Genomic DNA, 45024 nt, shown 5'->3' with positions numbered 1-45024 from the left:
CACAGGGTTATCCCATGCCGGGTCAGCCTCCCCAGTTTCCACCGCAGGGTTATCCCATGCCGGGTCAGCCTCCCCAGTTTCCACCGCAGGGTTATCCCATGCCGGGCCAGCCTCCCCGGTTCGCACCACAGGGCCATCCCATGCCGGGCCAGCCTCCCCGATTCAGACCGCAGGACTATCCATTCCCTGGTCAACCATCTCAGGGCACACCCTTTCAGACCGGAGAAGACTCCTGCGGCCAGAATACCAAACAAGCTTCCGAAACCAGTCCTTCGGAAAAAACCGGCCATGCAGGCGGATGCTGCAAAGGTTCCTCTGCCGACCCATCTTACCATGCCATGCCCGGTTATGTGCCACCCTACCGTCAGCAGAGTGCCCCCTTTTACGGACCACCTCCGGGAACAGCCCACGCAGGACCCATACCCAACCCCCAGGATATGGCCATGCACTACGGCCATCTCTATGGCCTGATCCGTGATGCCGCCAACGGTCAACCGGATATATCCGGATTCATGAATTTCTTCCAGACCGTGAGTTCGGATTTCTGGAAGGGTGCTCTGATCGGAACAGGTATCACCCTTCTGTTCACAACAGATGCGCCGAAATCCTTGCTGGCAAAAGGTCTTGCCGGACTCTCCGGTGCTGCTGCCGCAGCCCCCCCTTCACCCGATACCCACACCCAGCCAAAAGAGGAGGCCGACCTATGAGCCGCATGGATATGCAAAACCCGAATCCCACCAGCCTGCACATCGGAATGGCGCCCAGAGCATCGCTGGCCATGGGTGCGGCAGGCGCCCTTGTGGGTGGCAGCATTGCCACAGCAAAAAATATCCGCAAGGTGAAAGAGGAATCCATCACCAAAGACGAAGCCGTAAAAGATATTTTGAAAGAAAGTGCCACCACAGGCATAGCCACTGCCATTGGAACAGCCGCTGTCAGTATGGTGGGACTTCGGGGAACCCTTTCCCTTCTGGGCCTTCTTTCCGTGACCATAGGCGTCAAATACCTTGCGGACAAGACCGTTTCCGACAAAAAGGCCTGATCTGAATTCCCTGCATCAGGCAGAAAAGACCTCTCATTCATGGTGACAAAGAATTTTCTCCATGAAAACCTGCGGCACTGTCCGCTTTCGACCTATCTGTGAACAGGAGAAAAACATGAGCCATACCAATACGCCTTACTACTACTACCCTCAGGCAGGCTACAATTCCGCTCCTCAGGAATACAATACCGCCTATTCCTACGGTTATCAGGCCGTTCCCAACGAATATCTGGTGCACTCCGATGGTCAGACCTATTACTACCCGCCACAGGCTCCGGGTACCTTTGAAAGCTGGGTGGATTTTCGCAATTCCGGCTACATCAAGGGTTTTGTAGTAGGAGCCGCAGCCGCTCTTGTACTGACCAACCCCACCATCCAGAAGGCTCTTGTAGGCGGCGTGGTTAAAATCTGGTCTGCGGTTCAGGGTGGTGTGGAGGAAGTGAAGGAACAAATTCAGGACATACGCGCTGAAATGAGCCAGAAGGAATCATGATTTTTTATTACTCATAGGGAATAAAACAAACAGAGAGACAATCCGTCTCCCTGCGGGTACCCGGATTGTTGGCCAACGGCACCCGCAGGGGACCCCGAACTCTCTTGCCTCTCCCACTGGGAGAGGGACCGGGGCGACGCCCGGCACACAGACTTAGGGCCAGATCCCTGGGAAAACAAGGGTTGTTGGCCGGAATAAGCCCCCGTAACGCCTTAAAATAGCATTACCACGCAAAAACGAAGGCTAAAAAAGGCAACAACTGCTTTCTTCACACAACCCAGGAAAGCGAGCTGGCTTCCGGAACACCCGCCACCAACAGGGTATTTCATCATGAGTACAGAGCTGATTTCACAGAGGAGGCAGCCATGAATCCCATGGAATGTCAGGGAAGAGGCGCAGCAGGCAAAGTATCCCGTGCTGCAGAAATCCGTGCGAAAAGGGATAAGATCAAGCTGGGGCTGGCTCTCTGCCTGGGAGCCACCGTGGTTACCGGTCTGGTGAGCTCTAAAACTTCCCGCCGCCTCCATGTGGCGGCGGGTGCTGCACTGGTGGGATTAAGTGCCTGGCATCACCTTCTGTACACCCCGAAAAAGAAACAATCTCCATGACACGAATCCGATACATGCCAGACAATCCGCCCATTCAGGTGGTACACAGTATTCCTGGACGATTTCGTCTGAAAAGCAGGGCCTTCACCAACCCTGCCCTGGATCCCGACTATGTAACCGCCCTCATCGCCTCCCTGCCCGGTGTGCAGCAGGTCCGCATGAACACAGGCTCCGGCTCCATTGTGGTGGAGCATGATACGGAATCCAGCCTTCGGGAAGAAATACTGCTCCGGCTGAACAATCTTCCCCAGGATGCTTTTCTCCCCGAAATCCGGAGAAGAAGTGGTCCGGATCTCTTTGAAGTGGGTACCCGTACCATGGCTGCCGCCATCACCCCCTTTCTGCCCCGGTCCCTGCAAGGCCCCTTTTCCTGGGTACTGTCTTTGCCTACCCTCGTGAGCGGGGCGGAAACCCTTATCACCGAAGGCCTGAAAGTGGAGGTTCTGGATGCCAGCGTGAGGCTGATGTCCCTTGCACGAAAAAATTATTTTGTGGGTAACGCCGTTGGCGCCATGCTTTCCATGGCCGCATACTTTGAAGAATCCAGCACCCGTCAGGCCAATGATCTTCTGAAGAATCTTCTCCGTCCCCAGGCGGACAGCCTCAGGGTGGAACGGGATGGGGCAGAGGTGATGATTTCATCAGATCAGGCCATGGTAGGAGATATTGTGATCTGCGGTCCAGGCGAAATGATTCCCGTAGACGGGCTTGTCCTGTCCGGCGAGGCTTCTGTGAATGCCTGCTCCATCACAGGAGAATCCGCCCCTGTCCATGCCAGCCCGGGAGATGAGGTGCTTTCCGGCGGTATCATTGAAGAAGGCAAACTGAGGGTGGAAGCCCTGAATGTGGGGAGAGAAACCAGCATGGCCCGCATCGGAAAATTTCTGGAAAAATCCCTCCGTACCCAGTCCGGTCATCAGCGCTGGAGCCATACACTGGCCGACAGGCTGGTGCCCCTTACCTTCGGTGTGGGTCTTGGTGTGTACGCTCTGACCGGCTCTGCAGCCAGAGCCGCATCCGTACTGGCTGTGGATTATTCCTGTGCCATCAAGCTCGCCACACCCGTAGCCGTCCGAACGGCCATGTACCATGCAGGCAGAAAGGGAGTACTGCTGAAGGGAGCCCAGGCACTGGAAGCACTGGGAAGTGTGGATACCCTTATTTTTGATAAAACCGGCACGCTCACCCACGGACTTCTGCAGCTTACGGATATCCTGGCCCTGGAAAATTTCACTGAAGATGAAATCCTGGCCCTTGCCGCCGGAGCGGAGGAACACTACGGCCACCCCGTTGCCAGAGCTGTACTGAAGGCGGCCAGAGAAAGGAATCTCAGCCTGCCGCCCATAAGTCAGGTTGATTTTATTGTAGCCCACGGTGTTTCTGCCTATGTGGATGAAAAACGGGTGCTGGTGGGTAGCCGGCACTTTATTGAAGAAGACGAAGGTATTTCCTGTGCTGACGTGAACGAACAGTCAGAATCCCTGCAGGACCAGGGGAAAACCCTCCTTTATGTGGCGCTGGAAGGAAGGCTTGTGGCACTCATGGCCTTGAGAGATACCCTGCGCAGTGAAGCGGGTGATACCCTGAAAGCTCTGAAGGCCTCCGGTTTTACCCGCCTTGTGATGCTCAGCGGAGATCAGCCGAGGCCGGTCCACGCCGTTGCGGATCAGCTTACGGAGCTGGATGAGGTTCATGCCGGTCTGAAACCCGAAGACAAGGCCCGTATTGTGGACAGACTGAAAAAAGAGGGCAGAAAGGTTGCCTTTGTGGGAGACGGCGTGAATGACTCTCCGGCCCTTCTTTCGGCTGATGTGGGCATCTGCATGTCCGAAGGCGCGGATCTGGCCAGGGATGCGGCTCAGGTTGTACTGATGAAAGATGATCTGGAAGGGCTTGTGATGGCAAGGAATATTGCCAGGGATACGGGCAGGGTACTGCATAACGCCCTCTGGTCTGCGGTGGGTATCAATTCCGGCCTGCTGGTCCTCGCAGGTACCGGCCGCATCAGCACCCTCACGTCCGCTGCCCTGCACAATGCGTCAACCATTGCCATTCTGGCCTATGCGGCCATGAACAAAGGAGAACAGGATGCTCTTCCATCTTGATCAGGCCCCCTGCAACAGGTCTCTGATCCTGTCCGAAATTGACGATGCCATACTCAGTGACCGCCTGGCCCGTATGGGAATCTATGCAGGCGATTCTCTGATGCGCCTTGATGAGGAAGTACACCTCGGACCGGTGCGGGTGCATGGCCCCAGAGGCCATGTCGTACTGGCCGGCGGCATGGCCGCCAAGGTGATTGTACACCACGACGACGGGCATAAAACCCCTGTTTTGGAAATGCTGCCCGGCGAAACGGGCCATGTGGAGGGCCTTGTATGCGGCAGCTCTCTGGCAGAAGGACTTGAAATTCTGGGAATAAGAGAAAACGACAACCTGCGCATGGAGCACAGGGTTCCACCCATGAACTATCTTATCCGCATGGGCAATGACCATTTCAAACTCACCGAAGGCATGGCCACCAAAATCTGGGGTGAAATGGAAGGCCGCGAACTGCAGTTTGCCATGGCAGGAAGGGGCAAGCCCTTTCTGGTAAAGCAGCTCATAGGCGGCAGCAGGGCCTTGTCCATGCTGGACGGTTTTTCCATTGCACCGGGAAAAGTCCTTTTTCTTGAAGCCGTAACTCCGGCACAGCCCGTAGGGCATAGCGGCCGCAATCAGGTTATCGTTGCCATGAAAACGGGACTTCGCCTTTATCTCAGACCGGATCAGGCTCAAAGAATCCGTGTGATTCAGCCCGGCAGGGAATAGCCGCCATCTACCATCACCGCTTCTTCTTCCCCTCATGACTCCGCCACACAGTAAAGCAGGCTGTTTCTGCGGCCTGCTGCTCTCCTATTCCCCGTTTCCCAGACCGGTCAGTACCCACCGTGCCCTCCTTTCCACAGACCATATCCGCCCTGTTACTGTGGTCCTTCAGCCGGAAAGTGAATGGACATACAGCCCGTTCCCCCCCCGGCCTCCCTTTTCTTCCCCTGAGAAACCATGATGTCTGCCCCTTTGGACAGAGAAAAAAATACCCGAACGGATTTTTATTGACATCCCTGCCAGAGAACTATATGGGTTACCGAAAAAAGTTCCCCAGCCAGAAAAAAATAAAAGGCGTAATCATTTTATCAACCAACCGAAACCCAAATGAAAGGCTGTGGAATGGTATTGTTCCAAAGGAAAACACGCAACAAATCAGGCAACACCCCGCCAGAACAAATGCTAAAAACAAGGTTCACAAAGGCGGTGGGCGCAGGCCTTGCTCTCACCTTTTTTGCCTTCGGTGTTTCTGCCGCAGAAAAAGAAAGGGAAGAGCAAGACATCGCCATGACGGAAGTCACCGTAATCGGTACCCGGCTTGCAACAGATGTCCAGAAATATCCCGGTTCTGTAACCATTCTGAGCGAAGAGGATCTTAAAAGCTCCAGCACAGTCATTGAAGCCATGACCTCCATCCCGGGAGTCAGCACCGGTCTGGACTCCGGCAGGGGAATGGGCCAGGGTTATAATATCCGTGGTTTCGGTTACCAGTCCGAAGACAGGGTCATTATTCTTCAGGATGGTGTCCGCCGCTCTCCTTCCCTGTTTTCCAATCAGATATCCACCTTCCGCTCGGATAATGATCTTTTGAAAAGGGTGGAGGTGGTCAAGGGAGCCTCTTCGGTCAGCCACGGGAGCGGTGCCATTGGTGGTGTGGTGGAAATGACCACCAAAGATGCTTTTGATTTTATGGTTCCCGGTCAGAATTATGGCATGGCCACAAAATTCCGTTATGAAGATAACAACTACAGGGAAGGATATGTGGCCTTTGCCACAGCTCCTGAAGATCAGAACTATGAAGTGCTCATATACGGAAAAAAAGGCGTCCATGGAGACAGAACCCTTGCCAAAGCCTACGATGCCGGGAATGGTATCCGCTCCAAAAATGTGGACAACGATGAGGATCTTCGGGTTCTCTTCATCAAGGGGGCCTACAACTTTAGTGATGCCTCCCGCCTGGCCCTTTCCTACTATGACTTTTCGCAGGATTCTGAAGTAACCTGGCAGAGCCTTTTCCACCCTGCCTACAGCACCGTAACAGGGCCTATAATCGGAACCCTCACCCAAAGGGACATGGTGGCCTCCTATACCTATAATCCCAGCAACTCCAACTGGATCAACTTCGGTGCAACAACCTACACTTCCGAAGCCAGCTATGACAGAGGCTACGACTACATCAATGCTGCCGGTAATCCGACCAAGCTGGATTATGAAAACGAAGATTCCCGATGGGGGGTAAGGCTGCGCAACGAGATGACCTTTGCAGCCCTGACAGCCAGCAACCGCCTTCTTTTTGGCATAGACTACGAAAAACGGGAAGAAGACGCCATTTACGTATTAAACGGCCAGGTGACGGATTTCGGCTCCATGCCCAACACCTATGAAGATACAGGATATTTTGCCCATCTGGAATCCGCCTTTTTTGATGAGGTACTTACCATACAGGCCAGTGGCCGCTTTGACAGCTTTGACCGTGACCTCAAAGGAAGAGGCAAGGCCTATTCCGGAGATCACTTTTCTCCCAGGATAGGTTTCAGTGCCCGCGTGTTTGACGGTTTCCACCTGCTGGGCAATTACTCTGAATCCTTCCGCGCGCCCACTCCACACGAGACCTCTTCCGAGGGTCCCCTGAACCGCCATTACTGGTACCTGCCCAATTCCAACCTTACGCCTGAAGTGGCCAAAGAATTTGAGGGCGGATTCTCCTACACCCGCAGGGACGTTTTCACCCCGGATGGCAGAATCCGCATCAAGGCCATGTATTTTGACGGCAAAGTGGAAGATATGATCGTGCTGACTGCCGATCATGCAGGCCCCGTATCCCCTGAAAACACTCCCTATGCAACCTACGAGAATATCAACAGGGTCTCCAGGGATGGCTATGAGATCACAGCGGCCTATGACTCATTCCGGGGCGGCCTGAACCTTGGCTACTCCCACATCAATCAGACCGATGACGCCACGGGTAAAAAGACACCCCAGGCCTTTGCGGATAAAGCCACCCTCACTGCCTATGTCCGGCCCCTGGACAGCCTCCGAATCAGCACCACCATTAACCACTGGCTCAAACCGGACCAGAATCCGGAAACGGTTCTGAGTGGCGGGCAGACCTACTGGTATGTCCGGGACAGCTATACCCAGGCCAATTTCCTTGCCACATGGACTCCGGAAATCCGCTCCTTGAATCTCTTTGCCAAGGATCTGGAAGTGCTTGTGGGCGTGAACAATGCCTTTGATCAGATATATCTCAATGCCAGAGAGGTAGAAACCACATCCCGGGTCGGTAAAGGACGCAATATCTTTTTCAGTGTGGCAGCCAAATTCTGATAACCTTTCCCCGGAGACCGGCACAGGTCTCCGGGGAAACAGACAAAAGGAAACTTCATGATAAAGCACCGTTTATGCAGCTGTATTCTCGGCTTCACCCTCATCTGTCTGGGTGTGGCCACCCCTCTCATGGCTTCTGAGAAAAAAAATTATCCAGAAGCTCTGAAGAAGATTCCACCCCTGATGGCCACGCAGAATGGAGAGGTCCGTATCATCCATCTTACGGATGTACTGGATTTCTACAACAAAACCTGTCCCGGCACGGTGCTGAGTTTCATTGCCATCCGCTATGGCGTGGATACCCTCTTTGGCGAAGACACTCCAGACCTTGATGATCTCGTTGTGATGAGCCGGGTAGGGGGCGGCCCTCTGGATACACTTGATTTCATTTTGAAAGGCGGTAATCCTGCCAACCGTACCTGGCCCCCTGCGGGCATTGACCGCAGCATGGAAAACTATGTGCTGCAGTTTTACCGTAAATCCACCCTGCAAGGCCTGACCGTAAGCCTGAGAAAGGATGTCTGGTCCACGGCAGATTCCTACTGCTCCTCTGCCGCCCCCACAGGTGAAACAGCCCAGCAGAGGCGTACGGATCTCAGACGCTTTATCTTCCAGACCCTGCCCGCAGTGCATCCCTCCGAAGCCTTTGAAGCCAGTGCCGTTTATACCTTCATTCCCTGGGGAAGCATGACAGAGCCGGAGATGAGGCGAAATATCCGCCATCAGAGACGTCAGCACACAGAAACTCAGGAAGGATAATTGTAGTCTGAGCGAACCGGTCAAACCGTTGCCTCCTTCTGAAGTTTTGACTGAAACTCTGCGGCGCAGGCTGTTTCCGGCTCCATAAAGGCTGTGGGGTGCCTGTTTCAAGACAAACAGGCACCCTATTTATATAAAAAAACCGTAAGAATTCAGTCGCATTTTTGCGTGAACAACGAACATGCCTGTCAGGTACGTTGCCAAACGGATCATTGGCTCGTGACGCAGTCCGAAACAATTGCAAGGGTACCCACAACCAGCCTCGCCGTCCTCCACCGGAATCAAATATCTGAAATTACAGTATTGATTTTCCAAATCAAAGCATGCTGAACAACAAGGTTCAGTGGCCTCTTGCCCTGGAACAACTTGTCCTTGCCCAGAAGACGCAGAAGATCCCACAAACAGATACTTTCTGTTCCTTACACAAAACAACCTCGCGAAAAAAAGCAAAATCATTCTTGACATTCTTTTTGGCAAAACGAATAATATTTAAAAATCAAAAAATTTATCACCCTCTTTCGCTCCCCTCGAGGATAGCGGGGGAAGCTTCTTACCCGGAAATACCATGATTGATATCCTTCAACGACTGGTTCTTGCCGCTGCGGTCAGCGGTGCCATTGCCCTGAACATGGATGAAATTCAGGGATTTTACGAAGAAACCATGACGGCATCCCAAAGGGTGACGGCGGCGGGTGACCTGCGCAGTATTTCCATCCTGCTGGATTACGAATTCATGAAAACAGGGCGCTATCCTTCGGAAAGAAACTTTGAACGCTGGCTGCAGCTCCGTTTTCAGGAGAATGATCTGCGGGAGCTGAACAGGGATCAGTGGGGGAACACCTACAGGTACAGTACAGATCCGGATCGCAGAAGCTTTATCCTTACCTGTGCCGGTCCGGACGGCATACTGGATACGAAAGACGACATGATCCGTAAAGGCCCATGACAACTGACTTTCGCGGGGGAAAACAGGCACAGGACAAGAACATCAGATCCATCCGGCCTCCCGGCCACCGCCGGAAAAAGACAGCCTCTTGCGAAAGGCTCCAGAGAACCAACGGTATCACTGCAAAGGAGAAAACGGCATGTTCGTGGAAAAACAGCAGGAAAGTTCTGGAGAAGCAGGATTTTTCTTCCGAAATCTTATGAAAGGGATCTTCCGGCGGCGCAGGTTTTTTCTGTTTCCCGCCTTTCAGCTGAGCCTGACCTGGCGCATTCTTATGCTTATGATGCTGGCCGTGGGCATTACCGCCACCATAGACGCCTGGTTCTATCTGGTATTTCTGGATCAGAAATTGATCATCCATGTGAACATGGCCTACCTGAATACATTCATCGTCATTTTGCTCGCGGTACTCATCGGAGGGGCCATCTGGACTGTGCGTCTCACCCATCAGATTGCAGGGCCGATTCATCAAAGCATAGGGATGCTGGAAAAAGCAGCTGACAACGGAAGACAACGGGTCTGCTTCCGGAAAAATGATCTTCTTCAGGAACTGGCACAACCTGTGAATTCCGCTCTGGCCCTTCTGAATGAACAAAGTCTCCGCATACGCCATACCCGAAAGGATCTGGAAAATCTTCTGGATGAAATGGTACAGGGACAGGCGGCCAGCGAAGATGTGCAGCAGGAAATCCGAAGAGCTATCCGCTCACTGAACGGGGAATAAACGGGGGATCCCTATTCTGCAGGGTACGATGAAACCGCGCAAAAGACTGAGCTCATAATATTTTTAGGCGCGACAAAAAAATACTTGACATAAGAAATAAAAGATTATAGCTTCGGTACCGTTCGGAGAAGGACAATTCAGGCACAGAGGAACACCTTACGGTCTTCGGCATTATCAATGCGCGACAGAAAGTGAAGGCGTAACTGAGAAGAGGCATTTTTTTAGCCTTCGGTTACGCCTTTTTCCTTTTAAAGGGAGCAGACACCATGGAAAACCATCTTTCCACAGAACACAGCCCCATACGGGAAAAAATCATGGAACTGTACACAGATCTTTTTCTGCACGACGGATATGGAAAAATTTCCCTTGAGATGCGTTTTCTCAAGCGAGGACAGAAGGAAATCATCGTCAGCAGCGGAAAGGATTTTCGTTTTGTGGTGGACTGGCCCGAAGTCCGGTCCACGGGGAGCGGATGCCGGTAACGTCCTTCCTGTTTTACCGGGAAGGCTTATGATAAGCGATTTTCAATTCAAGGAGAAAGGAGGTGAAGAAGCGGAGGAGGCCGATTCCCTGATACGGTGCGGCGCCAGAAGCAGGGAAAACCATTCTTTTATCCAAAGAGCTCTGGGGCAGGGCAGGGAAGAAAGAACGTCAGAAAAACGGGAGTATGGGAAAAAATCGTGCACAGGCAGCGGCAGACTCTGGGGCGGAGTTGCTGCTCCATAGGAAAAACAACTTTAATTTTTTATGGAGCAACAAACAATGTTAAAAATATTTAAAAAACGAAATAAACAACTGAACCAGAAGGGTTTTACCCTGCTGGAGATCCTCGTGGTTGTGGCCATCATGGGCTTCCTCGTGGCCATGGTGGCTCCCCGTTTTGCGGGTATTGTGGGTAACACCGAAGATGTGGTCTGCGACACCAACCAGCAACGTATGGTAGCCGCAGTGGCCACCTACTATGAAACCAAGGGTGGCCTTCCTTCGGGTCTGGTTAACCTGGTAGATCAGGACGGAGAGTTAACTCTAACGTCAGCAGGTGCCTATGAAGGCGATTTCAAGGTCCCCTCAAGCACCGGAGATCTTGAATTTTCCGATGAAGGAAAAGCCACCTTTGCAGCAGAGTTCATGGATCGCAGCCAGTTTGCCCTTCATATCCTGAACGATGCAGAAGCTCAGGAAATCCGAAAGCTTGGCATTGGCTCTGTGTACAACCTCAATGCTTATAATTATGAAGGTCTTGTGGACAGCTTTGTTGAAGTTGAAGAAACAAATCAGCAGGATCCCATGAAGCGCGTGGGCATCCGTTCCGGCCTTGGCGTACTTATGGTGGGCCTTGGTGCCGAATCAGATGCTAATGATCCCGCATTTGACGGGTTTGCTGTCCCTTCAGCTGTAAGTGGTATTCTTCAGGTTGACAGCGCTGATTATGAAGGATGGGGAAATCCTGAGTGGATCGGACGCATTTTCTTTGGTGTAGGTACTGATTCTGACCTTGTAAAAGAGGGCATGATTTCCACCGCCGGTCTCTGCCCCACGGGTCTGAACGATGAGCAGATCACCTGGAACCACTACGGCATCCTCCTGCCCCGCCTGGAAGCTACCGTAGAAAGACTTGAAGCATCAGCCACTGCTAATCTTGCTAGCCTTGAAAACATAGTTGCCAAGGCCAATGGCGGTGTTTACCGGGTCTTCAACCTTCTTAAAGAACAAAAGGGCTTTGAGTTTGTCACCCAGTGCCCCGAAGGCCACATGTATCCTGAATCCGAAGACTTTGAAGAGTGGACCATCTACGCTGGTGCTGCCGGTGTTACGGAAGATGAAAAGATCGAAGCCGCTAAAACTGCTGGTCTTTAATATCACACTCTGATCACTTGGCAGAATTCATTGCCTTGTAACCCCCCGCGGGAAGGGCTTTTGCCCTTCCCGCATCCATTGGAGTCGGGCATGGGCGGCAACAGCAGGGGCTTCACCCTGATGGAAGTACTGATTGTGGTGGGAATCATGGGCCTCATGGCAGCCATGGTTCTGCCCTTTGGCGGCATGGCCCGGGAGGCGGAACGGGAAAGGGCCACCCTTGCAGCCATGGATGCCCTGGAAGAAGCCCTTTTGGGCCACAGTCAGCTTGTGGATCCTCTGGACAAGGGGCGCATCATCGGCGGCTATGTGGGAGACATGGGCACATGGCCGGATCTCTTCCAGCCGGGAGCAAAAGATGGCCTGCCCGGAGACACAAGGGGAGAATTTACAAAGAACCGTTTTCAGTGGAAGGATTTTACCAAGGTGACCGATCCAAAGGCTCCGTCTCTGGGACAACCCCGGGGGCTCTGGACCTTTCCACCGGGCAGCGCAGATACCCGGTGGAAAGGTCCCTATCTCAGGGAACCCCGGGGAAAAACCAAATCACTGGCAAGGCACTACGCCAGCAGCCAGAAGGATTATGAGGACATGGATGAACTGGACAGGGAATACTTTCATCTGCTGCAGGCCGGTGAACAGCTGCGGGACGGCTGGGGGCAGGCCTTCCGGTTTTTTATTTCCCCCGGCCCTAAAGAAAGTGACTCCGATGCCAACGCCCTTTTCTGGATAATCTCCATGGGACCGGACGGCATGGCCACCCTGCCCGACAATATAGAAATCTATGATCCGGATGCATCCCACAATCAGGATAATATTGTACGAAAATTTCCAAAACACCAGTGGCAGGACATCATGGAAAAACAAAGCCGCATCAGCACCATTACCCAGCGGCTCATTTTTATTACCGAAGACAGGCTGGACAGCGCTGCCAAAGCCATAGTGGGCGATGCCCCGGCCGGTGCCAACACGGGCTATACGGCCGATCTTCTGGACTGGCCGCAACTCTGGAACCGGGCGTGTAAAAATGATGAGGGCCATACGGTTTCCTGCACGGGCAGTGTTAGTGGAGACTGGCAAAACTTATTCAAGGACGGTTCAGGGGAAAAGGCTTTCACCTACGGCCAGCCCAGAGGTCTCTGGGACCAGACAGCTCTGGAAGGAATCATGCGGGGCAGCCATGGACTCACGGAAAGCTATTTCGGTGTTGGCTGGCGACACGGCTATATTCCAGCACCCCACGGTTCTACTGAAACCCTGCAGGATGCCTGGAACAGGCCCCTTCACTTCTTCAAGATCAAGGAAAACGGAAAGGATCATCTCATGGTTCTCTCCGGCGGTCCTTCGGGTTCCTTCTGCATCACAGACAATGACAATTGCCTCCATATGACGGACCCGGAAAACTGGACAAAATCCTTTTCCCTGAAAAAGAATGGCACCTGTACCGATGACTCCCCCTGCTATGACCCGGAACACGATCTCAACCGCGATAACCGCATCCGCATCCTTCGTATGCAGGACTGGACACCGGGTTTTCTCAAGCTGACAATCCGCTTCCATGCCGAAGAGGGGGCCTGTCCCGGTTCAGGTGATGAAAAAATCCGCTGCCGCATTTATGGCATCAAAGGGAAAAAAGAACGAGACCCATGGGATGAAATAGGAAAATGGACATGGACAGAAGGTGAAAATGGAACCAAAGGCTCCTGTACGTCAGCCTTTTCCTTCAGCGACACGGACGATTCACCCCTTGCCTCAGGGGGAAGGTATCTGGTCTGCTGGAAGGGTAATGATAATCCGCTGGAACCCTGCCCTTCAGAAAACTGCCCTACCCGTATTTTCAGCGTATATGCCAGCCCCGGCCGCATGGTGGACAGGGAGCTTGTCATAAAAGATTTTTAATGGAGCAGGAAGCAGGCTTTTTTTAAATGAGTGAACAGGACCAGACAACAATAATAGAAGGGGATGGGGCAGATCATCCCCAGCCTCCTCCCAAAACTCCGGCCCAGCCCAAAGGGGGCTTTAGGGCAAGGCTTTCTTCTATGGCAGCCGCCCTTTCTCCTGCCCGCCTTGCGGGACTGTTGCAGGCCCTTCCCCTGCCGGAAAAACGCTGCCTCGGCATAGAGTGTTCCGGCGATGAAATAAGGGCCGCTCTGGTCCGCAGCCGTGCCGGAAAAATTGATATTGTGGATTTTATGGCCCTGAAACTCCACGATGCAAGGGAAGAGCTGCCCGGCATTGCCCAGCTTCAGGAAATCCGCAACCGTTTAGGGTGCAGGGCAAAAACCCCCACGGTATTCATCACCCCCAGAGCAAGGGTGGTGGTGTTGCCCATGAACCCGGACAGGGTGAAAAAAATCTCCGCCCATGCACTGGGAGAAGCAGCAAAATGGGAAGCCGAAGCCTATACGGGTATTCCCGGCCACCAGTCCCTTGCCGGTGTGGAGGTGGAAAAAAAAAGGGATGAGCCGGGCCAGATTCAGGAAGAAAGCGATGAGGTGCTGGTTCAGGTTTCCGTACTGGAACAAAATGTTTACAGGGCGGTAAAGGAACGCTTCCGTCTGGCTGGTCTCAGAATGATGCGCATTTATCCACCGGAGGTCTGTTTCCATGTGCCTCTGCTGGACATGCACAGGGATACGGACAGGGCCGTTCTGGAGGTGGGGGATGCCTTTTCCGGCTTTGCCCTGCTCCGGGGCGGAGACACCCTTTCCATCAATGCCATGGATATCAGCACCCCAAGAATACGGGAACACATACTGGGATCCCGCATTCCGGATCTGGAAGACACCCTCTTTTATCATTTCCGTCAGGCTCCGCCCCCCCATTCCGTAATCGTGACCGGCACAGGCGCCATGGATGGCAGGGTGATGGGCTTTCTGAAAGAGTTATCACCTTCCGGAGCCGAACCCCTGCTGATGCGCCGTGCGGGCAGTCTCAGCACCCTTGGTGCCACGGAAAGTCCCATCTTTGCCATGGCCGCAGGCGGGGCCATGCGGGAGCTTGGGAAAAAAACCATGCAGGGCATCGGCATTTCCGATGCCATCCCCCTTGGCATCCGCATACGCCAGAGTATTTATCTCATGCCCCTTGCTGCGGCATCCCTTCTTTTTGTCCTGCTCATGTCCCACTATCTTCTCCTGCGTTATCAGGAAAATCATTTCCGGGAACGGCGGCAGACATTGGAAGAACAGATCAAGGAAAGGCGAGGTGAGCTGAGCACCAGCCGCAGCCTGCAGTCTCAAATTGATGAGCTAAGGAAAAAAGAAGAGGAAATGGAAAAACAGCTCCGGTTCATGGAGGGAGATTCGGGCAGGGAAATCCGTGAGCTTGTGCAGCTCAAGGAAAAAATAATCCATCTTCTTCCGGAAAATCTGGTGTTAACGGAAATCCGCCAGCTTCCCGGCCGGAAAAAGGGCTTTGAAATTCAAGGTTCTGCCGTGAAGGCCTCTTCCGTAATGGAATATGTGCGGCTGCTTCGCAAAGAAAACCTCACCCGTTCCGTTGAGGTCAGGCGCCTTGAGTATCAGGGAAAAGGCAAAAACAGCGGCCTTAGCCACGGCTTCACCATTATGATGGAGATCGGCTGACATGGCCCGAAGATTAACCAAGCTGGAAAAGTTCGGCCTCATTGCCGCCGTGATAACGGGCATGATCTTTTTGTACCTGAACAAGGTCTATGACCCCCAGCAGCTTGCCATGCAACGGGCCAGAGAACAGTTGAACAAAACCATCAGAGACTACAACGATCTTCAGTCTGCCCCGCCTCTGTTCCAACTGCAGCAGAGACTGAAAGCCCACAGGGAAGGGGTGGAAGAGCTGGAAAAAAAACTGGCTGCAAGGAACATGCACGCGGGAAAGGAAGAACGCCGCATGGCTTCCCTGAGCTGGATCTATCAGCAGATGGAGGGCCGGGGAATGCCCGTACTGGAGTCCCGGCCCTCGGGGACAAGACAGGAACTCTTTACCTGGCATGTGTACCGTTTTGGAACGAGGGGGAGTTTTTCAGACTTCACGTATCTGCTGCAACGGCTGGAAAAATCGCCCCTGCCCCTGAAAGTGGAAGCCATCGAAATCAAAAGACCGGACAAGGGCTGGCCCCTTGCCATCTCAATGGATATCTGGATCATGGGCTAAAAAAGCCGGAAATGATAAAGGGGCAAAAAACGTGCCGGATGTAAAAACGTAGCATTGGCTATATTCTTTGTGGGCACACAAAAAATATAGTCCTGATTTTGCCAGCATTCTACAATATTTACCAATCAATCAGTGGACAAAATCCTTTTTCAAGGCTTTCTGCCCTGATCTCTCCCAGGGAGCAGGGAAAAACCGGCTGAGCAGGTATTCTTTTTTAACGGTAAGAAAGGTGTTTCCTATGTTTGCTTTCAAAGGAGAAGCCTTCCGGGTTTTTCTTCTCTTGCTGGCCCTGATGCTTCTTGTGGTCTCCAGTCCCCGATGGGCAGCCGCCAGGGAACCGTTCATGAATCCGCCCCCGCCCATGGACGTGTTCAACTATCCGGCAGCTGCAGCGCAAATGCAGCTCCGGGGACTGGTTCTCACGGAAGACAGCTTCAGGGCCGTGATTTATGTGAAATCCCAGCGCCGCTACCACGTGGTGAGACCGCAGGACAGGCTGGACGTGGAAATGGACGGTCTGCGCCATGAATTCCGGGTACAGGGAAACGGAGGCCAGCGCCGGGTTCTGCTGCAGGGCAGGGACCATCAGTGGTATGAAATCGGGGTACATGAAAGTGAATAAAAATATTTTTGTAATAGTTCTGCACAAATTCAGGTCCCAAACCTCTATGACAGGTGCACAGGCCCCCATGCTATGGGCAAGTGACCTTGCTATGGAGCGGAGCCCATGAAATTAAAACGTTGGAGTTTCGGAATACAATACGCTGAACCGTTCCATATGTGCCTCCTCCTTGTCGCTTTTTGTGTGGCTGCCATCTGCTTCCATGGGTGTACCCATGTGCGTCCGGCTCAAAAGGAGATTCATGCCATGCCATCGCCTTTGTTGCAGCAGGGCTGGGATACGCCGGAAATACGACGGCCTGTTGCCAGAGAGGATGTGCGCATCATCAGCAGACATGAACCGGGAGAGAGGAACCGGACTTTCAGGCCGGGATTCCGCCATCCTGCAGGTCATACCCCCATACGGGAACTTTTTTTTCAGGATCTTCCCCTTTCCATCGCAGCCGAACTTCTCAATGAGCTTTCCGGCATCAACCTCATGCTTCAGGAGGATATCAGCGACAAAAGGGTACGTCTTTATCTGCGGGATGTGGATGTGGCCGGTGCGGTGGATGCCCTTTTACGGAAAAATGAGCTCTGGTTCCGCACAGACGACCTGATAACGGCTGTGATGAGCGAAGAGGCCTTTGCAAAGAACATGGTATTCCAGCAGTCGGAAAAGATACTGGCCTTTTTCATGCGCTACACCAATGCCCAGGACATGGCCGCCCTGCTGGCCACGTTGCTGGAGCCGGATGTGGATTTCAGGGATATGAGCGGCCAGTCTGTATACGGCCATCTGGAAGAGGGAAGCAGCGGTGCTTCCAGTACTTCCGGAAACAACCGGACCGGCCTTACGGAAAACGAACGGAAACAGCTCATCCACAGGGGAGTGCCGGAAGAAGACCTCCGTATGGAAGAGGCCGCAGGTCTTCTCGGCAAACCCATACCTGCCATTGTCACCGTTTTTAAAAAAAATAATGCCATTGTGGTGCGCTCATCGGACACAACCCTTCTCCAGCACATCAGCGGTCTGATCCGGGAACTGGACACACCCATCCGTCAGGTGCTGCTGGAAGTACGCATCCTGCGCCTTCAGCTGGGAGACAGTTTTGAATCCTTTTTTGACCTCAGCTATGGCGAAAACAGAAAGGATTACAGCGTGGGTGCCAGTACACTGAGCAGTCCGGGAGCACTCTCCGCTACCACACTTGCCTCGGTTTTCTCCAATGAGCACATCACCGCCAGATTACAGGTTTTTGCCAGAGAAAATCGCATGAAAACCCTTTCCTCTCCCTTTCTCATGACCGCAGACAATACAGCTGTACGCTTTTTTGTGGGGGAGGAGGTACCCCTGCGCACAGGGGTGAGCAAGGAAACCATCCGGGGCTCAGACGTGCAGGATCTGGTTGTGTTTACTATTGATATAGAGAGGAGGGAACTGGGTACGGAACTGGATATCCGCAGCTTCATCAATGCGGACAGAACCATCACCATGGATATGGCAGTATCCATGGAATCTCCCAATTATGCGGTTTCCGACATCACCCTTATCAATGACAGAACAGGGCAGCCCGTGACCTTTCCTCTGGACGGTGTGGATAAAAATGAATTCCGGTCCATCCTTGCCGTTCCTGCAGGCAATACGGTGGTTCTGGGGGGATTCATCCGTCAGGAGGATCAGGATTATGAACAGAAGGTGCCCTTTCTGGGAGATATTCCCCTTCTGGGCTACCTCTTTAAAAAGGTGGAGCGCAGGGCCATTCGCAATGAAACCCTTATCCTTGTAACCCCCCATATCATGGCACATCCCGATGAGGGAGGAGGGGAGGTGCGGCGTTTCCTTGAAAGAAGCAGCCGCAGTCTGGATACGGAAATACGGGGAGAAACCCCATGAGCCGTTTTACACGGAAGCAGCTGGGCCTTAACAGAGCTCCTGAATATATGGAAGATCTTCTCCGGCTGACGGTGGAAAAGGATGCATCGGACCTTCATCTCACCTATTCCGAGCCGCCGGTTTTCCGCATACGGGGGGACCTCACCCCCATGAACTGTGGACCCTATACCCATGACAAGATCCATGAGCTGCTCATGCAGGTCATGCCCCCCCGCTATGCAAAGGTGCTGGAGGAACGCCGATCCGTGGATTTTGCCGTGAGCAGCCCGGATGTAGGCCGTTTCCGTTTTGCCGCCTATTACCAGAGAGGAGCCCTTTCCCTTGCCATCCGTCTGCTGGCCAAGGGCATTCCGGACTTTGAAAGCCTGGGGCTGCCCCCCAGTGTGGCCAGACTGGCCACCTTCCGGGACGGACTGGTTCTGGTAACCGGCGTGACAGGCTCCGGTAAATCCACCACCCTGGCAGCCATCATAGATGCCATCAACCGCAAGGACAGTAAGAATATCATCACCGTGGAAGACCCCATTGAATATGTGCATCAGAACGGGAAATGCATTGTGAATCAGCGGGAGCTGCACACGGACGTACTGAGCTTTCCCGATGCCCTGAGGGACTCCCTGCGTGCGGACCCGGATGTGATTCTCGTGGGTGAGATCCGGGATCTCGACACCATGCGCACGGCCATCATGGCAGCGGAAACGGGGCATCTGGTCTTTTCCACCCTGCACTCCAAGGATGCCATGTCCAGCGTAAACCGCATGGTGGGTTCCTTCCCCGCCGGAGAACAGGCCCAGATCCGTCAGCAGCTTTCCTCCACCCTCAGGGCCGTCATTTCCCAGAGGTTGCTTCCGAAGACGGATATGACAGGCCGTGCCCCTGCCGTTGAAATCATGTTCACCACAACGGGCATTGCCAACCTGATCCGGCTGGGAAAAGACGACATGATTTACTCCGCCATAGAAACGGGCCAGAGGGAGGGGATGCAGACCATGGAGCAGTCCCTCCTATCCCTTGTGAAGCATAACATCATATCCATGGAAACAGCCCTGCCTGCGGCAAAAAACAAGGCCATCATGGAAAACCGCATGGCACTCTGTGCTGAAATGTCCCGAAGTGAGGAAAAGGAAAAAGAATGCGGCCCTCCGAGATCCTGGTCCTTTTCCACGACCACAGGAAAAGAAGGGGCAAGCAGGAAACCATGATATCCCTGTACAAAGACAGATTCGGGGGCTTTCTTGTCCAGAAGGGCCTGATTTCTCAGGCTAGTCTGGAGCGGGTGCTTTCCATACAGAAGGTGGTTCCGGAAAAGACAGGCCAGCTTCTCGTGCGGGAAGGACTGCTTACGGAAGATATACTCATGCAGGCCCTTTCCGAATTTACCCGCATTCCCCTCTATGACGGCAACGGTGCCTCCACCGTCAGCCCGGAGATACTTCGTCTGGTTCCGGAAAAAATGGCCCGAAGGGCCGGGGTCCTGCCCCTTTTCCGCAACACAAAAAACGAGCTGCTTCTGGCCTGCAACGGCCCCGTTCCCAGGGCCATGTTGCAGAACATCTCCCGCCTTGCCAAAGGGGAAGTCCGGCTGGTGCTGGTTACGGAGCGCCAGCTCAGAAAACTCCAGCAGATGGCCTATGCAAAGGATGTGGATACGCGCATTGATTTCCGCAGCCAGAGCATGGATCTGGACGATCTCAACCTTGTGGTGGAGCTGCTGGAAAAAATACTGGTCCGCGCCGTGAGCCAGAACAATGTATCCGATATTCATTTTGAGCCGGAAATGAACGGATTTGCCATACGGTTCAGGGAAGACGGCATGCTGCGGCGGGTGGAGTCCCTGCCCCTTGCCATGGGCCAGAAGCTCACATCCAGAATCAAGGTGCTGGCCAATATGGACATTGCGGAACGAAGGGCACCCCAGGACGGTTCCTTTGTATTCCGCCCCAGTCTTCTCAAGGTGGAAATGGAGGCCGTAAATCTGCGCGTCTCCGTTCTCCCCGTTCATTACGGAGAAAAGGCTGTTGTCCGTATTCTGCCTCCCCATGATGAAGAAATCCGGCTGAATGCCATGGGCATGGACAGCGAAAGCCTTGAAAAGTTCAGCCGGGTGCTGAAATCACCCCACGGCCTGATTCTGGTAACCGGCCCCACGGGTTCGGGAAAATCCACCACCCTTTACGGCTCCCTCCAGATGCTGCGCTCGGAAAACACCAATATCACCACGCTGGAAGATCCGGTGGAACTCACTCTGAGGGGCATCAACCAGACCCAGGTGGACGGAGGCCAGCGCATGGATTTCGCTTCCGGTCTCCGGGCCATTCTCCGTCAGGATCCCGATATCATCATGGTGGGAGAAATCCGCGACGCAGCAACCCTGCAGGTTTCCCTGCGCGCTGCCATCACAGGCCATCTGGTACTTTCCACCCTGCACACCAATGATGCACCCAGCTCCTTTTCCCGACTCATGGACATGGGGGGGGAATCCTTTCTTGTGGCGGTTTCCGTCAGGGCTATTCTGGCCCAGCGCCTGGTGCGTCTGGTGTGCGCCCACTGCAGGGAGGCCAAACCTGTCACAAGGGCCGAGCTGGACATGCTGGGCCTGCGCCACCTCTCTCCGGGTGTATTTGAAGTACAGCGGTCCGTAAAGCCATGCGATCTCTGCGGAGGTAAAGGATATACCGGCAGGATAGGACTTTATGAGCTTCTTCTTGTGGATGAAGCCCTGAGGGAAAAAATCATGCGCGGTGCCACATCCCATGAAATCGCAACCGTGGCGCGGGCAGGGGGCAACTACCGGAGTCTTCTGGAAGACGGCATAGAAAAAATCAAAATGGGGCTGACCACGCCGGAGGAAATTCTCCGGGTTACCATGGAATAAAGGAAACAAAATGCAGCAGTATGAGTGCAGGGCCATGGATCCGGGTGGCCGCATGATCCGCATGATGATTCAGGCAAGGGATACGGCCGCCGCCGCCGCAGAAATGCGGGCAAGGGGGCTTTCTCCCATATCGGTTCAGGAGAATCAGGGAGGAGCTGCGGGCTTTTCCATCAGTCAGTTCATGCCCGTTGGCACCGGAGACAAGGTGCTTCTCTTCCGCATGCTCAGCACCCTCATTAAGTCGGAGGTAACCATCACCGAAGCCATCCGCATTCTCCATGACCAGACGGACAGAATGAATGTGAAAAAGGTGCTGGGCGATATTCTCATACGCATCGAAGGGGGGGCTCCCCTGAGTGAAGCCCTTTCCCATCATGCAAGGGTTTTCCCTCCCATGATCATGAACCTGATCCGGGCCGGTGAAATGGGGGGTATGCTGGATATCGTTTTTGACCGCATTGCCGACTTTCTGGAAAAAAAGTCGGATCTTAGAAAAAAAATGCTCATGTCCTTTTTCTATCCCGGCATGGTGCTGCTCATGGGCATTGGCGTGGTGCTGTTCATGGTGCTCTTTGTCATTCCCAGATTCATGGGCATGATTCAGGGCAAACTCCCTCCGGTCACCCAATTTCTCATGGATTCCACAGCTTTTCTTCAGAATCACGGGCTGAATATGCTCATGGGTACAGGGGTTTTCATCGCCATGCTCTTTCTTTTCCATGCCCTGCCCCTCACCCGCTACTGGATGGACCGCTATACCATCAAGATTCCCGTGGTGGGACCGGTGATGAAGCTTGGCATTGTGGTGGGCTTTGCACGGACGTTCAGCCTCCTTCTGGAAAGCCGCATTCCCATGGTGGAGGCTCTTAAAGCCACCAGTGCCACCCTGCCCAATACGGCGGTGCACCGCTTTCTGGATCAGGTAATTGAACGGGTCATGGCCGGAGAGCCCCTTTCCTCCACCATGAAAAACAGCTGGTTTTTTACACCCATCACCACATCTCTTGCCAGCATCGGCGAACATTCCGGCCTGATGAGTGAAACCATGGGGACCGTAGCCGAGGTGCACGAAAAACTGCTGGAAAACAAAATCGCCCGCATGAGTGCCATGGTAGAACCCCTTCTCATCATCACCCTTGGGGGTGTGGTGGGCCTTGTGGTGTACGGACTGATCTCAGGGATGCTGGCCATGTACTCCGGTTCCATGTGATGCATAAAAAAGGTGAAAAGTGGCCGGTTTGTCCGGTCCTGCATACAGATTTTAACCAGAAAAAGTGGAGGTTTACCCATGTTTCGTTATCTCATATGCGGTCTGCTGCTCCTCTGCCTGATGGCAGGATGCAACCAGCCTGTCACGGAAAACACAGTTTTGATTCCTCAGGATATGGATCAGGCCTTTCTGGATGCCTATGCCAGACGTATGCAGGAAGGAAGAGACACCGCGCTTTCCGCGGAACAGGTTCTTGAACATGTGCAGAACATGGAGGCCCTGATAGCCGAAGCAAGACTCAGAAAGCTGCACGAAATTCCGGAGTTCCGGCAGGCCCTGCACCAGTTTCAGGCAGAGCTGTTCATGCACACCCTGCAGCCCGAACTTGTCAGGGAAATCCCCAGGGAAAGCATCAGCGATGACCAAGTAAGAGCCTTCTTTGAAGAACACAGGGAACAGCACTACAGCCTTCCGGATCTCTATACCCTGCGCATTGCCCTGGCCGAAGATCAGGAGGAAGTCCTGAAACTGACAAGTCTCATGGATAAAAAAGAGACCGAAGAAACGCCGAAGGGATTGCGATTTCTTTCTCCGAGACCGCTGGAACAGTTTCCCGCACCATGGCAGGAAGCGTTGCAGGAAATGGCGGAGGGAAATACCAGCCCCGTACTGGAACACGGAAGAGGCTTTGCCGTTCTACGGCTGGAATCCCTTGAAAAAAACAGATTTCAGGATTTTGAAGAGCGCATGGAATACATTCGTAACGATGCCCTCTACGCCCGTTACCGGGATGCATGGAAAAAAGCCTATGAGGATCTGAGGGAAATCCACGGTATTCGCATGGACTCCGCTCTTTCTGACGCCTTTGCAGCAGACTTCCGCTCTTCTTTCGGCAAAAACAAAGAACAGCTCTGATTCTGACTTTAATTAAAGAGGTACCATCATGCATGCATATCTGCATTTTCACGGCATAATCCTCCCCCCTCCTGTGGGGGCATCCATGCAGAGAAAAAGGACCCTTCTGGCCCTTTTTCTCTGCTTTCTTGTGGCAGCCCTTCTTCCCTGTACGGCCCACAGCCACAGCACGGAAGGGAGGGTCAGGGTACCTCTGGACACCCCCCGGCCGGACTGTGATGCCTTTGCCTATTTCATTGAACCGTATGTGAATCAGGAAAAATACAAAGGCATTCACCAGCCCCACATGGGCCGGTTTTACGTGATGGATTTTCACGGGGTGGAACGTAAGGGAAAAAGTGCCCGCGTTTCTTTTGAAGTTCTGGATGTGCGGGTAAACCAGCGTTTTAATGATTCCATGGACTTTGTGCGGGGAAAAGACGGTGTCTGGACTTTTATGGATGGAGACGGCAGAGCAAGGCCGGTTTTCACCTACCTGCCCTCATGGCTGCATTTTATTCAGCTTTATGTGCGGCCCGCCGCCATGGTGGGCCTTCCCCTGCTCTGCCTCCTGTTTTTCTTCCTGTACCGCAGAAGAAAACAGAACTCCGGCAAACATAAAAAAAATGATGATACCTCTGCCGAGGAATCTGTTGCAGCCTGATGCCATTCAGCATCGGCATAAGAAGGAGTGAGCCCTCCCATGCAGGTAGACAAAAAGCATCTCATCAACGCCCTGAATGCCAGCGCCAGGGATCTGCAGCAGGATATTACCATGCATTACGGACTCATGGCTTCCATACTGGAAGGAGAGGTGGACGAAAAATACCTTCAGCACTTTCTCAATGTCTGCCCCAGATGCGCGCGGGAAAAACTTCTGGAAAAGGCCATACGGGAAGCCATAGAAGTTCTTGAGGAAAGCAGGAAGTCTTTTAAATCCAAACAGCTGGAGCAGCTTCGCATCCATTTGAACCGGATTCTTATGGAAAATAAATTCTGAGAGTGCTTGCCCTGCATCTTTCGTCTCTGATTGCATTCAAAATCGGACTGATCGCCTGGTCTCTATGGATACGAATTCAGCGGCAGAGAGAAACAAAATCATCAGCAGGCATAGGCCGGTAAAAAAAGAACCCCTGAAAAAGATCGCAGCCCTTACCACGCAGATATTCCAGCTGCTGACGGGTTTCGACTCCTTCGGCAACCACCTCAAAACCCAGTTCCCGTCCCATGGTGAGAATGGTCTGGGTGAGGATGGTCTGCCGTGGGTTATCCGGCAGGCCGGATACAAAACTGCGATCCAGCTTCAGGGTCGTGATGGGAAGTTCCGCCAGTAATTTCAAAGATGAATAACCGACACCGAAATCATCCATGGCAATGCTGTGCCCATTTTTTTTCAGTTTAGCCAATTCAGCAAGGGCTACCTCCCCCGCAGACATGAGGCAGGTCTCGGTCAATTCAATCTGCAACCATTCCGACCGAATACCGTGGCGTTGCACCACGAGGCTGATGTGGTCGGCAATGCCGGGTTTGAGAAAATGCAGGGTAGAAAGGTTCACACTGATGGTCAGGGGCTTTTCCCGGCAGGTATTGATATTTTTAATCAAAATGGCCGTATCTTCCATAACCTGAAGATCGATCTGATAGATGAGGCCGCTGTCTTCTGCAAGGGGGATAAACTGGGCCGGAGAAGCATATGGCCTGTCCGTCAGCCAGCGTACCAGTGCCTCCCCTCCGACAATCTCACCCAAACTGTTCACCTTGGGCTGAATAAAAGTTGTGAGTTCATGGTCACTGATAGCCGCACGCAGATGAATTTCCATATCCCTTCTAAGGATCTGTTTTTCCACCAGGCCCTCATGATACACTGGCAGATCTTCCAGATTCTGCTGCTGGATGACCATCTCAACGCGCTGTATACCTTTCTGGGCATTCTTTCCTCTGGCTACAGCCAGGCCGAAGCAGTATTCCACAAAAATCTTCTTCTCTTTCAGGGTAATGGTCTTCGGCAGTTGCCTGCGAAGAAAATCCACATCCCCATGGCTTTCAGAGGCAATAATAAAAAGACTGCCCCGCAGACGCCCGTACACCATAGATCCCTGTGCGGCGGAGGCTCGCAGAACTGCGGCCACATGGCAGAGCACCCCGTCTCCGAAGGTATTCCCGTATTTATGGTTGATATAGCGAAGGTGGGCAATCCGGATACACAGATAATGAACACGTCTGGCTCCATACTGCTGCATCACCGCCTCACAAAAGCTCTCCTGATTATAAAGCCCGGTAAGATGGTCATGGCCACGCAGGAAAACGGCCTGTTCCTGCACCTCTTGCAGCTGATGCATCATACGCTTCAGTTCCGTCACATCCCGAAGGGCATAGAGCAGATTGTCCTGACGAGCATCCACAACTTCCGCCACCATCTCAATCCAGTCCCCGGCAGAGGGCTTGAAACGGGCCTTGCAGCTATCACCGGGGCACAGGGGGATACGGATGTCTCTCTGAAAGTCCAGAAGACCGTATACGGAGATCCCGCAATATTTCTGTCCGTCAAAAAGAATTTCGGCTTCACGGTTCACCCGCTGAATTCTGCCTTTTCTGTCGCACTGGATAAGAGCGCTGGAATAGTTTTGAAATATATCTTCATACATGATCTTCATCTGACGCATCTTTTCATAGTCCTGCTCACGGCGCAGGGCGTTTTCTTCCAGCGAACGATACACCCGGAAGGCGGAAAGGGGCACACAGAAATTGAAAAAAAGGAAGATGAGAGAGGATATATAAAGATGACTATCCTCCAGAGTCATGTCCACACCAAAGATATTAGGAAATTCATATTTTGTGGCAATAATGAAAAAAGGAATGAAATTGCAGCCCATAGCCCATATAGCAGCGCGCACCCCGAAATAAACCCGTATGGTCAGGGGAGCCATATACAGAAAAACGACACCCATCCTTGCAACTTCCGGAATCCGGATAAAAAGCAGAATGCAGAGAGCTGCCAAATAAATCACAAAAATAAAAAGCCTGGCTCCGGAACGGCTGTTACCGCGAAAACCCAGCAGAATCCAGGCAAGAAGGCTGTAAAAGCAGAAAACAATCACTGGAATATGGTAAAGCCCTTCAGAAAAGGCCTGCCATCCGCTATGGATGCCGACCCAGCCCACAAGACAAAATCCGCTCAGGGTAAGAATCCGCAGTGCGCTTTGACGCCAGATTTCCGGGTCGCTCTGACGATAGTACTCTTCTCCCACCATCAGATAATGACGCAGTCGCTTGAACAAGAAAAAACCCCCGGTTTTTCGTAAATACCTGGTAAGAGAGCCACCTCTCTTTGTCTTCCAGCTGGTATCCCGATCTTCTGGCTTGAAGGGAGATAACGCAATGAATACCATAGGATGCAAAAACAAGCAACGATCACCTTCCCCAGCTATTCAGGCTCTTTTTCGCCGCAGTGATAACAGACCCGTCAGCTCTGCCGGGTATCCGCCACCACCGGTTCCATGGGGTCAACCTAAAAAAACAGAGAAAAAAATATCTTCGGAATCAGACTTACGAAAAGTAAGGGGAACATTATGAGGGTCTGACAACGAATCGGGATGAGCCAACAAGACCCACAGCAGTACCATCATATCGTGTGCCTGCGGAGAAACATTGGACCCTGTGCCAGTCCGTCCATTCTGGAGAACAAAACCATACAACAGCGATGGCCTGCCGCAGGTTTCTGATAAAATCGGAGGCAGGCCAACTTTCATTCCAAGGTACGACAGTCTTCTTGCCGTGTTACCCCCTTACTCTTCCTTTATCACAAGATAGACATCTCTGGCGCTGAGTTCGTTTGCCCTGGCAATGGACGCAAGGGTCTGATCCGGCCTTCGGAACTCCATGCCCTTTGCCCGGATTCTCTCTACGGCCAATGCAAGGGAAAGCCCCTCCATTCGGCAGACATCCTGCAGGCTCATGCTGTCTGCCCTTGGGAAGGGTGGTCTGGTATCTTCCGTCACCCAGGCATCCTTCACATGGTCGACAGCATTCATAAGCCAGGAAACGGGAGGCGTAAAGGTCACGGAAGAGACGAGAAAAACCACCGCAACAAGACTGGCACCGTAAAATTCCCTTGACAGTCCCTTTTTTTTCTCCCTGTTTTTAAAATAAGTGAGAAAAAGTTTCCAGTTATAGGCCAGAAGATGCAGCAGGCCGGCAGCCAGAATAAGCAGGGAAAAAGCCACATGCAACGCCTGCCAGCCCTCCCTTTCCACGCCCATAAGCTGCCAGCCCATCCAGTGAATTTGTCTCCCATGGGGCATGACAGCCAAAATGATACCGCTGAATGCGGCAATGACAAAAGTGAAACAGAGAGTCAGACTGGTCCATTTTTTTATACTGAATTGTTTCATACTTTTTCTCCCCGAAATACGTTCTCCACCCGAATTGGCTGATCCATACCGATTCCCCGTGACCGGCACCTCTGCTTAGGGTTCTCCCTCCGTAATCATAAGGAAAATTTCCCTTGCACTGACCCGGTTATCCCGCGCAATAAACGCAATGGACTGCTCCGGCCTTTTCACTTCCATACCCCCTTCACGAATCTTCTGCATAGCCCTTTCCTCAGGAATACCCGTTCGCAGGCTGATATCCCGGATGCTCAGAATTTCTGCCATGGGAAATGGAGGCCTGGTTTCTTCGGAAAGCCAGGAATCCTTGGCCCTGTCCACACCGGACAGGATCCAAGAAGCCGGGGGAATTTCCGTCACAGCGGAAATAAAAACCAGCCCAAAAAAAAACAGGGCTGCATAGAGTTCCGCCGATATTTTTCTGTTTGTCCTGCTTCTGAAATAGGAAACAAACAGTTTCCAGTTATAAGCAAGCAGATGAAGGGTTCCCAGCACCAAAATGATAATGGCAAAGGGAAGATAGAGACGTTCCCAGCCTTCCTTGCCAAGACCCAGAAGCTTCCAGTTCAGCCAGTAGGCAATCCTGCCCGGTGGCATAATGCAAAGCACAATTCCGCTGAAACTCGCCGTGACAAACGCAAAAAAGAGGGTAAGGCTGGTCCATTTTTTGATGCTGAATGATTTCATTTCTGTCTCCGGTAGCCATAAGGGATAAAAACCTGAAAGCGGAATTCTGTTCACTCCGGCCCTCAGGTTTCATAATGTGTACATTTCTGAGAAATCTGCGCCCTTTCTGCCAGACTGATTTTTCAGAAATAAAACTTCATCCCTGCCATCCATTCGGTGCCGTCCAGCCGCCATTCATCCTCAATGTTTTTCTCATTGGTGAGGTTTTCAATGCGGGTAAAAAGCTCCATCTGAGGTACCGGTTTCCAGGTGACGGCAAGATCAAACGTTTCATAGGAGGAAAGGCTTTTTCTGGTATTGCCGTCCATGGTATCCCGTTCTCCTGTCCATGAGCCCGTAAGACGGAAGCGGATATCCGGATAACGAAAATGGTAGTCCAGATCCAGGCCCGCCCTGTGTTCCGGCCTGTCTGTCAGCTTTTTACCGGTACTCTTGTCTTCCGTATCCGTATAACTGTGGGTGAGAGTAGCCCGGAAGCCTTCAAAAACCCGCCAGGATGCACTCCATTCCACCCCTTGGGTAACGGCCTCACCGATATTGGCATAGGTTTCCAGTCTGGGTGTCTGAGTGTAGTCAACCGGCACCGTGACAATCAGATCATCGATCTCATTTCTGAAAAAAGACGCGCGAATCAGAACGGCCGGGGTGGCTTCCCAGTCAAAACCCGCCTGCCATGAAATGGATTTTTCCGGCTTGAGATCCGCGTTGGGCCGAACTATGAACTGCCTTCTCTGGCGGGGCATTTCCGCATAACGCTTCAAAAGGGAAGGACCGGCAAAGGCTCTGCCCACCGATGCCCGGAGGTGCAGGGTATCCATGGCACGAAACACAAGGCCGGCCTGTGGGTTACATTCCGTATCCCAGTCTTCATGGTAACCGACCTGTCCCCCTATGGTCACAAGGGTGCGGCCAAAATCCATGGCATCCTGCAGATAAAAACTGTGGGTATCCTGATCCGCTGAATCTCCCGGAATGCTGTGAGTTTTCTGGCTGGCCGGAATATGGGTGGCCTTATCCTCAATTTTTTCTCCCAGATAGGCATAGCCTGCACTCAGGGTGTGCCTGCCGAAAATTCTCGAAGCGCCTGTCTCAAACTCCCATGACTGGGCAAGTTGTTCCAGAGAACCGTCTTCCCTGCGGTGATCATGGGCAATGTAGCTGGCGCGGGTATGAAGCTTTGTCAGTGCATCCGGCCTGAAGTCCACAAGGGCATTCATGCCACTGCGTTCCTGAATCCGTTCCTGAATAACGGTCTGCCCCCCCTGTTTCTGGGAGTCATCCGTTGTCACCTGACGGGTAAAGAGGGGTGTAAAGGTAAAGTTCACGGACTCGCTGGCCGCATAGTTGATGGTTGTGGAAAGGGCTTCCCACCGGCTTTTATCCTTGGGCTGTTCAATTCCATCATCCCTGCGATAGGTATAATCCATACGGATACCGTACTTTTCACTGCCATAGTCCGCACCGGCATGGCCCCGGAAACGGTTACGACTGCCTGCGGCCACGCCGCCGCGAAGGGCGGAACCCTCTTTGGCCTTTTTGGTGAAAATCTGAACAACACCGCCCAGGGCATCGCTGCCGTACAGAGCAGACCCCGGCCCCTTGACCACTTCAATGCGCTCAATGGCTTCCACGGGTATGCTGGCAATATCCACCACATCATTGCCACCGATAAAACGCTGACCATCTACCAGCACCAGCGTATGGTGGGCATCCAGCCCCATCAGCCGTACACTCCCGCCACCGCCCCAGGAACCGGTACGTTCCACCACCTGAAGACCGGGAATTTCCCGTAACAATACCTGAATATTCTGGGGCTGGCGTGCTTCAATTTCCTCTGCCGTGATCACATAGGTGGGCCTCGGCGTATCCGCCAGACGCTGTTCCGTACGACTGGCGCTGACCACCACCTGGCTCAGCTCCGTATCTCCGGGAACCTCTTTTGCGTAAACCCAGCCTGCTACCACTATCAACGATAGACACCATAGACCGCCCTTCCAATAATAGCTGTTCATCCCGCCCTTTCTCCTTCTGTTTTCACAAAACAGGAAAACAGAGAAATTATTGTAATGACAATTAAAAAGCAGATACAATCAAGATTATGCCCATAATGGGCAAGGAATAGCCTCATAAATTTTTCATGTCAACAACAATTACGCCGAAACTAAAAAATATTGCATTCCGACTTGATTTAGGGGGGCTTTAGGTGTAGTGGTCTATGAAATTTTTAAGCACCCACAAAAAAAGGATCTGGCTATGCGACAAAATCCAAACCCCTTTCTTCTCACACTCCTGACCTTCTGCCTTCTGCTGCCCATAGGGCTTGGAGCAACAGAGCAGAAACATCCGGAAAACATCAGAAAACTACCCCCCATCACGGCCATGCAGAATGGCGAGATACGCAGCATTCACCTGACAGACATCTATGACCACTACCATACTTCCTGCGCCGGAACACTTATGAGCTTCATCGGTATCCGCTACGGACTGGAAACCCTCTTCGGAGATGAGACTCCGGATCTGGATGATCTTCTTGTCATGACCCTTGCGGGCGGTGGCCCTCTGGACACCCTGGATTATATCCTGAAAGGGGGCAATCCCGCAGACCGCACCTGGCCCCCCCCCGGTATTGCCAGTGAGTTTGACCACTTCATCTTTCAGTTTTTCCGCAAATCCACCCTGGAAGGCACTACCGTCAGCATGAAGCCGGATGCCTGGCCTTCAGACTGGTTTGAACTTCGGGAAAAATTCAAAAATAAAACCATTACGGAAGCGGAAGAGAAAAAAAGAAGAGAAAACCGGCGCAGCGTTGTACAGGCCTTTTCCACAAAAAATCCTGATGAGCTGTATGACAGTACGGGTGTCTATACCTTTATTCCATGGGGGGATATGACAGAAGGGGAAATGACCAGAAACATACGAAATCAACGGCGGCAGAACAGGGCTGCCCTTGGAGACTGACTCCTGATCACAGGCAACAACTCTCACCTCATAGACAGGGCGTAACAGCTTATTTTATATAGCCTTACGTCCTATCTTCATATTTCAGCCGCACCCATTCCTTTTTTATTTCCCACCCAGACAAAAACTGTTAAAATAAATTATATTCAAATTTTTTCCCCTTTCTCCAGCTACAGTGAGTAGCAGGTCTCCTGCCTGCACCAAAGCAACACAAGAAAACCTGAGCAAGGGATACCAGCCAACAACAGAGTCGCCCTGCCAGTGTCAGAACTGGCAAAAAAAGACCTTGCCTCTTTTTCAATCAAATGCTCGCAGGTGGTGTCATGCCACCCATACTCCTGCCTTCCAGCGGGTAAAAATCATCTTTAGATGACTGTCTGAAAAACCCTGTTTTTACAATGACCAACACAAGATATAGCACATTGCGCACCGTTCATATCTGTATATCGTGTGCTGTTGCCTGTGAAAACTGTTTTTCGGACAAGCTCTTTAGTTTTGTTTAACGCTGTTCTCCAAACCGTCCGCCAAGGGGGTAACCATGAAATGGAACATGGGTGTCGGAGCCAAAATCACCGTATTGGTAAATGCTGCCGTAGCGTTAATCCTGACAGGGATTATCTGGTTTCTCAGCTCTCTTTTTGTTACAGCCGTTCAAAAAAGTGTATATGAGGCTGTGGACCTTGAAGCATCACGGCGGGCGGAGGAGATCAGATCCGAACTGCGCAGCATAGCCGACATCGCTTCCACTACAGCCGGCCTCACAGCCGGCCTCCTTGCCAGCGGGCATGAAGCACAGCACTCCCTTGCGCCAGCATTGGCCTCCATTGTAGAACGACACACAGGGCTGCTTGCCGCCTGGATTCTTCTGGACCCCTCTCCTACATCCGGTTCCTTTTCCCTCCGGTTCCACCGGGATACGGGCACTCTCCGGTCCGGCTCCCTCATGGGTATCTCCGCAGAAATGGATACGTACTACAACAACCTGAGAAGAAAAAACCAGAATGATATTGCCGATCCGCTCATACGGACCATAACCGGCAGATCAATCCCGGTTTTGGTTGCCATATCCCCGATTCATCTCAATGGTCAGAAAGTCGGCATGGCCGGTGTGGAAGTTACAGCCCACAGCATTCAGAAGATTGTTTCCTCCATCAAGCCACTGGATAATGGATACGGTTTTCTGTTTTCGAATGATACCAAATACATGTATCACCCAAACGAAAGACAGATCGGCCGTACCATACTGGAAGTCCGGCCGGATGCACGGCAAAGGGACGCAGATGTCCGTGCAGGCCGCCAGCGGCGGGAAGAACAGCAGGCTCTTGCCACCGGGGAAACATCCTATTTCATCTTTGAACCCATACGTATGGAAGGATCGGACGCTCCCTGGAGTCTGGCGGTCACCGTCTCCCTGACAGCCCTGCTGGCTGACGCCAAAAACGCTGTCAGACTTGTGGTTGGCGCTGGGATTCTGGCTGTTTTTCTTATCATCGGAATTGTTTTTGGCATCAGTCGTATCATCACTGGTCCCATTAATTCTATGGTAGCCAATCTTCAGGACATTGCAGAAGGGGAAGGGGATCTTACACGGCGATTAAACGCAAAATCAAAAGATGAACTGGGACAGCTGGCTTACTGGTTCAATGCCTTCATGGACAGGCTGCAAAGCCTGATCAAGGAGACAGCAGAAAATGCCAAATCCCTGGATCAGGCAGCCAACATGCTCACGGAGCTTTCCAGCGACATGTCGTCTTCGGCCCGGGGGATGTCTGGCCAGGCAGATAATCTGGCAAAAGAGACGAATGAAATAAATGGCAGCATGGGCAACGTGGCCGCTGTGATGGACCAATCCAGCAGCAATGCCGGGATGGTGGCATCGGCAACAGAAGAAATGTCTTCAACCGTAGACGAGATCGCCAGAAATATAGAAAAAACCCGAAGTATTTCCAGTCAGGCCGTATCCGGTACCACAAGCTCCATCGCTCAGGTGGAAGCTCTCAGCAAAGCGGCTTTGGATGTAGGGAGAGTGGTGGAGGTGATTACGGAAATATCTGAGCAGGTCAATCTTCTTGCGCTCAATGCAACCATTGAAGCCGCCCGTGCCGGAGAGGCGGGTAAAGGCTTTGCAGTGGTAGCCAATGAAATTAAGGATCTGGCCAGACAGACTGCCAGTGCAACCTTTGAAATCAAAGATAAAATCAGCAACATGCAGAATAACACGGAGGGAGTCGCCGCAGGAATTCAGGATGTTTCCGCCGTTATCACCAGCATGAATGAGATTATTACAACCATTGCTTCCGCCGTGGAGGAACAGTCTTCCGCCACTCGGGAGATTGCCTCTAACATCAGTGATGTCTCCTCCGGGATTCAGAATGTAAACAGACATATCAGTAAAAGTGCCGACGCGATTTCCCGTGTCTCCGGTGATATTCTTCTTGTCAATCAGGCTGCCAGCGAAATGACCGAAAGCAGTGGTAAGGTGAAAGACAGGGCGGAGGCACTGCTCAGCATTTCCGGAAAACTTAACACTGTTGTCAGAACATTCAAGGTATAGGCCAGACAGAGCGGCAGCACCCGGCTCTTTGTATTTCCGCTTGCTTCTTCCCTTCGGATGCTCAGCAGATACCAGACATGGTTTTGCCGTGCGGACTTCCACAAGAAATCCGCACAGGCCTTCCATGGGGAAGGATACCGGCTCCTTTTTCCGGGTCCCTTCAGCACATATCCGCTCCAACAAGCAGGTCCACTTTCTTTTCCCAGTCGCTCTCTAAATCCGGGAGACGGAAACGACCACAACAAAAGAATACAATCCGTACAGAGGTCAGATAGATTGCCTCTCCCACCCTCCACCCAGTACTCTATAAAGATCCAGTGCCGCATCCAGACTTGCCAGCCGGAGCAGCACCATCTGATCCTTAGCCTGAAAAAGACTGCGCTGGGCGTCGAGCAGGGTCAGGAGGTCATCCGCACCTTCCCGGTAACGCAGCTCCACCAGCACGAAGCTCCGGGCCGCCTTCTCCTCTATGGCTTGCTGCAAAGACATCTGACGACCGGAAAAATCCGCCCGATTCAGTCCGTCTTCCACTTCCTTTAAAGCCGTAAGAATACTTTTCCGATAGCTTTCCACCTGCTCCCTGAGCCGGGATTCGGCTGCGGCAACCTGATTTTTACGGCGCCCGGCATCAAAACCCGCTCCACGGCCATGGCCAGATCCGGAGATGCGGAAAGGGCCTCTTCCAGGTGCTCTTCCAATCCCCCTCCCCTGACCGGAAACTGCGCCACCAGTCATTCTCCGGCAGCTCCCCATCCATGGCCATGCCCGCAACCAACTTTCCGGCAGGGCAGAAGATATCCGAAAACAAGACCCGTTGCAAAGGCACAGCTAAAGGCCAGCAGCACCGTAATGGGTGCCCACTGTCCGGGAATATCCCCCATGATTTCTGCGATGGACAAAAAAAATTCTGATTACCACTGTCTTTCAGCCATAGGAACTTTAAGCTATGGAAATTACATGACCAGATTTTACGATTGCTGGCGGGCACCCGTAAAGGGTGCCCCTACAAAACAGGGGTCGTAAAGATTATTCGTAGAGGCAGGCCTTGCGCCTGCCCGTATGAAAGCTCTCACTATGGTTTTGACAATAATCTGACCAGCAGACTCTGGCTGAGTCAGAGTAGTAAGCAGAAAAAAAATTGTTTTTTTTATTTATTTGTTTTACATATAAAACAAATGATTTTAAAAGGAGGTTTTTATGCCAAAAGTAAGAGAAATTAATAACCCGGTTATGCTTGGGGTAAGGATTCCAGCGGAGTTAAATGCCAGACTGGACACGCTTTCAGAGGCAACAGGGCGCAACAAATCTTTTTATGTTCGGGAGGCCCTTTCTGAATACATAGCCGACATGGAAGACATCTATCTTGCGGAAAAACGCCTTGAGGACTTGAGGGCTGGCCACCGTTCCACCATGACCCTGGAAGAAGTGGAGAAGGCCCTTGGTTTGGCAGATTGAATTTGACAAAAGGGCTATGAAAGAACTTTCCAAGGCTGAGCCACAGATTCAAAGGCGCATGATCGCTTTTCTCAGGGATAAGGTGGCGCAAGACCCGAAAGCCTTTGGTGCGCCACTTCAAAGCAATCTGTCTGGATTGTGGAAGTTCAGAATGGGAGACTACCGGATCATAGCAGAATTATGGGAAGAAAAAATAACCGTCATGGTGTTGCGTATAGGCCACCGGAAAAATATTTATGGGGGACACTGATGATCGAAGAAATGCACATCTGGTCTTTGATCTATTCCGGGGACGGTCAATCCCTCTATTTTTGTAAAACCGGTTAAAAATCTTTTGATTCAGTTGATTTTTTGAAAATCCGGCCACGGGCATCATTTTTGTCCTTGCTATCTTCCTGAAAAAGAGCCCCTTCTACCTCATCCAAAATCGGACAGGCTTTTTAAAGCTCCTGATAAATCCCTCAATGCCTTAAGGGATGTGATGAGCCAAAAACTGTAGCCTGCCGTTCAGCCCCTCCTCTCCCACCCGCCGCCCAGTACCTTATAAAGATCCAGTGCCGCATCCAGACTTGCCAGCCGGAGCTGTACCATCTGATCCTTGGCCTGAAAAAGACTGCGCTGGGCATCCAGCAGGGTCAACAGGTCATCCGCACCTTCCCGGTAGCGCAGCTCCGCCAGCACGAGGCTCCGGGCCGCCTTCTCCTCTATGGCTTGCTGCAAAGACATCTGACGACCGGAAAAATCCGCCCGGTTCAGTCCGTCTTCCACTTCCTTTAAAGCCGTAAGAATACTTTTCCGATAGCTTTCCACCTGCTCCCTGAGCCGGGATTCGGCTGCGGCAACCTGATTTTTCCGGCGTCCGCCGTCAAAAATTGTCTGGGCAATGGCGGCGGAAAGGCTCAGACTGCCATCGGGACTGGCAAGGGATACAAGGGCCGTACTGGCCAGCCCTCCGGAACCGGAAAGCTGGAAAGAAGGCAGAAAGGCCGTCTTTGCAATGGTTACACTGGCCGCCGATGCCGCCAGCTGGGCCTCGCCCCTTGCAATATCCGGCCTGCGCAGAAGAAGCTCCGATGGCATGTAGGCCGTCACCTGCGGAATGATTATTTCGCGGAATGCCTCCGTACCCGGATCAAAGGACTGGGGCTGACGCCCCACCAGAATGGCAAGGGCGGAACGCTGCTGACGGTACTGCTCTTCCAGGGATAAAAGGGTGGATTCCTGACTCAGCACCGCAGACTGCTGCCGCTTCAGATCCAGTTCCGTCGCACTGCCGTGCCTGTGCCGGGACTCCACAAAGGCCAGTACCCTTCTGGCAATGACCAGATTGCTGCGGCTGATCTGCAGACGCTCCTCCAGGGCCAGCACCTGAAAATATCCGGAGGCCACTCCTGCCATGAGGCTTAAGCGAACAGCATCCCGGTCATATTCGGCCATATGGAGAAGGGCACCGGAAGCGCGCATGTCAGCGGCAACCTTTCCCCAGACATCCACCTCATAGCTGGCTCCCATGGAAAGGTTTGTGGATTCTGAGGAAGCCGTTTTACCTCCGGAAGCCCAGTTTCTGCGCCATGAACTTCCACCGCTGAGGTTCAGGGAAGGGAAGAGGGAGGCTCCGGTGATGCGAAGCTGGCTTTCCGCCTGAATCACCCGCTCCACAGCCATGGTCATATCCGGAGAGGCGGAAAGGGCCTCCTCCAGAAGCCCTTCCAGCCCCCTTGACCGGAAACTGCGCCACCAGTCATTCTCCGGCAGCTCCCCATCCATAACCATACCTGCAGACCAGTTTTCCGGCAGGACAGGGGGAGATTCCAGAGCCTCCGGGTCTTTGAGCGCACATCCTGTACAAAAAACCAGAAGACAGAAAAACGCAGAAAACAAAAAGGGGACAAAAGGCTTTTGCCACAGGCTGAACCCGCCAAGGAGCAAAGCCCCTCTACGATATGGGCCAGCTCCCGTATGGAGCCGGATAAACAGTCTTTCTTTCATGCTATTCATGGATTCTTTTCCCGTATCATTCCGAAGCCAGTGCCACAACCGGATCCAGCCCTGCTGCCTTGCGGGCAGGGAGATATCCGAAAACAAGACCCGTTGCAAAGGCGCAGCCAAAGGCCAGCAGTACCGGTGCGGAGGTATACTGAACGGGCGTACCCAGAGCCGCAATCACAGCCGCCACGCCAAGGCCCGCACCCACGCCGATGAGTCCTCCCATGGTGGAAACCACCAGCGCCTCAATGAGAAACTGCTGCATGATATTCCGCATTCTGGCCCCTGTGGCCATGCGGATACCGATTTCACGGGTCCGCTCCGTCACACTGACCAGCATAATGTTCATCACACCGATGCCGCCCACCAGAAGGGAAATGGCGGCAATGGAAGCCAGCAGAATGGTCAGGGTGTTCTGGGTTTCGGAAACGGACTCAATGAGAGAAGCCATGTTCCGGATCTGGAAATCTTCCACACCGTGGCGGGCAAGGAGAAGGGCATGTACCGCATTCTGGGTTTCATCCATTCGTTTCACATCCTTTACCGCCACTGTGATATTCCGCAGATGTCGCTGCCCCGTAATCCTCAGGCTGCCCGTGGTATACGGTACAAAAACCACATCATCCTGATCCCTGCCACCAAAACCGGCCCCCATGGGCGCCATCACCCCGGTTACCTGAAAGGGGATACTGTTGATGAGTATATATTCCCCCAAAGGATCGGCACCGGGGAAAAGGGCCTCGGCAACGGTCTGGCCCAGCACGGCAACGGTGGCATAGGCCGCCTCGTCTTCCGCCGTAAAAAAGGTGCCGACGGAAGGACTCCAGGTTCTTGCCACCACATAGTTCCATGAGGTTCCGTTGATTTCCGCCCTGTGATCCATACGGCCATACCGCAGGGTCACGGAGCCGGACTGTTCCGGCACGGCGGCCAGCACATTGTCCAGCTCGCCAATGGCACGGACATCATCCCATACCAGTGTGGCAATATCCCCCCGGCCCCGCATGTTGGGAGCCCCCGGCCGTACGGTGAGCAGGTTGCTGCCCATGGAACTGATCCGCTCCACCACAGCCTGCCTTGCACCATCACCGATACCCATCAGGGCAATGACGGAAGCCACACCGATGACAATACCCAGAAGGGTGAGAATGGTCCGGAAAATATTGCTTTTCAGGGAACGCAGCGCTGTGAGGGTTGCTTCCGCAAGTTCTGACAAAAAAGAGCTTTCTTCACCACTGATAACCCTCTCCGGCATGGCTGCGGCTCCGGGCACGGAGCCGGGATCCGAAAGAATATGACCGTCACGGATCTCAATGATGCGATGGGCATGGGCGGCCACTTCCTTTTCATGGGTAATGAGAATCAGGGTATGGCCCCGTTCCGAAAGCTCGCCCAGAAGACGCATGACCTCTGCTCCGTTACGACTGTCCAGAGCTCCTGTGGGCTCGTCCGCCAGCAGAATACGACCACCGTTCATCAGAGCACGGGCAATGGACACCCGCTGCTGCTGACCGCCGGAAAGCTGGGTCGGTCTGTGAAACAGGCGGTCTCCCATTCCCAGCTCCTCCAGAAGGTGGGCAGCCCTTTCCTTTCTGTCACGGGATTTCATGCCCGCATACACCGCCGGTACGGCCACATTATCCCTGGCACTGGCCGTGGCAATGAGATTGTAGCTCTGAAAAACAAAACCGAATTCCTCCCGCCGCATCCGGGCCAGCTCCCCATTGTCCATGCGGGACACGTCCTTGCCCATGAAGAGGTATTCTCCCTTGGTGGGCCGGTCCAGACAGCCGAGGATGTTCATCAGGGTGGATTTACCGGATCCGGAACTGCCCATGATGGCCACAAACTCGCCGGGATATATTGTCAGATCAATGCCATGGAGCACTTCCACATCCATGTCACCACTGCGATACACCCTGGTGACGCCCTTCAGCTCCAGAAGAGGTTCGGCGGCTGTGTTCATCGCATCCTCGGCATTCCGGGCATACCACCCTCCGTACGGGCAGGGGATCTCTGACCGGCGAGAAGCTGACCCGTTATCACTTTTTCCCCTTCTTCCAATCCGGAAAGAACCTGCACCTGCACCCGGTTGCTGACTCCCGTCCGCACTTCCCGGATTTCTGCCACTCCGTTGCTGCCCAGCACCCGGACACGGGCCATTTTTACCTCTGCTCTGGCGCCTTTTTCCGGCCTTTCACCCGGAGTCTCAGGCCTCCGTCCCCTTCCCCCCCCCGGGGCCATGCGCTCCTGTCCGGGCTCTCCTGCCATCAGGGCAGACTGCGGTATGACAAGGGTATTCGCAGCGGCCGCCACCACAAAAAAGACCTGGGCTGTCATCTGGGTAAAGAGTTCTCCACCGCTGTTCTCCACATCAAAGAGGGCATTATAGAGCACCACATTGTTTTCCACCACGGGAGTGGGTTCAATGCGCTTCAGTTTTCCCCTCCAGCGCCGGTTCTGGCTGCCAAGGGTGGTGAAATACACATCCATTCCCATAAACAGCCTGCCGATATCCGCTTCGGACACCCTTGTCTCCACGGTCATGGTGGAAAGATCCGCAATGCGCAGAATGGTGGGAGCCTGCTGGCTGGCATTGAGGGTCTGGCCCTGACGGGCAGAAATGGAAACCACCGTTCCATCCATGGGTGCATAAATACGGGCATACCCAAGGCTGGCTTCATCCGCCCGCAGGGTGGATTCGGTCTGTTCAATCTGGGCAAGGAGCATGGCAACCTGAGCCTCTGCGGAAAGAAGGGATGTTTCCGCATTCTGAGCTGCTTCAAGGGTGGTAGCCCCTTCGGCCATAAGATTCTTCTGCCGCTCATGCTGATTGACGGCCTGCTGCAGCTGGGCTTTTCTATCCTGCAACTGAGCCTTCTGATACCGTAGCTGGGCACGGCTGGCATCCACTTTTGCCACAAAGAGGGTGGGATCAATCTCCGCCAGCAGTTCTCCCTCTTTGACAAAATCCCCCACTTCAACCCCTATGCGCTGCAGCTGTCCGGAAACCTGAGCACCCACATCCACATAGTTTCTGGGCTGCAGCACACCCGTTGCCGCAACCAGATCTTCAATGCTTCCCCGCTGAACGGCAGCGGTAGCCCATGAAATCCCTTCTCCACCGTTCCTTACGAAAAAATGCCAGGCCGCACTGCCCGCAACAAGGGCAATCATACAGCTAAACAGCATCCATCCAGCCAGCCCTCGTTTTCTCCTCCCCGTTCTCTCCGCCTGTTTCATGCTCTGTCCCGTTCAGATGGTTCGTCAAAAAAGCCCTCCCCTTACCGGGGAAAAACATAGACATTCTGATCCGTATCCGGAATCTGTACCCTTGCATCATGCCAGATCGAATACTAAAAAACCCAGGCCGCTGGAAAGTAAACTTGCGTAAAGTTTTCCGCAACAATTCCATACACTTTATACTGAAATTCCGACCCCTGGCTCCTTATAGCTGGACCATAAGGCTCCCAGGCTGTTTGTGAGTGACATTGCTGTCGTTCCGGTCCGGCACGCAAGCTGCAAACGGCCCTGAAAAACCAGCCGCTTTTTTGGACTTAGGTGCCGGAGTGCGGATAAAAAAACCTGATCAGCCGTGATGGGTTCCGGGTGTCTGAATACCGAAAACTTCTGCTGATTCTTCCTTTCTTTTTCGTCTCTTCCGTCGGTCCAGATACAACATCCAGCCCGTAATGCTGAAAAAAGGCATTCCTATACTGGCAAGAAACATGAGAACTTTACCGGGAAGCCCAAAATAACTGCCGGAATGCAGGGGCAGCATGCTGCTCATCAGCCGCACATTCAAAGGCCGGTCCCGGTAACGGTCATGATTCAACACCGCTCCGGTCACAGGATCGATCTCCATGCGGTTGAAAGCCCTTTCATGGGAAGGCTTTGCATCCTGATACATGACCATAAGAGCCTGACCCGGATTCTGGGGGAAACGGACCATGGCCTGACTGTAGTCACCACCGCTCTCTTGCAGAAAAAGGGCCCATAGTTCATTGAGCCCTTTCTCTGTCATGACTTCCTGCACCTCCCCTGCCTGGCCGGCCCCCTCTCCCGGACTACGGCTGCGCTCTCCTCTCCCTTCTCCCCGCCGCCTCTCCGCTCCGGCCGTGGTCTGGGTGTTCTCAGCAGGGGAAGGGGCTGGCGCCATCCTCACGGGCATGGGAACTCCGCTCACACTGTGCAGCATCTCCCTGTACCAGTTATAAGACCAGTAAAGGCCTGTGACAGAGGCAAGAAGAAAAAAGAGAAGCGCCCAGGTACCCAGAACCGCATGGGAGTTCCAAAGAAATTTTCTGCCTTTCTGCTTCACGCGGAAGGTCAGCCAGCGCTTCAGGCTGAACACCTTCCTCGGCCAGCGAAGATAGAGGCCACTGATACAGAGAACCATCAGCAGCACCGTGCTGGCACCCACAATCTGCTTGCCTATATTCCTGTCCCCGAACAGCTCATTGGTCAAAAGCCAGCGATGGAGGTGCTGCACAGTCCGGAAAAAACTTTCCCCACGGACATCTCCCGGAAAGGCCCCCGTATAAGGGTCCACAAAAAGAGTTTCTCCCCTGCGCATGGCAGGGTCCGTGCTGGCCAGACTCACCTGATGGGCATTCCTCGGGTCCGCATGGAAGGTCAGGCCATTGATCCTTCGACCGGGGGCCCTTTCCTGAATCTTCTCAAGCTGGGCTTCGGGCGAGAGTTTTTCCATGCCTGCCACCGGAGATACTCGCATCACACCGGGATTGATGAGGGCAAGAATCTCCCTTTCAAAGGAAAGGAGACCACCCGTGACCCCGACGATCATAAGAATCACACCAGCCGTAATACCGAAAAACCAGTGCAACTGGAAAGTAAACCTTCGTAAAGTTTTTCTAAGGTACATGATAATTCTCCAACCATATCAAAGTATTCAAGGAATAAGACTTTTTTCGAAAGCAAACAAAAAAACCCGGCACCGGAATCTGCTCCCGTACCGGGCTATCAGCCTTTTTCTTTCTCTTTAAAAAACGATGTTGAGGCTTACCCAGACATTCCGGGCCTTGGCCTTAATATTATAATCATCCGTATAGGAAGCCGTATAGCTGCCGTCCGGATTCTGGGTGAAGTCCGTTCTGTAGGCTGTAAAATCACGGTCAAAGAGGTTATTCACCCTTGCCGTGAGGGTGGCATATTCGTTCAGTTTATAAACGCCACCCACATGATAAATTTCATAATCCTCCCAGTACCGGGCCTTATCCGCCTCCGTATCCCAGCCACGATAGCGCTTCGAACGCATCTCCATGCCGAAGAAAACACTGAGATCCGTCAGCAGACGCCAGTCAAAGCTCGCGTTAACCATATGCTCTGCCGTACCCGTGAGGGGGCGGCCTTTCTCGGCACCGCTTTTCTGCTCGGAATCCGTGTAGGTATAATTTGCCTTTAAAAGCATGTCTTCGGTGATCTGATAACGCCCGGCCAGCTCCAGCCCCTGAATATCGGCCCTGTCGATGTTATGGGTCTGGGTAAAGCTTGTGTAGCCAAGATCTGCCCAGCCTTCCCCCACATTCACACAGTGCTCACCCGGAGCTGCCACCTCACAGTTGGGCACCGCATCTCCCCTGGCAATTTTATCTTTGAACCGATTATAAAAAGCCGTCACATTGAAGCTATGCCCCAAAGGACTGGTATAATAAACAGCCACCTCACTGTTCACACTTTTTTCCGGCTCCAGATCAGGATTGCCCACGGTGGGATTGACCCCCTGCGCTGTAAAGCCTGTGATACCGGGAAAAAGCTGATCCGTAGTGGGGGTTTTATAGCCCGTACTCACACCACCCTTCAGGGTCCAGCTTGAGGCAAGATCCAAAACCCCATAGAGACGGGGACTCAGCTGGCCGCCGTACATGTTGTGGTCATCGTAACGAATACCCCCCACCAGAGTGAACAGACTGCCCATACGCCAGCTGTCTTCCAGAAAAAAGGCCCACTGACGGTGATCCTGAGTCTGGCCGGAACGGTAGCCATCCCCGTACATACCAAACACACCGTCTTCCATTTCCGCATCCACATACTGCCCGCCGAAAACCAGCATGTGGTTACCCATCATCATGTCCATTTTGGCGTCGAGAGTACGCTGCCGGGTTTCCATGGTACGCCGGTCCCTGGGCAGAAAGGATTTCAGCTTTGCCATCTCATCGGCGGTGAGAAGCCCTTCCATCACCTTCAGTTTTTGTTCTTCATTCCAGTTGTTGTTCAGCCCCATGCTGGCGGGAGAACACCCGCCACTGCCGCCGGAAGCCACACAGGCGGCATCCCACAAGTCCTGCAGTTCGGCCCTTTCCGAAACGGTAAAGGGAAGGGATCGACCGAGATTGCTGGTGTTTACGGCCGAGACAGACACCTCACTGCGAACCGCCCCCCACCGGCCTACGTGGGTGAGGGCCCACTGATCCCGTTCAAAACGCTGATCATCGGCATAGCCGACCCGGGGCTGGACAATGCCGTTGTTGGACGCCCTGAGAATGCTTCCGTAATCATCCAGCGTACCCAGCTGTCCTTCGCCATTGGCATATTTCTGACGGGAGGTATCGATATCAGCAATAATGTCATGGCGCTCATCCGGTGTATAGGTGAGCCGAATACCTGCATTCCAGTTGGTATTATCCACGGTCCGCCCACCACCGCCGAAACCAAGGGTTCGTTCGTGCACAACTCCGGACGGATCCGTTGCCGGATCATAGGAAGGGCTGGAGGCATCCCGCTCATAAAGACTGCCCCGCAGGCTCAGCCCCAGCTTATCCTTGACAAGGGGACCCATCATCATAAAATCCGTGGTGCTGTCATCCCCAAAATCCGAATCCAGCTCAAAGGTTCTGGTGTGGGTATAGGAGCCGGTCCACCGGTCTGATACCTTACGGGTAATAATATTGATGACCCCTCCCAGGGCATCGGCTCCGTAAAGGGTGGACATGGGACCCCGGATCACCTCGATCCTTTCAATCATGTCCAGGGGAGGAATATGGTTGAACTGATTTCCCCCAAAGTTGTTCGGGTAAAGATCCCCCACATTATTCTGTCGCCTGCCGTCAATGAGAACCAGAGTATAGGCGGCTCCCATACCACGAATACTGATGGTTCCCTGACCGGTCTTGTCCGTTGTCTCGCCCACATCAACGCCTTCTATGTCCCGCACCGCATCCAGCAGGGAAATATAGGGCCGCATGGACAGCTCTTCCCTTGTAATGACGGAAATGCTGGCTGGCGCATCCGTAATTTTCTGCTCAAAACCCGATGCCGTGACAACCACCTGCCCCATATGGTGCTCGTCTTCGGCGGCCTTTGCGCCCTGAAAAGCAAACAATAAAACGGACATCAGTGCTGTGCTGCGCAGATGTTTCTTCCCTTTTCCCATGATGATTCCTTTCTCCTTCCGCCTGAAAATAGTCTCCGGAGTCGGTGTAAAGCCCGCAGTCATGGGAATCAGAATGGACAGAAAGGGAAAGGAAAAGGGGAGAGGAGGACGAAAATAACATTCCCGAAGACCTTGCCACATATCTGCGG

Annotated in this window: 37 protein-coding genes and 1 pseudogene; 27 read left to right on the top strand and 11 right to left on the bottom strand. The window is 53.0% G+C overall.

Annotated elements, in window-relative coordinates:
* The 23 genes and pseudogenes from OOT00_RS08765 to OOT00_RS08655 all read left to right on the top strand — a co-directional run.
* Positions 1 to 707: pseudogene (locus tag OOT00_RS08765) on the top strand (hypothetical protein); the annotation flags it as partial.
* Positions 704 to 1042 carry a magnetosome protein MamC family protein gene (locus OOT00_RS08760; RefSeq protein WP_265424985.1) on the top strand — a complete coding sequence of 113 codons (339 nt, stop codon included), beginning with the start codon at positions 704 to 706 and terminating at the stop codon, positions 1040 to 1042. The pseudogene OOT00_RS08765 and the gene OOT00_RS08760, both read left to right, overlap by 4 nt.
* A 115-nt stretch (positions 1043 to 1157) precedes the next feature.
* Positions 1158 to 1535 (top strand): hypothetical protein, encoded by a 378-nt coding sequence (locus OOT00_RS08755; RefSeq protein WP_265424983.1) that lies wholly within the window; start codon positions 1158 to 1160, stop codon positions 1533 to 1535.
* Between the two features lie 365 nt (positions 1536 to 1900).
* Positions 1901 to 2143, top strand: a complete 243-nt coding sequence (locus OOT00_RS08750) for a hypothetical protein (RefSeq protein ID WP_265424981.1) — start codon at positions 1901 to 1903, stop codon at positions 2141 to 2143.
* Positions 2140 to 4248, top strand: a complete 2109-nt coding sequence (locus tag OOT00_RS08745; protein WP_265424979.1) for a heavy metal translocating P-type ATPase — start codon at positions 2140 to 2142, stop codon at positions 4246 to 4248. Before OOT00_RS08750 ends, OOT00_RS08745 begins: the two co-directional genes overlap by 4 nt.
* Positions 4232 to 4954 carry a FeoA domain-containing protein gene (locus tag OOT00_RS08740; protein ID WP_265424977.1) on the top strand — a complete coding sequence of 241 codons (723 nt, stop codon included), beginning with the start codon at positions 4232 to 4234 and terminating at the stop codon, positions 4952 to 4954. The genes OOT00_RS08745 and OOT00_RS08740 overlap by 17 nt, the downstream gene beginning before the upstream one ends.
* Positions 4955 to 5410: 456 nt before the next feature.
* The gene (locus OOT00_RS08735) at positions 5411 to 7558 is read left to right on the top strand and encodes a TonB-dependent receptor domain-containing protein (protein WP_265424975.1); all 2148 of its coding nucleotides are present in this window, start codon (positions 5411 to 5413) and stop codon (positions 7556 to 7558) included.
* Positions 7559 to 7615: 57 nt separating this feature from the next.
* Positions 7616 to 8317, top strand: coding sequence for a hypothetical protein (locus OOT00_RS08730; protein WP_265424973.1), 702 nt, complete (start codon positions 7616 to 7618; stop codon positions 8315 to 8317).
* 565 nt (positions 8318 to 8882) lie between these two features.
* Positions 8883 to 9263: a type II secretion system protein GspG gene (locus OOT00_RS08725; RefSeq protein ID WP_265424971.1), complete on the top strand. Its 381-nt coding sequence runs from the start codon at positions 8883 to 8885 to the stop codon at positions 9261 to 9263.
* Between the two features lie 139 nt (positions 9264 to 9402).
* Positions 9403 to 9987 (top strand): hypothetical protein, encoded by a 585-nt coding sequence (locus tag OOT00_RS08720; protein ID WP_265424969.1) that lies wholly within the window; start codon positions 9403 to 9405, stop codon positions 9985 to 9987.
* A gap of 266 nt (positions 9988 to 10253) precedes the next feature.
* The gene (locus tag OOT00_RS08715) at positions 10254 to 10469 is read left to right on the top strand and encodes a hypothetical protein (protein ID WP_265424967.1); all 216 of its coding nucleotides are present in this window, start codon (positions 10254 to 10256) and stop codon (positions 10467 to 10469) included.
* Between the two features lie 280 nt (positions 10470 to 10749).
* Positions 10750 to 11844, top strand: coding sequence for a type II secretion system protein (locus OOT00_RS08710; RefSeq protein ID WP_265424965.1), 1095 nt, complete (start codon positions 10750 to 10752; stop codon positions 11842 to 11844).
* A gap of 90 nt (positions 11845 to 11934) precedes the next feature.
* Complete coding sequence (locus OOT00_RS08705; RefSeq protein WP_265424963.1) at positions 11935 to 13743, top strand: type II secretion system protein; 1809 nt, start codon at positions 11935 to 11937, stop codon at positions 13741 to 13743.
* 26 nt (positions 13744 to 13769) lie between these two features.
* Positions 13770 to 15431, top strand: a complete 1662-nt coding sequence (locus tag OOT00_RS08700) for a PilN domain-containing protein (RefSeq protein WP_265424961.1) — start codon at positions 13770 to 13772, stop codon at positions 15429 to 15431.
* A gap of 1 nt (position 15432) precedes the next feature.
* Positions 15433 to 15978 (top strand): hypothetical protein, encoded by a 546-nt coding sequence (locus tag OOT00_RS08695; RefSeq protein ID WP_265424959.1) that lies wholly within the window; start codon positions 15433 to 15435, stop codon positions 15976 to 15978.
* A gap of 238 nt (positions 15979 to 16216) precedes the next feature.
* The gene (locus OOT00_RS08690; protein ID WP_265424957.1) at positions 16217 to 16600 is read left to right on the top strand and encodes a hypothetical protein; all 384 of its coding nucleotides are present in this window, start codon (positions 16217 to 16219) and stop codon (positions 16598 to 16600) included.
* A 105-nt stretch (positions 16601 to 16705) separates the two neighbouring features.
* Positions 16706 to 18475, top strand: a complete 1770-nt coding sequence (locus tag OOT00_RS08685) for a type II secretion system protein GspD (RefSeq protein ID WP_265424955.1) — start codon at positions 16706 to 16708, stop codon at positions 18473 to 18475.
* Positions 18472 to 19677 (top strand): type IV pilus twitching motility protein PilT, encoded by a 1206-nt coding sequence (locus tag OOT00_RS08680; protein WP_265424953.1) that lies wholly within the window; start codon positions 18472 to 18474, stop codon positions 19675 to 19677. The genes OOT00_RS08685 and OOT00_RS08680 overlap by 4 nt, the downstream gene beginning before the upstream one ends.
* Positions 19674 to 21350 carry a GspE/PulE family protein gene (locus tag OOT00_RS08675; RefSeq protein WP_265424951.1) on the top strand — a complete coding sequence of 559 codons (1677 nt, stop codon included), beginning with the start codon at positions 19674 to 19676 and terminating at the stop codon, positions 21348 to 21350. The genes OOT00_RS08680 and OOT00_RS08675 overlap by 4 nt, the downstream gene beginning before the upstream one ends.
* A 10-nt stretch (positions 21351 to 21360) precedes the next feature.
* Entirely contained in the window at positions 21361 to 22560 is a 1200-nt protein-coding gene (locus OOT00_RS08670) for a type II secretion system F family protein (RefSeq protein WP_265424949.1), read from the top strand.
* 78 nt (positions 22561 to 22638) lie between these two features.
* A complete protein-coding gene (locus tag OOT00_RS08665; RefSeq protein WP_265424947.1) occupies positions 22639 to 23475 on the top strand; it encodes a peptidyl-prolyl cis-trans isomerase in 837 nt (278 codons plus the stop codon).
* A 28-nt stretch (positions 23476 to 23503) separates the two neighbouring features.
* Positions 23504 to 24118 (top strand): hypothetical protein, encoded by a 615-nt coding sequence (locus tag OOT00_RS08660; RefSeq protein WP_265424946.1) that lies wholly within the window; start codon positions 23504 to 23506, stop codon positions 24116 to 24118.
* Positions 24119 to 24157: 39 nt separating this feature from the next.
* Entirely contained in the window at positions 24158 to 24454 is a 297-nt protein-coding gene (locus OOT00_RS08655) for a hypothetical protein (RefSeq protein ID WP_265424944.1), read from the top strand.
* Positions 24455 to 24530: 76 nt separating this feature from the next.
* Here the strand turns inward: OOT00_RS08655 and OOT00_RS08650 are convergent, their stop codons facing one another.
* The 4 genes from OOT00_RS08650 to OOT00_RS08635 form a co-directional block, all read right to left on the bottom strand.
* Complete coding sequence (locus OOT00_RS08650; protein WP_265424942.1) at positions 24531 to 26732, bottom strand: putative bifunctional diguanylate cyclase/phosphodiesterase; 2202 nt, start codon at positions 26730 to 26732, stop codon at positions 24531 to 24533.
* A 507-nt stretch (positions 26733 to 27239) separates the two neighbouring features.
* Positions 27240 to 27845, bottom strand: coding sequence for a DUF4405 domain-containing protein (locus OOT00_RS08645; RefSeq protein ID WP_265424940.1), 606 nt, complete (start codon positions 27843 to 27845; stop codon positions 27240 to 27242).
* 75 nt (positions 27846 to 27920) lie between these two features.
* Positions 27921 to 28529, bottom strand: coding sequence for a DUF4405 domain-containing protein (locus OOT00_RS08640; RefSeq protein WP_265424938.1), 609 nt, complete (start codon positions 28527 to 28529; stop codon positions 27921 to 27923).
* Positions 28530 to 28651: 122 nt separating this feature from the next.
* The gene (locus tag OOT00_RS08635; protein WP_265424936.1) at positions 28652 to 30541 is read right to left on the bottom strand and encodes a TonB-dependent receptor plug domain-containing protein; all 1890 of its coding nucleotides are present in this window, start codon (positions 30539 to 30541) and stop codon (positions 28652 to 28654) included.
* A 241-nt stretch (positions 30542 to 30782) separates the two neighbouring features.
* On the opposite strand from OOT00_RS08635, the gene OOT00_RS08630 reads away from it, so the two are divergent.
* Together OOT00_RS08630 and OOT00_RS08625 are read left to right on the top strand one after the other, a co-directional pair.
* On the top strand, positions 30783 to 31487 hold the full coding sequence (locus tag OOT00_RS08630; RefSeq protein WP_265424935.1) for a hypothetical protein: 705 nt from the start codon (positions 30783 to 30785) through the stop codon (positions 31485 to 31487).
* 538 nt (positions 31488 to 32025) lie between these two features.
* Positions 32026 to 34041, top strand: coding sequence for a methyl-accepting chemotaxis protein (locus tag OOT00_RS08625; protein ID WP_265424933.1), 2016 nt, complete (start codon positions 32026 to 32028; stop codon positions 34039 to 34041).
* A 267-nt stretch (positions 34042 to 34308) separates the two neighbouring features.
* Here OOT00_RS08625 and OOT00_RS08620 read toward each other — a convergent pair whose 3' ends face one another.
* Together OOT00_RS08620 and OOT00_RS08615 are read right to left on the bottom strand one after the other, a co-directional pair.
* The gene (locus tag OOT00_RS08620) at positions 34309 to 34776 is read right to left on the bottom strand and encodes a TolC family protein (RefSeq protein ID WP_265424931.1); all 468 of its coding nucleotides are present in this window, start codon (positions 34774 to 34776) and stop codon (positions 34309 to 34311) included.
* Positions 34773 to 34940 carry a hypothetical protein gene (locus OOT00_RS08615; protein WP_265424929.1) on the bottom strand — a complete coding sequence of 56 codons (168 nt, stop codon included), beginning with the start codon at positions 34938 to 34940 and terminating at the stop codon, positions 34773 to 34775. Before OOT00_RS08615 ends, OOT00_RS08620 begins: the two co-directional genes overlap by 4 nt.
* A 298-nt stretch (positions 34941 to 35238) precedes the next feature.
* Here OOT00_RS08615 and relB point away from each other — a divergent pair, with 298 nt between their 5' ends.
* Positions 35239 to 35496, top strand: a complete 258-nt coding sequence (relB, locus tag OOT00_RS08610) for a type II toxin-antitoxin system RelB family antitoxin (protein WP_265424927.1) — start codon at positions 35239 to 35241, stop codon at positions 35494 to 35496.
* Positions 35480 to 35746: a type II toxin-antitoxin system RelE family toxin gene (locus OOT00_RS08605; protein ID WP_144681708.1), complete on the top strand. Its 267-nt coding sequence runs from the start codon at positions 35480 to 35482 to the stop codon at positions 35744 to 35746. Before relB ends, OOT00_RS08605 begins: the two co-directional genes overlap by 17 nt.
* Before the next feature lie 257 nt (positions 35747 to 36003).
* On the opposite strand, the gene OOT00_RS08600 is transcribed toward OOT00_RS08605, so the two are convergent.
* The 5 genes from OOT00_RS08600 to OOT00_RS08580 form a co-directional block, all read right to left on the bottom strand.
* Positions 36004 to 37494: an efflux transporter outer membrane subunit gene (locus tag OOT00_RS08600; RefSeq protein ID WP_265424924.1), complete on the bottom strand. Its 1491-nt coding sequence runs from the start codon at positions 37492 to 37494 to the stop codon at positions 36004 to 36006.
* A 16-nt stretch (positions 37495 to 37510) separates the two neighbouring features.
* On the bottom strand, positions 37511 to 39448 hold the full coding sequence (locus OOT00_RS08595) for a MacB family efflux pump subunit (protein ID WP_265424923.1): 1938 nt from the start codon (positions 39446 to 39448) through the stop codon (positions 37511 to 37513).
* Positions 39445 to 40725 (bottom strand): efflux RND transporter periplasmic adaptor subunit, encoded by a 1281-nt coding sequence (locus OOT00_RS08590; RefSeq protein WP_265424922.1) that lies wholly within the window; start codon positions 40723 to 40725, stop codon positions 39445 to 39447. Before OOT00_RS08590 ends, OOT00_RS08595 begins: the two co-directional genes overlap by 4 nt.
* A 346-nt stretch (positions 40726 to 41071) precedes the next feature.
* Entirely contained in the window at positions 41072 to 42367 is a 1296-nt protein-coding gene (locus tag OOT00_RS08585; protein ID WP_265424920.1) for a PepSY-associated TM helix domain-containing protein, read from the bottom strand.
* 117 nt (positions 42368 to 42484) lie between these two features.
* A complete protein-coding gene (locus tag OOT00_RS08580) occupies positions 42485 to 44875 on the bottom strand; it encodes a TonB-dependent receptor domain-containing protein (protein ID WP_265424918.1) in 2391 nt (796 codons plus the stop codon).
* Positions 44876 to 45024: the final 149 nt, after the last annotated feature.

The sequence above is a fragment of the Desulfobotulus pelophilus genome, from assembly GCF_026155325.1.
Lineage (GTDB): Bacteria > Desulfobacterota > Desulfobacteria > Desulfobacterales > ASO4-4 > Desulfobotulus > Desulfobotulus pelophilus.
Note: the sequence above shows the minus strand (reverse complement) of the source record. Positions and strands in the feature narration are given on the sequence as shown.

What these genes read in the sequence shown, in the direction of transcription:
- OOT00_RS08760 (WP_265424985.1), top strand. Translation starts at nt 704, where the DNA reads ATGAGCCGCATGGATATGCAAAACCCGAATCCCACCAGCCTGCACATC.
- OOT00_RS08755 (WP_265424983.1), top strand. Translation starts at nt 1,158, where the DNA reads ATGAGCCATACCAATACGCCTTACTACTACTACCCTCAGGCAGGCTAC.
- OOT00_RS08750 (WP_265424981.1), top strand. Translation starts at nt 1,901, where the DNA reads ATGAATCCCATGGAATGTCAGGGAAGAGGCGCAGCAGGCAAAGTATCC.
- OOT00_RS08745 (WP_265424979.1), top strand. Translation starts at nt 2,140, where the DNA reads ATGACACGAATCCGATACATGCCAGACAATCCGCCCATTCAGGTGGTA.
- OOT00_RS08740 (WP_265424977.1), top strand. Translation starts at nt 4,232, where the DNA reads ATGCTCTTCCATCTTGATCAGGCCCCCTGCAACAGGTCTCTGATCCTG.
- OOT00_RS08735 (WP_265424975.1), top strand. Translation starts at nt 5,411, where the DNA reads ATGCTAAAAACAAGGTTCACAAAGGCGGTGGGCGCAGGCCTTGCTCTC.
- OOT00_RS08730 (WP_265424973.1), top strand. Translation starts at nt 7,616, where the DNA reads ATGATAAAGCACCGTTTATGCAGCTGTATTCTCGGCTTCACCCTCATC.
- OOT00_RS08725 (WP_265424971.1), top strand. Translation starts at nt 8,883, where the DNA reads ATGATTGATATCCTTCAACGACTGGTTCTTGCCGCTGCGGTCAGCGGT.
- OOT00_RS08720 (WP_265424969.1), top strand. Translation starts at nt 9,403, where the DNA reads ATGTTCGTGGAAAAACAGCAGGAAAGTTCTGGAGAAGCAGGATTTTTC.
- OOT00_RS08715 (WP_265424967.1), top strand. Translation starts at nt 10,254, where the DNA reads ATGGAAAACCATCTTTCCACAGAACACAGCCCCATACGGGAAAAAATC.
- OOT00_RS08710 (WP_265424965.1), top strand. Translation starts at nt 10,750, where the DNA reads ATGTTAAAAATATTTAAAAAACGAAATAAACAACTGAACCAGAAGGGT.
- OOT00_RS08705 (WP_265424963.1), top strand. Translation starts at nt 11,935, where the DNA reads ATGGGCGGCAACAGCAGGGGCTTCACCCTGATGGAAGTACTGATTGTG.
- OOT00_RS08700 (WP_265424961.1), top strand. Translation starts at nt 13,770, where the DNA reads ATGAGTGAACAGGACCAGACAACAATAATAGAAGGGGATGGGGCAGAT.
- OOT00_RS08695 (WP_265424959.1), top strand. Translation starts at nt 15,433, where the DNA reads ATGGCCCGAAGATTAACCAAGCTGGAAAAGTTCGGCCTCATTGCCGCC.
- OOT00_RS08690 (WP_265424957.1), top strand. Translation starts at nt 16,217, where the DNA reads ATGTTTGCTTTCAAAGGAGAAGCCTTCCGGGTTTTTCTTCTCTTGCTG.
- OOT00_RS08685 (WP_265424955.1), top strand. Translation starts at nt 16,706, where the DNA reads ATGAAATTAAAACGTTGGAGTTTCGGAATACAATACGCTGAACCGTTC.
- OOT00_RS08680 (WP_265424953.1), top strand. Translation starts at nt 18,472, where the DNA reads ATGAGCCGTTTTACACGGAAGCAGCTGGGCCTTAACAGAGCTCCTGAA.
- OOT00_RS08675 (WP_265424951.1), top strand. Translation starts at nt 19,674, where the DNA reads ATGATATCCCTGTACAAAGACAGATTCGGGGGCTTTCTTGTCCAGAAG.
- OOT00_RS08670 (WP_265424949.1), top strand. Translation starts at nt 21,361, where the DNA reads ATGCAGCAGTATGAGTGCAGGGCCATGGATCCGGGTGGCCGCATGATC.
- OOT00_RS08665 (WP_265424947.1), top strand. Translation starts at nt 22,639, where the DNA reads ATGTTTCGTTATCTCATATGCGGTCTGCTGCTCCTCTGCCTGATGGCA.
- OOT00_RS08660 (WP_265424946.1), top strand. Translation starts at nt 23,504, where the DNA reads ATGCATGCATATCTGCATTTTCACGGCATAATCCTCCCCCCTCCTGTG.
- OOT00_RS08655 (WP_265424944.1), top strand. Translation starts at nt 24,158, where the DNA reads ATGCAGGTAGACAAAAAGCATCTCATCAACGCCCTGAATGCCAGCGCC.
- OOT00_RS08645 (WP_265424940.1), bottom strand. Translation starts at nt 27,845, where the DNA reads ATGAAACAATTCAGTATAAAAAAATGGACCAGTCTGACTCTCTGTTTC.
- OOT00_RS08640 (WP_265424938.1), bottom strand. Translation starts at nt 28,529, where the DNA reads ATGAAATCATTCAGCATCAAAAAATGGACCAGCCTTACCCTCTTTTTT.
- OOT00_RS08635 (WP_265424936.1), bottom strand. Translation starts at nt 30,541, where the DNA reads ATGAACAGCTATTATTGGAAGGGCGGTCTATGGTGTCTATCGTTGATA.
- OOT00_RS08630 (WP_265424935.1), top strand. Translation starts at nt 30,783, where the DNA reads ATGCGACAAAATCCAAACCCCTTTCTTCTCACACTCCTGACCTTCTGC.
- OOT00_RS08625 (WP_265424933.1), top strand. Translation starts at nt 32,026, where the DNA reads ATGAAATGGAACATGGGTGTCGGAGCCAAAATCACCGTATTGGTAAAT.
- OOT00_RS08620 (WP_265424931.1), bottom strand. Translation starts at nt 34,776, where the DNA reads ATGACTGGTGGCGCAGTTTCCGGTCAGGGGAGGGGGATTGGAAGAGCA.
- relB (WP_265424927.1), top strand. Translation starts at nt 35,239, where the DNA reads ATGCCAAAAGTAAGAGAAATTAATAACCCGGTTATGCTTGGGGTAAGG.
- OOT00_RS08600 (WP_265424924.1), bottom strand. Translation starts at nt 37,494, where the DNA reads ATGAATAGCATGAAAGAAAGACTGTTTATCCGGCTCCATACGGGAGCT.
- OOT00_RS08595 (WP_265424923.1), bottom strand. Translation starts at nt 39,448, where the DNA reads ATGAACACAGCCGCCGAACCTCTTCTGGAGCTGAAGGGCGTCACCAGG.
- OOT00_RS08590 (WP_265424922.1), bottom strand. Translation starts at nt 40,725, where the DNA reads ATGAAACAGGCGGAGAGAACGGGGAGGAGAAAACGAGGGCTGGCTGGA.
- OOT00_RS08585 (WP_265424920.1), bottom strand. Translation starts at nt 42,367, where the DNA reads ATGTACCTTAGAAAAACTTTACGAAGGTTTACTTTCCAGTTGCACTGG.
- OOT00_RS08580 (WP_265424918.1), bottom strand. Translation starts at nt 44,875, where the DNA reads ATGGGAAAAGGGAAGAAACATCTGCGCAGCACAGCACTGATGTCCGTT.